A 56,927-nucleotide genomic window follows, 5' to 3' on the forward strand; every position below is an offset into this window, starting at 1 on the left:
TCGAAGTTCTCGGCGGCTCGAATGCCGTCCAGGGCAATGCGTCCGGCGAGCGGGCCGTGGGCGAAGGCGGCGTTCGGGCCCTGATGGTCGGGCACCACCACCGCCCAGCCCTGCTGTAGCGCGACCTGGACTTCGAGGAAGGCGATGGAGGCGACGGCCTGGCCGGTGACGAATCCGGGGACCGCCCACTGCTGGATCGCGTAGGACGAGGCGCAGTACTGGCCCGTCGAGTCCTCGGCCATGTGGTAGGACAACAGGTTTCGCGTTCCGCGCGGTACTTCGCCGCGCGGCTTCAACAGGGTCGCGACCGCGCCGATGGGCTGGTCGCGGCTGTCGTTGGAGCGGTACGAGACCTGCCAGGCGTCGACGTTGAGCGGGAGCACGTTGTAGGTCGCCACGTTGACCTGGCGGGCGGCGATGATCTCACCGGGGGCCTTGGCCGCCACCGCGTCGGCGGGCGGGCGGTAGAAGGTGTCGAACTCCGGGATGACCGGTGAGCTCAGGAACGGCGGGGCGGGTTGCACGGGGCCGTCGTAGGGAGCCGCGACCGCGGCCGGAACCGCCGTCGCCATCGTCGCGGCGATCAGGGCGAGCACGAGTGCGCCGGCCGATCGTCGTGATCGTGTTGCGTTCCCCCGTCGCGGTCGCCAGTTCCATGCGGCCATATCGCGTACACCCCAGCATCATTGTTGGACACGAGCATCTAAGATGTGGTGCACATTACCCAGCCGGGTGGATCGGGCACAAGTCACAGACGGATGCGTCTAAAACATGGTTTCGCGCGCACGAAAAAGGGGCGTCCCGGTGCGGGACGCCCCTTTCGATACTCGGGTGTCGCGGGGTCGCGCTCGGTCAGCCGGCCGGTTGCCGAGCGTTCTCCGTGATCGGCCGAATCAGAACGCCGGCACGTCGCTGGTGCTGGCGTTGCCGCCGACCGAGGGCTTCAGCGTGATCTCCCAGTCGGAGTCGGCGTCGAAGGAGTCGTCGAACTTCTGGAAGTCCTTGTCGCGGGTGAAGCCGAGCGCGGCCTGATCCCAGTCGGTGCCGGTCTTGAGGTACACGTAGTACGTACCGGCGATGCCCTCGAGCGTGGCCTTGGAGTTGCCCTGCACGTAGATCGTGGCCTGCGGCGACGACGGGCTGCCGTTCGTGACGACGATGGCGTAGTCCTTGCTGTTGCCGTTGTCGATCTCCAGCGTGCCGGTGCCGTTCAGCCCGGCCTGCTGCACGATCGCGCCGTTCTCCGCGCGCCGGTTCTGCAGCGGCGCGGCCGGTGCGGTCGACTTCGCGGATGTGGTGGTAGCAGCGGCCTTGGTGGTGGTCGACTTGGCCGTCGTCCCGTCCGACCCGTTGCACCCCGCCACCAGTACCGCGACGACCGCGACGGCACCAACGAGCCAGCTTCTCTTGGACATTGTCTTCCCCACCTTCGAACTCGCAGCGCCGGAACGACGCTCACGCTCACTTCTCACGCGCAAATAGCTACCACAGCTTCCCGACAAGTCCGCCGATCCGCAAGTCCTTTGAAACGGGGTGGTTCGCCGGTTCGCCGCAGGTGAGCGGGCGCGCCGAATCAGTAGGCGAGGCAGGCGGAGCCGAGGTTCACGCCGGTGCCGATGTCGACCGGCTGCCGGATCTGAGCGGTCGCGCCGGGCTGGAAGGCGTAGATGTAGGTGGGCTTCGTGGAGGTGGGGGTCCAGGTCACTTTCGCCTCGCCGCCGACGGGCTGGGCGTCGGCGAAACCGGAGGGGCCCTGGCCTTCTTCGTAGAAGTAGACCCGCTTGCTGTTGTCGTCGACGGTGGCGGTGATCGTGTAGGAGCAGCCTGTGCCCTGGCTGTGGAGGCCGAGTGTGAGGCCGGGGGCGATCGCGATGCCGGTCACCGTGGCCGAGGCGGTGGGGGCGGCAAGAATGCTCGCGCACGCGGCGGCGGTGAGCGCTGCCGCGCCCATTGCAATGCAAATTCCGCTGCTCTGCTTCATATTTCGTGTCATTGCTGGTGACCCTCCTGCGCCCTGCGCCCGAAACGCCATGCCCGGAAACCTGTTCGAATATCGGTCGGTTCCCGAACCTATGCCTCGACATGAGGAGACCACCATCGGACACATGCCCTATTCTCTCCGCGGTTCGCCCGAGGCGGGCGCGGAGCCTCTCGCGCCGATCCACGACCGGCTCCGGTTTCACACCTGGAGAAGATCCCCCACCTACTGCCGGAAGAACGAGCTCGCCACCGGCGCATTCAGGTGATACTCCCATGGTGAGTCATCGAAGCAGGTTGTGTCACTTCGTGATCGATGTCGACGATCTGGAGCACGGGATCGCGTTCTGGGGCGCGGTACTCGGTGCAGCCGAGGAACCGATTGCCCCGCAGAGCCGCCAAATCTACCGCCGCCTACTGCTACCCGATTCCGAGGTTCGAATTCTCCTGCAGGCCACTGCCGACAGGAAGGTCGCGAAAGAGCGTATGCACCTGGATATCGAGACGGACGACGTCGAAGCCGAACTCCAGCGGCTCGTCGCCCTGGGAGCGTCTCCTTGGGATCACCAGCATGAGCGCGGCTACGACTTCTGGGCGCTGCGTGATCCATGGGGCAACGAGTTCTGCATTCTGCAAACAGAATTCCCCCACCTGCTCATCGCTCGACCGCCCTGGGACCAAGGCGCAGCCGCTCTACCGCAGCCGGTCGAGGATTCCCTGACCGATGCGTCCACAGGGGTGGATCAGGAACCACGATCGCTACGCCCGATCACCATGTCGAAGCCGACAGACATGTCCGACAAGAGTCGAGAGCAGCGGGAAAGAGCCGCACGGCGTATGGCGTCGCTGGCTCGAGCCAGGACTCGCATCCACTCGGCGCGTGTGGCGGCCGGTCCCGATATCGCAAGTCCGCCGGAGCCTCCTCGGAAGAGACGACATCTGGCCTACGCGATCCTGTCCGCCGTTCTCGCATTCACGCTCTTGTGCTCGGGGATCCTCTGGCCCGACGAGCTCAGCTCGACCGGCACCCGAATAGCCTCTGCGGTCATCGGTTTCGTCTTTGCGCTGACCCTTGCCGGTTGCGCGAAGTGGCAGTTCCGGAAATACGCGCGGCGCCCACCGGCCGAACAAGAGTGACCGGTGGGCAGGAGCGACGACCGCCATGGGCGGCTTCAGCAGGCGGAGCCGAGGCCTATGCCGGCCGACGGATCAGGGCCGACCGCAGAGCGGTCGGCTATGCTCCGCCGGTGAAAAGCTGTGCCCGGGCGCCGATTCGGTCGTCGGCATCCGGGCACGGGATTCAGGCCGAGCGGAACTAGCGGAACGGGATGATGTCGGCCAGGCGGCCGTCGCGGACCTTGTTGACCCACTCGGGGTCGGCGAGGAGGGCGCGGCCTACCGCCACCAGGTCGAACTCGCCGCGGGCGAACTGGTCGCGCAGGACCGAGAAGCGCTGGGCCTGGGTCTCGTCGATTCCGTCGCCGAGGAAGACCTTGTCCACGCCTACCGAGCCGACGGTGATGACCGGGAGGCCGGTCACCTTCTTGGTCCAGCCCGCGAGGCTGACATCCTCGGCGTGCGTGGTGAATTCGGGGACCCAGTGGCGGCGGACCGAGGCGTGGAAGACGTCAACGCCCGCGTCGACCAGCGGGGTGAGGAGTTCCTCGAGCTCGCCGGGGGTTTCGGCGATGCGGGCGGTGTAGTCGTCGCCCTTCCACTGGGAGAAGCGGTAGATGATGGGGAAGGCGGGGCCGACGGCCTCGCGCACCGCGGCCACGACGCGGGCGGGGAACGCCGCGCGCTGCCGCAGCGGGCCGCCGTACTCGTCCGTGCGGAGATTGGTTGTCCCCCAGAAGAATTGGTCGAGCAGGTAGCCGTGCGCGCCGTGCACCTCGATGCCGTCGAAGCCGAGCTGCTGGGCCAGCAGCGCCGACTCCACGTAGGACTCGATGAGCGTGTCGAGGTCGTCGTTCGTGAGGGCCCGCCCGACCGGCTTGCCGCTGGCCTTCACCCCGGACGGGCTGACCGTCGGAACCTCCGGCTCGAACTTGGGGCTGCCGCCGCGCGAAGCGCCCATATGCCACAGCTGCGGAACGATGGCCGATCCCTGCGCGTGCACCGCGTCCACGACCTCGCGCCATCCTGCGGCGCTCTCCTCGCCGTAGAAATGCGGCACGGCCAGATCGGGCCCGGCGGCCGGCCCCCGGACGTACGTCCCCTCGGTGATGATCAGGCCGACTCCGCCGGCGGCATGGTCGCGGTAGTAGCCGATGTTCTCCGCGTTAGGCACCCCACCCGGCGACTTGCTCCGCGTCATCGGGGCCATCGCGAACCGGTTCCGCAACCGCAACCCACCCACCTGGACCTCTTCGAACAGCTCGTCCAGCGCGAGCGAGGGTCCCCCGGCCGATTCCTGTGACATACGCAAACTTCCTTCCAACTCGCCAACGCGGCTCCCAATTCCCGAACGCCGCCCTCCGCCGGAGCATTCCCCGTTGCCGAACGCCGTGTCACCGGGCCGAGGCGGGGCGACTCGAATTCCAGGGGCTCGCACCGCTTCGAGCACCACCGTTGACATTAATACTCACATGCTTATCATCTACATGTGCGTATGAAATCGAGCGGCGCACCCGATCGGAGCGAAACATGAACCCCGAACAGCACTTTTCCCCCGATACCGTGTTCCTGCCGTGGGTCGACGGCCCGCGCCGAGACCACGCCGGCCCGGTGTTCGTCAGCGTCACCGACTTTCACGCGGATACCGGGGACGATGCCCGTCGCATCTACGAAACCGGCTCGGAGCTGGGCAGGACCTGGCCCGTCATGCAGGGTGCGGTCGGGTTGTGGCTGTGGGGCAGGCCCGGCGAGCGGCGCGGCGGCTCGATTTCGGTGTGGGAGTCCGAGCGCGATATGCGCCGCTTCGTGCGCTGGCCGGTGCACGCGGCGATCGTGGGCGAGTGGCGCGGGCGGATCGGCGTCGAGGTCGACTCCTGGCACGCCGCGCTTTTCGATCCCGCGCCGGTCTTGCTCCGTGCCCGCGACACCATCGATCGCCCCCGGCGCGACGCCGCCTAGTCTGTCCCCATGACCGCACAGCGCCCCGACCTGGCCGCGATGATCGTGCCGCTCGGTCGGGCGCTACTGGCCGCCGAACGCCCGATTCTGGACGACCACGATCTGTCGATGTGGGCCTACATCGTCCTGCAGGCCCTGCACGACCGCCCGGCCCGCGGCCAGGGCGCGCTGGCCCAGGAAATCGGCGCCGACAAGACCCGGATCATCGCGGTGCTGGACGACCTCCAGTCCCGCTCCCTGATAGACCGCTATCCGGACCCCGCCGATCGCCGCGCCCGCCTCCTGTCCCTCACCGCCTCCGGCGAGGCCCTCCGCAAAAAGGTCCGGTCCGCCATCCGAGCCCACGAGGACCGCCTCCTGAACACCCTGTCCCCCACCGACCGCCGCGGCTTCCTCAACGCCCTGACCGCCCTCTCGAGCCGGGCACAGTCCGACTGACCATCTACGCCCCGGGTTCCACTGCGGCACAGCCAATTCCAACCAAGCTAGGATCCCGCGACGTTCTCGCGTAACCCGCTCGCCGGCTCACAGCGGCCCATACCTCGCGGCGAGGGAGACCCGTGGTGGTCGCCCTCACCGCCTGTCACCTACCCGGTCGAACGGTTCATCGGAAAGCCCATCCGGCCGCCAGCAACTCACTGACGCCACTCTCGACGAATCCGTAGCCCGCCCCGTCCGGCATCCAAATATTCCAACAAATGTACACGCCGACGGTGACCCGACCCGGAGTTCTGATCAACTGAATCTCGATCGGCGCATTGAGCGTGTTCGCCATAGGACCTGAAATCCAGACGGATTCGTCCCTGTGAATCACGGGGTGCTCGGCGGTCGAGCTTCGGTAGTGGACAGGTATGGTTCGAATATCCGAAGGGAAATATCCGTCAGGCGTTCTGGCCATCGAATACCTGATCCAGATCTCATCCCATCCCGGACGCAGGAGGGGGTTCTCTGCTCGATCCTCATCCAGTGACCGGACAAACCATTCATAAACCGAGTCATAGCTCAATTCGTCGACTTGTTCGAAAACATTTCCCGCCGAAACGAAATCGGTGAGCATCCCTTCGGGTGGAGACGCCGTACGGATCGTGCGTTGCGACGAAGCCGGGAAAGTCTCGTCGATCGGTATATCGAACTCATTCATCCAGTACAGAGTCGAGAGGTCTACGGAGAGCGGAATGCAGAACCCGGACATGAATCGAAACACGCTCTTCAGCGTCGACCGATCGAAGTCGACGTCGGATTCGAATTCCTGCGCACATCGCTCGAGATGAAAACTGCAACCAGGTGAATCGAAGATCTCTGCGCGCCTAGTTTCCATATTTCGTGACGCTCCATACGTTGTTGATTCGATTTAATTCGGCGATCAGGGCGTGTGTATGCTCATCGATGATCGAGATCCTGTCGAGGTTCTCAATCTTTTTCGGAGCGCCGTCCGCAGCAAGACGATCATAATACCGAACGGAAAGATCACCTTCCCCGATGAATGCGGAAAATCTGATGGCAAGCTCGAGACTTGCGCGCGCGCCGCGGTGGAGCTTCATGTGGACCTGGTGGCTCAATTCGATTGGATCCAGACCTGATCCGCAATTCTTTCTAGCTGCACAGATAGCCGATATCGCCGAGAGTCACCGACTCTCGATTCCGGCTAGCATCCGATGTGGGTGGCGGCGAGATGGTGTCGCCATTCCCGACGCTGAGACAGCAGTATCGGTCTCTGACAATATAGATAACCCCGCAATACCCGGAGCTCTACGGAACGCTCGCCCCTCGCACGTCGAGGCAGATGCGTGCATAGGCGAGCTGACGATCACCGAGCCTGGCGTTTGGTTCAACTCCGAAGGAGTTCCGTGCGCCGGGGAATACCTATCAACTGTGGAGATCGACGTTATCGACGATCGGGCGACCGTAGACTTCGAAGTTTTTCACGATATATGGATGACCCACGACTTCCAGGGCCGCCCACATGCGGGTATCTATGAGCTAAATTCACCGCGCCTGAAAGTCTTTCATCATAGAACTGAACAACCTACTAGGAACGAAAGGCGTGCCCAGCGAGCCGACCGTTTATGGCACCCCCTCGGATTTCGGCATCGAACCCCCGCTCGACGATGACGAAAATCCAATGGATGTCACGGAATGGATCAATAGCTGAGTCCTTCCCGCTATCAGTGTGCTGTGCTTGAAAGGCTCGCGTTTGTTCCGGGGAGCCGATGGGAGCACTGACGCCCACGAAGCACCCATCCAGCCCTCCCTCATCGGATTTCGAACTTGCCGGACGGGCGATTATGACGGTGACTGGCGTTGCAGTCCGTTGGTGTCCCGGCACAGGGGCGAACGCACTCGTCTGCCGCAGGGCGCGCGGTTCGAATCGGCCATGCTGTCCGGCTGAAGGATCGATGCTCCGAGGTCAACTCGGGCGGATGGCGAATGTCGGCCGTTCGCTGCTCCGAACTGACGGGATGGCGCATGCGGGCGAAAGCGCCGTCTGACCTGGTGGTCTTCGGAGCGTGCGCGTGCCCCCGGTCGGGTTCGAACCGACACTTGGTGGATTTTAAGTCCACTGCCTCTGCCAATTGGGCTACGGGGGCGTCTGGGTCAGAGTACCGAGCCGTACGGTCTGGCTGGAAGGAGGCTGACCGCCGATTCTGGGGGGAAAACGGGGGTGGGGAACGGAAGGGGCCGGGCGGGGGTGGCGCGGGAGTCGGGAGTGGGGGCGGGTTTTCGGTGGTGGGAGGGGGTTTTCGGGGGGCGGGGGCGGGTTAGTGGACGCCTTCCATGTGGCTGCTGATTCGGGGGGCTATCAGCCAGACCACGATGCCTACCGCTATCGCCACCAAGCCGGTCAGGCCGAAGTAGGCGAACTCGTGGGACGGATCGTAGAACTTCGACAGGGAGCCGGACATCGACGTCCCGATCCCGACGGAGAAGAAGTAGAGGGCCATCATCTGGGCGCGGAAGGCGTTGGGGGCCAGCTTCGTCGTGACGGCCAGGCCGATCGGGGACAGCAGCAGCTCCGAGACCGCGAAGCCGCCCAGGACCAAGAACACGAACAGGATCGGGACGGTTTTGCCCTCGCTGCCGGAGTAGAGGACGAAGAGCATGAAGGCCACGCCCATCCCGATCACGCCGAGGGCGAACTTGCGCGGGGTGCTGGGGGCGCGATTGCCCAGGCGCGTCCACAGCAGCGCGAACAGCGGGGACAGCGTGATGATCCAGACCGGCTCCATCGAGCTGATCCAGCTCGGCGGGGCGTCCCAGCCGAAGACGTTCCAGTTGATGCGCTCGTCGGAGTACACGGCCAGCACCGTGAAGATCTGCTGGAACAGCGACCAGAACACCGCGTTCGCGATGAACAGCGGAATGAACGCGCGCACGCGGGTGCGCTCGATCGGCTCCACCTTCGGGCTGCGCAGCATGATCACGAAGTAGGTCAGCGCGGCCAGCGCGATCACGCCGGTGGTCACGTCGGGCAGGTTCGACAGCGTCAGCAGACCCGTCAGCGCGGCCACCGCGACCAGCACGCCGAGCACCGCCACGAACCCCAGAACGCGCGGAATCTGCTGGCGCGGCAGCGGATTGGGAACCTCACGCCCGTGCGTTCCGAGGTTGCGGCGGAACACCACGTACTGGGTCAGCCCCAGCGCCATCCCGACCGCGGCCGCGCCGAACCCCCAGTGGAAGCCGATATTGCGCTGCAGCACACCGGTAATCAGCGGCCCGATGAACGCGCCCAGGTTGATCCCGAGGTAGAACAGCGTGAAGCCGCCGTCCACGCGGGCATCGTCCTTGTCGTAGAACGTGCCCAGCAGCGAGGACGCATTGGCCTTGAGCGCACCAGATCCCAGCGCGACCAGCACCAGGCCGACCCCGACGCCGGCGAGCCCGGGCAGCAGCGCCAGGGCGATGTGCCCGGCCATCACGACCACGCCGCCGTAGAAGACCGTGCGCTCCATCCCCAGCACCCGATCGGCGATCCAGCCGCCGAGCACCGTGGAGAGATAGACGAGGCCGCCGTACGCGCCGACGATGCCGGTGGCGGTGGCCTTGGGCAGATCGAGGCCGCCCTCGGAGACGGAGTAGTACAGGTAGTAGCCGAGGATCGCGACCATGCCGTAGAACGAGAACCGTTCCCACAGCTCCACACCGAAGAGATTCGCGAGCCCGATGGGATGCCCGAACAACGTGCGCTGAACCGGCGCGATGTCCTCGCGTGCTACTTCCGACATGATCCAGACCCTCCCATACCGGGCAATCTGACAGCAACCTCAGTTGTTGACGTATGTCTCGAGAATTCCCGCATGTACCCGGGTCGAATCAGACTCGGCAGCGGTCCTCAGTTTGCCAGTCCGGGCAAAAAATAGCTGCCGTTGTCAGATCGCGAGTTGTGGCGCGCTCGCGCCGAGGTCCCGACCACGTGAAACGGGGCCGTGGCTGGTAGCCACGGCCCCGAAGAAATCCGTCACGACATCCGAAAACCCGCCGCGCCCGCGGAACACACCGGAAACAAACCGGCACTCACGCGATGGACAGCGCGATCCCGTCCAGAATGTCGTGTTCGCTGACGATCAACTCGTCGATCCCCGCCCGCCGCGCCAGCTCGTCGGCCAGCACCTCGGCGATCACCGCACCGCCGCCGATCACGTCCACCCGCCCGGGATGCATCGGCCCGAGCGCGGCCCGCTCGTCGTGGTTCATCTTGATCAGCCGATCGCACACCGCCCGCAGATCCGCGCCCGACAGCCGGGTGAGATGCACGCGCTCCGAGTCGTATTCGGGCAGATCCAGCGCGACGGCCGCCAGCGTGGTCATGGTGCCGGCCACCCCGACCCAGGTGTGCGCCCGCTCGACCGGCACGACCCCGAACGCCTGCGCCAGCCGCTCGGAGGCGAAGAACCGCGCCGAGGCCACTTCCTCCGGGGTGGGCGGATTGCCGTGCAGCGCGCGCTCGGTGATGCGCACGCAGCCGATGTCGGCCGAGTACGCCGACTGCACGCCCGAACTGTCCCCGAGTACCACCTCGGTGGAGCCGCCGCCGAGATCGACGACAACGAAAGGTCCCTGCTCGCTGGACAATTCACCGACCGCGCCGGCGAAGGACAGCCGGGCCTCCTCGTCGCCGGTGATGACCTCGGCCTGTGCCCCGGGCACCGCGCGGCCGAGTTCGGCGGCGGTCATGGTGAAGAAGTCCTCGCGATTGCTCGCGTCGCGGGTGGCGGAGGTGGCGGTCATGCGGACCCGCGTCACCTTGTGCTCGATCATGAGGTCGACGTAGTCGGCCAGCGCGACCCGGGTGCGTTCGATGGATTCGGGAGCCAGCGCGCCGGTGGCGTCCACGCCCTGCCCGAGCCGCACGATGCGCATCTCGCGATGCACATCGGTCAGGTGCGGCGGCGTGGCGTCCCCGTCCCGGACCGCGTCGGCGATCAGTAGTCGAATCGAGTTGGTGCCGCAGTCGATCGCGGCGATCCGCTCACCCATGACAACTACTCCTCCGAGATCGAATCTTCCGGCTTGCCCCGATACTGCTCGGCCTGCGGCCAGTCTGCCGGAATCGCGGTGCCGCGCAACCCGTTCTCGGCCGCGAGCGCCACCGCTTCGTCGCCGAGCAGGTTCAGGCCCGGCCCCTTGGCCAGCGAATGCGCGATGAGCACGTGCAGGCATTTGACCCGATCCGGCATGCCGCCGCCGGCGAAATCGGTGCCCAGATCCTCGATGGCGTTGCGCTCGGCCATGAAGCTGTCGTACGCGGCGCGGTAGGAGGCCGCCAATTCCGCGTCGCGGGTGAGCCGTTCGCTCATCTCCTTCATCAGCCCCGTGGTCTCCAGCCGGCTCGCCTCGGCGGTGAGCCGGGGATCGGTCAGGTAGTACAGGGTCGGGAAGGGCGTGCCGTCGGGCAGTTTCGGCTGCGTCTTCACGACGGCGGGCAGACCGTCGGGGGTGTGATAGGCGATGGCGAGCACGCCGCGCGGCTCACGGCCCAGCTGTTTGGCGACGATCTCGAGATCCCGCTCGCTGGGCGCTTCGTCCCCGGGGCGGCTGTTCTCGGATGCGGTCACCTGGGTTGTCCTTCCTCGGCTGAACTTGCGGGCTGCGGCGCGGAGATGCTGCGCCACAGCTCGGTGTACCAGGGATCGGGTTCCCTGGTCTTGGTGGGCTGGATGGGCACGGCCGGTTGTTCCATGCCGGGCACCTGCACGATGTAGGCCGTCTCGCCGGGCATGACCAGCCGCAGCCGGTCCTTCGCCTCGCGCTTGATGTAGGCCGGATCCTGTTGTTCGGCACGACGATCGCGCAGGCGCGCCACGTCGTCGACGAGTTGCTCACGCTGGGCGGCGAGTTCGGCCGCCTCGGTGCGCTGGGTGAAGTAGGTGCGCAGCGGCACGGCCAGGGTGAGCGCGAGACCGCACAGCACGGCGGCCAGCAGCACCGCCCGGCCGGTGGACATGCCGAGGATCTTGCGTTCGGGCCGTTGGTTCTTGGCCCGCGCGGTGCGCCTGCCGACCGCGGCCTTGGCCGCGGTCGTCCTACCGCGCCTGCTCTCCCCCGACCCGCTGCGCGTGGTCTGGGTGCGCTTGGCGCCCGCGCCGCCGGTCCGAGGTTTGGCGGTACGCGACGGGCGGCGGTCACCGCGTCCTGCCGGACTGGTACCCCGCGCCCGTCGCTCCGTCATCTCACCCCTCGAAACTCAGCGGTTGTCGTGGACTTTCAGCCTTCGAACGCGAAACGCGGGAACGCGACATCGCCCGCGTAGCGCGCGGAGTCGCCCAGCGCGTCCTCGATGCGCAGCAGCTGGTTGTACTTGGCCACGCGCTCCGAGCGCGCCGGGGCGCCGGTCTTGATCTGGCCCGAGCCCACGGCGACGGCCAGGTCGGCGATGGTGGTGTCCTCGGTCTCGCCGGACCGGTGGCTCATCATCGTCTTGTAGCCGTTGCGGTGCGCGAGGTCGACCGCGTCCAGGGTCTCGGTCAGGGTGCCGATCTGGTTGACCTTGACCAGCAGCGCGTTGGCCGCGCCCTTGGCGATGCCCTCTTCGAGCCGCTCGGGGTTGGTGACGAACAGGTCGTCGCCGACCAGCTGCACCTTGTCGCCGATGAGGTCGGTGAGCGCGACCCAGCCGTCCCAGTCGTCCTCGTCCAGCGGATCCTCGATGGAGACGATCGGGTACTGGGTGATGAGCTCGCTGTAGAACTCGATCATCTGCGCGGCCGAGCGGACCTCGCCCTCGAACTTGTAACCCGAACCGGCGGTGTAGAACTCGGTGGCGGCGACGTCGAGCGCGAGCGCCACGTCGGTGCCCAGCTTGTAGCCGGCCTTGTCGATGGCGGTGGAGATCAGGTCCAGCGCGGCGCGGGTGCCCGCGACGTCGGGGGCGAAGCCGCCCTCGTCGCCGAGACCGGTGGACAGCCCCTGGGACTTGAGCACCGACTTGAGCGAGTGATAGATCTCGGTGCCCCAGCGCAGCGCTTCCTTGAAGGTCGGCGCGCCGATCGGGGCGATCATGAATTCCTGCACGTCCACGCCGGTGTCGGCGTGCGCGCCACCGTTGAGGATGTTCATCATGGGCACGGGCAGCACGTGCGCGTTCGGGCCGCCGATGTAGCGGAACAGCTCCAGGCCCGAGGATTCGGCCGCGGCGCGGGCCACGGCGAGCGAAACGCCCAGCAGGGCATTGGCGCCCAGACGTGACTTGTCCGGGGTGCCGTCCAGATCCAGCAGGGCCTGGTCGACGGTGCGCTGCTCGACGGCGTCCAGTCCGATGATGGCCGGCGCGATCTCGTCGAGGACGCCCTCGACGGCCTTGCGCACGCCCTTGCCGTTGTAGCGGTCGCCACCGTCACGCAGCTCGACGGCCTCGTGTTCACCGGTGGACGCGCCGGACGGCACGGCCGCGCGGGTGAGGGTGCCGTCGTCGAGAGCGATCTCGACCTCGACGGTGGGGTTACCACGCGAATCCAGGATCTCGCGGGCTCCGACCTGTTCGATGATGGCCACGAAACGACACTCCTTCGGCTACTGACTCGGCAGGTCGCACGGAACAACCCGTGCAGGCCCCGAGCCTAGCAGTGTGTATTTCGCCCTCCGCTTCGCTCCGGGCGGCGGTTCGCGGCCCGGAAGTCTCGTTCTTCCCTCCCTCCGCTCCTCCGCTTCGCTCCCCCGCTCCACTCAGTCCAGAACGAGACGGCCGCGAACCCGGCGCGTCGATCTCGACTCACCGCTGCGCCATTCACAGGGGGCGCGACTCGCCGTTTCGCCTTGCGGTCCGGCGCGACTCGCCGTTACGCCTTGCGTCCCACGCTGTAGGCGGCCGCGCGGTCGCGGACGGTCTTCATATAGACGGCGGACTGGTTGTAGGTCATCAGCGCCTTCTCCCAGCCGGGCGCGCCGGTGAGGTCGCCGCCGCTGACGCAGAGGTAGCGGGCGGCGGTCAGGGCCGCGTCGTCGATGTTGTCCGGATCGGCGACGCCGTCGCCGTTGGCGTCGACGCCGTAACGCTGCCAGGTCTCGGGAATGAACTGCAGCGGGCCCATGGCGCGGTCGTGGACCGTGTCGCCGTCGAGCTTGCCGCCGTCGCTGTCCCTGATGAGCGCCACCCCGGGCGAGCCGTCCAGCGCGATGCCGCGAATCGAGGGCGTGACCTTCCCGTCGTCGGCGACCTTCGCGCCGCGGTGGGTGCCGTGTCTGCTCTCCACGCTCGCGATGCCCGCGATGGTGGTCCAGCCGATCCCGCAGTCGGGCCGTGAGCGCGCCATGACGGCGGCCGCGTAGCCGTACGCCTCCAGCGCGACCGCGGGGATGCCCATGCTGCCGGCTTGGTCATCGGCCCACGCGCGCAACTGAATTGCGCTGCGCCCCGGCGCATCCAGATCGATCACGGGCAGCGGCGCGCCCGCGCCGGGCGGCGTACCATCCGGGATCGGAGTGAGATCGACTGAGCCGCAACCGGTCAGCAGCACCAGAACGGACGCCGTGCCCAACAGGCCGGCGCGGGACATGACAGCGCCGAGACCGGCCTTGGTGAAACGCACCCTGTCCATCATGCATATGGATCGGCGCGCCATCCAGGAACGTCAACATGGGCGCGCAGGTGTCGGCCGGATCGATACGCCCCGGTGACCGGCACGGCTATTCTTTGATACCTCTCAGCTATTTTTGTGACACGCGCTTAGGTAAGCCTTGCCAAATTTACCGGGGCGCACTAGCTTCCCTGCGGGACCCATAAAACCGCACTTCACTCCGAGGCCAGGAAGGCACCCCCTTGGCGAAAAGCGTTCTCTCCGAACGTCAGACGCTTCACCCTTCGGAACTCGAACGACGCGAGCTGCCAGCGGAAGCCGGACAATCGGTACGCGCGCTCGCGCAGGAGATAACCGTCACACTGGGCGCTAGCCCCGCGATAACCACCACGCTGTCGGACGCGACCCTGTTGCGCCACATCGAGGACCGCTACACCGAATTGCCCGAGGTCGTGCACCAGGTCATGCGCGCGCCCGCCACCGCGGCCGGCGTCACGGTCATCGGGCAGCTACCGCTGTGCGACACCGAACTCGGTACGACGCCGGTGGATTGGCGCCAGGCCGCCGAATGGGCGGGCGATCCGGACCGGGCATCGTCCTCGTTCGCCCTCGACGTCACCATGCTGCTGCTCGCGCGTTGCGCGGGCGAGCCTTTCGGCTGGCAGGGTCAGCAGGGCGGACGCCTGGTGAACAACATCGTGCCCACCCCCGGCCACGAACAGGAGCAATCCGGCGCGAGCAGCACCACGCTGCTGAGCCCGCACACCGAGGACGCCTTCCACCCGCAGCGCGCCAATCTGCTCATGCTGGGCTGCCTGCGCAATCCGGACCGGGTCGGCACCACCGTCTCCTCGGTGCGCCGGGTGGAACTCGATGCGGCACAACGGGAACGGCTGCGCCGGCGCGAGCTGCCCATTCTGCCCGATGTCTCCTACGGCGACGATTTCGACACCGAACCCGCGCCCGCGGTCGCCACCCTCGGCGACGACGACGGCGGGCTCACCCTGCGTTTCGACCCGGCCTACACGCCGCTGGACAGCGCGGACGGCGAATTCCTGGCCGCCTATGACCGTTTGGCAACGGAACTCGAAAGGGTCTGCATCACCGCCGCTTTGACCCCGGGGGAACTGTTGCTCGTGGACAATGATGTCGTGGTGCACGGACGGGTGCCGTTCACCCCCCGCTACGACGGCACCGATCGCTGGCTCAAGCGAGTCAACATCCGGCTGCCCCAGCGCCGCCGCGCCGCGGCCGAAGCGACCGAGAACGGATACGGCCAGCGGGTGGTGGCCCCCTTCCGCACTATCCGAGGAAACCGCAGTTGACTACTCGACCCACCCCGCTGCGCGTACTCAGCCGCAGCGACCTCGCAGATGTTCCGATCAGTCCGGCGGAGGTGGTGCGCGCCGTCGAGGACGCGTATCTCGCTCTGGCATCCGGTGATTCGGATAATCCGCGCAAACTCAGCGTCGCCCACCCCGATGGCTGGTCGGTGGCCTACGCGATGCTCGGCCGCGACGGCCGCCGCCGAGTGGTCGCGATGAAGACCTCGTACAAGTTCGATCCGCACCATGATCGCAGCACCAAGCGGTACTACACGACCATCACCCTGTACGACGACGCCACCGGTATCCCCATCGCCATGATGGACTGCGCGCGGGTCGGCGCGCTGCGCACGCCCGCGGTCTCGGCGCTGCTCGCCCGCGAGGCCGCGCGCCCCGGCGCCCGCAGCGTGCTGCTCGTGGGCACCGGCACCCAGGGCCGCAACGCGCTGCCGCATCTGCTGGCCGCCAACCCGCATCTGAACCGGCTCATGCTCTATGGCACCCACCCCGAGGGCATCGAGTCGGTGTACCGGGAACTGGGACAGCACAATCCGCACGCCGAACTGGAACTGGTGACCGACCCCGCCGCTGCCGCGCGCACCGCCGACATCGTGCTGGCCACCGCGGGTCCGGGCACCCGGGTCGCGATCGAGGCCGGGGATCTGGCCCCGGGGTCGACGGTGGTGCTGGTCGGCTACGGCCTGGCGCCCTCCACCCTCAACGAGGCCGATCGCGTGGTCGCCACCAGCGCCGAGCAGATGGCGCTCACCGGCACCGACATGGCCGGTCCCGACGGCCGGCTACGCCGGGTGGACGCCGAGCTACCCCATATTCTCAGCCGCCGCGCCAGCGCCCGGATCGCCGACGACGAACGGGTTTTCGTCTACAACAGCGGCCTGGTGCTGACCGATATCGCGGTCGCGCACGCCCTGGCCACCCGCGCCATCGCCGAGGGCCGCGGCACCGAGGTATCGCTGTGGGACTGACCGGCGCCCGCGCGCCAGAGGAACGGAGACGGCGCTGACCGACACCGTGAAGAGCGAGACCGTGCCCGCCTCGACCGGGCGGAGCGGGTTGTCCGCCATCACCGCGACGCCGATGCCCGCGCACCGCGACGACTGGGAACGGCGGGTGCTCGCCGACCCGAACCTGCTGCGCGACATGGCCGATGCGATCGGCGGTCCGTTCCATCTGCTGTATCCCCAGCGTGTGGTCCGCAATATCCGCGAATTCCAGCGCGTGTTCGCCGGCCAGGGCGTGGTGGGAGCCATCTACTACGGCAAGAAGGCCAACAAGTCCCCGGCGGTGGTCCGCGCGTGCGCGCGTGCCGGTGCGGGCGTGGATGTTTCGAGCGCGCAGGAGTTCACCGCCGCGCTCTCCGGTGGGGTGCGCGGGACCGACCTCATGGTCACCGGACCGTCGAAGTCCACGCGCCTGCTGAGCCTGGCCGTGCGCCATCGCGCCTTGGTCGCGGTCGACGATCCGGACGAATTGACCAGGCTCGGGGCGCTGGCGAACGGCGACGGGCCCGCACGCGTCGTGCTGCGGGTGCTGCCGCCGAACAGCACCAGCCGCTTCGGCCTGACCTGCGACGAACTCGACCTGGCCCTGACCGCCGCGGACGAGGACTCGATTCGCCTGGAGGGCTTCAGTTTTCACCTGACCGGGTACGCCGTGGCCGATCGCGCCGAATTGGCGCTGGCCCTGATCGAACGCTGCCGCGAGGCGCGCGGGCTCGGCCATCCGGTCACCACCATCTCCATCGGCGGCGGCTTCGGCGTGAACTACGTCGCGGCCGACACCTGGCGCACCTTTCTCGACGGGGTGAATCCGCGCTGGTTCCACGGGGATCGAGCGCCCGACAGCTACTACCCCTATCACTGCCCCGTGCCGGGTCCGGCCATGCTCGCGGCCATCCTGGAGCACCGGCGGCTGGCCGATCACCTGCGCGCGGCCGGGATCCGCCTGGCCATCGAGCCCGGGCGCGCCCTGCTGGATCGGGCGGGCAGTTCGGTCTTCCGGGTGCAGGGTGTGAAATCCCGGACCGCGCACGGGCATCGGTACGCCATCCTGACCGTGGACGGCACCAGCCTGAGTCTGTCCGAACAATGGTTCGAGAGCGAATACCTGCCGGATCCGGTGCTGTGGCCGGCGCGCCCGGGTGCGCTCAGCCCCACCTGCGTGGGCGGCGCCTCGTGCCTGGAGGACGACATGCTGAGCCGGCGGCGCATCCCGCTGCCCCGGCCAGCCGAAATCGGCGACCTGCTCGTCTACCCGAATACCGCCGGATACCAGATGGACAGCAATGAGTCGGCCTTTCACGAACTGCCCGTTCCGCCGAAGGTGGTACTGCACACCGCGAACGACGCGGCGAACTCCGCGAACGGCGAATTGCGCTGGCGACTGGACGGTAAATCCGGCGAATGCTGACAATTATCCCCATTCCGGCATCGCCACTCGTACGGAGCACTGGCAGCCGCCCCGCGACTGCACTATCGTTTTGCATGCTCCGCGAATGCACGACATGAACCTCCGCGCTCCACGGGCGTGACGAAAAAATCCGACATCGCCCGTTATTGCCGCCGGACCGGGGCTATCTCCAATGGACCGCCCGCGCGTCGGCTCGCCCACATAACCCACGTTCGATGAACTTTGCCGAGGAGAATCCCTAAATGCCGGTAATCGTCAGGCGCGTGTCCGAGCTGATCGGGCAGACACCCCTGTTCGAGCTCGCCGTCAGCACCGAGACCGGATCCCGGGTCTTTCTCAAGCTGGAGACCATGAACCCGACCGGCGCGGCCAAGATTCGCATGGCCCGCGCCATGATCCTCGAGGCCGAACGCCGCGAACTGCTCCGGCCCGGCGGGCACATCATCGAGTCGACCTCCGGCAATACCGGACTGGGTCTGGCGGTGGTCGCGCGCGAGCGCGGATATCGGTTCACCGCCGTCGTCGATCACCACGCCTGTAAGTCCAAGCTGAACGCAATGCGATCGATGGGCACCGAGCTGGTATTCGTCGGCGATGGCGACGACGAGGGCCTGTCCACCAATGCGCGCGAGGAATTGGCCGAGAAATTGGCGGCAGAGGAAGGACCGACGGCCTACTTCCCCGCGCAGCATCACAACTCGGCGAACGCGATCGGCTATTACGCGCTCGCGGCGGAACTGGCCGCGGATCTCGGCAAAATCGACGTGCTGATCGCGGCCGTCGGCACCGGCGGCGCATTGTTCGGCACCGCGCGCGGCTTGCGCGAACTCGGGCGCTCCCCACGCCTGGTCGGGGTGGAGCCCGAGGGCTCGATCGCCTTCGGCGGTCCCGCGCACGACTACTGGCAGTCCGGGACCGGCACGCCGCTGGGCGCCGATCCGGGCCTGCACGTGGACGAGGATCTGCATCTGATCGACGCGCAGGACCGCGTCAAGGTCTCCGACGCGGACGCCTTCGCCACCACCCGCGTGCTGGCCGCCGAACTCGGGCTGATGATCGGCGGCTCCTCGGGCAGCTCGGTCTACACCGCCCTGACCCGGCTGAACACCTACCCGGACCATTCGGTCGTGGTCGTGGTCATCAACGACGACGGCGAGAAGTACCTCGACACCGTGTTCGACGACGAGTGGATGAGCGACCGCGATCTGCTGGACCGCGAACGCGAGGCCGCCGTCCTGGCCGTGCTGCGCGCCTGCACGCCGCCCGGCCGCCCCGATCCCCGCGAGATCGAGGTGCTGCGCGATCTGCACTACGCCCTGCCGGACACCTTCGCGCTCAAGAACGGCCTCAGCGGGTCCGAGCTGCGCGACTACGTGGACGAGCAACTGCCGCAGGCGAAATTGATCCGGCTGCTCGAACTGGCCGACATGCCCGCCCACCGCATCGGCGAGATCCTGGCCCAGGGCGACGACGACGCGGTGCTGCGCGCGCTGGACAAGCATCGCAAGCAGCTGGCCGACCGGGCCGCCGTGCTCGCGGATCTGCTGGCGGACCTGCGCGGCACGCGCGATCCGCACGACACCCACACCATCCTGGTGCCCCCGGCCGGCCCGGAGTCCGCCGCCGCACCGCGACCGGACCGGGCGTTCGCCGAATGACGTACGTCGCCAGGCAATCCGACGGGCGGCAGCTGACCGCGCTGGCGATGCCCATCGCGCTCACCCAGCTCGCCCAGGTCGCGGTCTCGACCACGAACATCGCCCTGATGGGCTCGCTCGGGGTACGGGAGGTGGCCGCGGGCGGGCTCGCGCTGGTGCTGTTCAACCAGATCCGCACCATGTGCGTCGGGCTGATCACCGGCACCGGCAATCAGGTGGCGACCGTGGTCAGCCGGGCCGAGAAGCGCGGCCGCAAGCCCGATGTCGAAGTGCGCGAGGTGGTTCGCTCGAGCTTCTTCATCGCCACGCTCGCGGGTTTGCTGGGCGGCGCGCTGCTGATCGGCCTCGGCTGGTCCCTGCGCTGGCTGGGCCAGGACGCCGCGGTGCTGGCCGAGGCACGGCCCATGATGGTCGCGCTGGCCCCCGGGTTGCTGCCCTGCCTGTGGTTCCAGGTGCTGCGGCAGTACACCGTCGGCATGCAGCGCCCGCAGGCACTGCTGCTGGTCACGCTCGGCTCGGTGGCGCTCAATGTCGTACTGGCCCTTGCCTTCATGCACGGCTGGTATCTGCTGCCCGAACTCGGGCTCACCGGCATCGGCGTGGCCACCTCGCTGGTCTTCCTGATCACCTTCGGTGTCTTCTGGGCCATGGTGCGCCGGGACGCCGCGCTCGGGGCGACACTGCCGCTGCGCATGTGGCCGGTGCACTGGGCCACGGTGCGCGCCGAACTGCGCCTGGGCACGCCCATCGCGCTGACCTACGGTTCCGAGGCCGGGATGTTCTCGGTGCTCGCGCTGGTCATGGGCAGTCTCGGCGCGGCGGCGCTGGCCGCGCACAACGTGGTCTACCAGGTCGTCTACATCGTGTTCCAGGTCGCGATCGGACTCTCGCACGGCGCGTCCATCCTGGTCAGCAAGGCCGTTGCGCGCGAGGAGTATCCGCACGCGCGCGCGGTGGCCTGGCTGGCGCTGCGCTACGTCGCGGTGGTCGCCGCCGTCACCGGCGTGGCCTATGTCGCCGCGCCGAATCTGGTGCTGCTGCCCTTCCTGGACGACACCGACGCGACCACGGTCGCCGTGGCGCACGGGCTGTTGCTCATCGCCATCGTGCTGCAGCTGTTCGACGCGGCACAGAACGTGGCGGTCGGACTGCTGCGCGGGCTGAAGGACACCACGGCGGGGTTCCGGCTCTCGCTCGTCGGCTACTGGGGTGTGGGATTGCCCACGGCGCTGCTGCTCGCCTTCCCGGCGGGTCTGGGCGCGGCGGGGGTCTGGTGGGGGCTGACCGCGGGGCTCGCCACCACCGCTGTGCTGATGCTGCGCCGCTACTTCGCTCTGCTGCACGCACGTGAGCAGCAGACTCCGCGGGTGCTGGCGGGTAGCCTCGGGCTTTGAGCCGACATCCAAATCTCACCTTCTCGCAAGCGTGCCGTCACTGGACGCAGGCACGCTGAAAGAAAAGGCTTCGCTATTCTGACGGACGGAAACGGCAAGCCGAGGCACCCACACTGCCGGGGAGGATGTCCGTGTACATCTCGAGAGTCGCCGAATACCCGAGGGCAGACCATGTTCTGTTCCACATCAGCGACACCCATCTGATCGCCGACGGTGACCTGTACGGCGCCGTCGACGCCGAAGCCCGGCTCCGCGCGCTCCTGGCCCAGGCCGAGGCGAGTCGCATCACGCCCACCGCCATCGTCTTCACCGGCGACCTCACCGATCGCGGCGAGCCCGGGGCCTACCTGCGCCTGCGCGAGGCGGTCGAGCCGGTCGCCCGGCGCATCGGGGCCCCGATCGTCTGGGTGGCGGGCAACCACGATCACCGCGCGACACTGCGTGAGCAGCTGCTCGGCGAAAAGGCCTCGGACGCACCGCTGGACAGCGTGCACATGTTCGACGGGCTGCGCGTCATCGCCCTGGACACCTCGGTGCCCGGGCACCACTACGGCGAAATCACCATCGCCCAATTGGATTGGCTGCGCGAGGTATTGGCCGAACCGGCCCCGTTCGGCACCATCCTGGCCATGCATCACCCGCCCATCCCGTGCGTGATCGATCTGGCGGTCACGGTGGAGCTGCGCGACCAGCGCCGACTCGCCGACGTCCTGGACGGCACCGACGTGCGCGCGATTCTGGCCGGGCACCTGCACTTCTCGACCAGCGCCTCGTTCGCCGGGATTCCGGTCTCGGTGGCGTCGGCGACCTGCTACAGCCAGGATCTGTCGGTGCAAACCGGCGGTCTGCGCGGGCGAGACGGGGCGCAGGCGTTCAACTACGTGCACGTGTACCCGGACACCGTGGTGCATTCGGTGGTGCCGATCGGGGCCGGAGCCACGGTCGGCGAGCCCGCGACACCCGAGCAGGCCGCCGACCGACTGGCCGAGGCGGGCATCGTGATTCCGCCGGCGGCGCGCATTCCGCACGTCATGCGGCGGCGGGACAGTGCCACCGAATCCGACGGGGAATCGGTGCTCTGACCGCGGCGCGGCCGAATCCATCGTGCGACGGCTGGATTCGGCCCACCGGCGGGACGCATACGGCCCGATCCGCCGGACCCTGCTTCCCGATCGACCGGATGCGTTCGGCCCCACCAATTTCGGGCGGGGCCGCCGCGAATGTCTTTCAGGCTGCCCCGGATTCGAAGGCGATCACGCTCGTGGTGTCGGGCTTCTCCCAGGGCGCGGGCTCGGGGAAGTACGTCTCCAGGAACTGCGAGACCGCGCGCACCCGCTCGGCCTCGGGCACCTCGGGGAAGCTGCCGTCGTTGAGGCAGAAGAAGTCCACGTTGCGCCGGCGCTCCAGCCCCTCGAGCAGGGCCAGGCCGGTGTACGACGTGGTGTCCACGTAGCGCATCTTGCCCGACTCCTGCGGCACCGCGCGCCCGGTGAGCAGCGCGTAGTAGTGGTAGAGCGAGTTGGTCACCGAGATGTCGGTGGCCGCGCGGAAGCGGCTGGCCCGGGTGCGCGCGAAGTCCTCCGGGAACACCCGCTCCATCTCGTGCAACACGCTGCGCCGCAACGGGACCGGGGTGTGCTCCAGGTGCCGGGTGATGACGTTGCCGAAGTGCCGGGTCAGCAGTTGCCGGTTCATCCGGGCCGCGTTCTCGAAACCGCTGCGGCGCTCGTTGTTCGCACCGGGGCCGATGCGGGTGCCCGCCTCGATGTAGCGGCTGATGCCGGCCGGGGTGAAGAACATGGACGGTCGCACCGGCCGGGCGAAGAACATGTCGTCGTTGGAGTACAGGAAGTGCTCGGACAGCCCGTCGATGTGCTGCAACTGCGATTCCACCGCATGGGAATTGAAGATCGGCAGACCGCTCACGTCGGGGAAGTGGTCGATGGCGCGCACAATGGTGACCTGCGGATCGTCCGCGAGCCAGTCCGGCACCCGGGAATCGGTGGCGATGAAGATGCGCCGGATCCAGGGCGCGTTCTTGTGCACCGAGCGCAGCGCGTAGCGCAGTTCGTCGATCTGGCGGATGCGGGCGTCGGTCTCGTCGCCCTCGCCCACGACCACCTGCGCCATCATTCCCGCACGGCGAGCACGGAATTCGGGGTCGGAGCCGTCGACCCAGGAGTACACGATGTCGATGTCGAAGCCCACGTCCGTGGGATGCGGGGTGAACATGCCGGTCAGCGTGGGCCAGCTCGCGTCGTACAGCAGGACGGTGGACACCTCGACGTCCGCGAGGTCGAACACCGCGCGGGTCAGCGCGTTCGGGCGCGGGCACTCCACGGTGTCGCCGTGGTACTCCCACACCTCGATCTCGACGTGATGGGCGGGGTCCAGATCGCGCCCGAGTTTGAACACGTTGTGCTGCTTCTCGTTACAGGTGAATCCGGCCACCATGGCCGCCCCGAGCACCCGCCGCAACGCCGCGCGATGCGCGCTGTCGACGGCGAGCACCAGCCGGTGCGCGGCGTCGCGCACCAGCAGGTACGGCATTTCCGCCAGCGCCATCTCCCCGCGCAGGTAGCGCAGGTCGTCGATCACCGCCGCCGAGACCGCCGCGTTCGCGGCGCTCGCACGCCCCACCATGTCCGGCTGACCCGAACCCATATCCACCATCACCATCTCCGCTCTCTCGCGCTTGCACCTCACGTCGTGGACACCACACCCCGCGCGACCCGGCGCCGACCCGGCGCAATGCGGTGTCGGCGCGAGCCACGAAACCCCCGGCGGAGTCAGAAGAACGGAGCGGGCAGAGCGGTGCGCGGTGATATCCACGGTCGTCGCAGGTACGGCCGGAAGATCATTCGCAGTCACCTCACTCTGGGTCGGACGCCTGGGGCGTCACGGGGTGGAAAACAGGGTGCGTTCGTCGACGCCGGACAGGGGCGGACGGGCTTCACCGGGCGGTCATCGGCCGGTTACTCGCGGGACCTCGAACGGACGAGGAACTGTAACGAATGATGCAACCGATCGGGGTCCCGCGTCAATCCATTACCGCGCAGGTCCGAAGGTGTTTTCACAGCTGTAACCGACATTTGGGATAACGGCCCGGGGCCGGGCACGCTACTCGGACCCCAGCGCGCCACTGCGGCAACGGCATACACTTCATGGCAACACAGTCCAGCCCGCTGTGTTGGTACCCGATCGTGAGGTGACGCTATGGTAGCCGAAGCGCGGGAGCGTCAGGAGCCCTCTACAGTAGAGGTTCCTGCGGAACATCCCCAACTCGACACCCTTCCCGACTGGCCACTCGACACCATTGCGGTTCTGGTCACAACGGATCCCGCCCCGCACGCTATTCCGGTCTCCTGGCCGGTGCGCGCGGGGGACAGACGAATCCTGCTCAGTCTCAAGTCCGATCGCGGGTCACTGGCCCGCCTGCGCGCGCGGCCGGCGGTGGCGCTGCTGATCCTCGGCGGCGGCAACGTGGCGCTGTGCGCGAGCGGACGAGCGAGCGTGGTCGCCGATCCGCTGCCCGGAGCCGAGGACTACGTGGCGATCGCCATCGACGTGGACACCATCGATGATCATCGCCAGTCCGCCTTCACGGTGGCCTCCGGCATCCAGCGCACGGTGCTCGATCCCACCGAGTTGCGCTATCTGGAGCGCCGCGTCGCGACGCTGAAAGCGATGGCGACAGAGCGTAACTGAGGTCGCGAGACGGGCCCATTGTGTGCCTAAATTCGGACATTTCCGGCGCTGAACTCCCGGCCGGGGTGCGCTGCCGAATTGAACGCGCACAATGGGTCTTTCTTTCGACCATAATCAGGAGGGATGCGGTGTGAAGGCACCGCGGGGAAGGATAGATGTGAGCGTCAGTTTGGCCAAGGGCGGAAATGTTTCGCTGTCCAAGCAGGCCCCGAACTTGACCAAGGTCTCGGTTTGCCTCGGCTGGGATGTGCGCACCACCACGGGTGCGGACTACGACCTGGATGCGAGCGCGCTGATCTGTGGCTCGAATATGCGCGTGCTCTCGGATGCGCATTTCGTGTTCTACAACAACCTGCGTTCGCCCGAGGGCAGTGTCGAGCACACCGGTGACAACCTCACCGGCGCCGGCGACGGGGACGACGAGGTGATCAATGTCGATCTGGCCGGTACGCCGCCGACGATCACCAATATCTTTTTCCCGGTATCGATTCACGACGCCGACAATCGGCGGCAGTCGTTCGGCCAGGTGCGCAACGCCTACATTCGCGTCGTCGACGCGGCGAACGGCGCCGAGCTGGCCCGCTTCGATCTGACCGAGGACGCGTCCACCGAGACCGCCATGGTCTTCGGTGAGCTCTACCGGCACGGACCCGAGTGGAAGTTCCGGGCCATCGGCCAGGGCTACGCGTCGGGGCTCGGGGGCATCGCCCGCGACTACGGGGTCAACGTCTGATCATCGCCGCGCGATGACGAGCGCTGCTCGGCCGGACGTCATCCGGCCGGGCAGCGCTTTCGTTTGTGCCGCAGGTGGTTTCATTCGCGCCGCGGGCGAACCCGTTCGCAGCGCGGGCGATTCGGCCGTCAGTTCAGCTGGCGAATCTTGGTGGCGATGCGGTCGGCGATGACGGCCGAGGTGCGGGCGTCGGCGTAGGAGCAGCTCGACACCTCGATCAGGGCGTTGCCCTGGGTGCGCATGGTGTCCGAGCAGACCCAGTCGCTGCCGCTCGAGGACAGCGTCCAGTCCACCGAGAACGCCGACGGATCGCTGCTGTGCTCGACCTCGGTGACCTTCAGGGTGCTCGGCTTGTCCTTGCCGTCCTTGGGCGTGCTGGTGACCTGCCGGCCCTTGCACTCGGCCAGCACATCCCGGTACTGGGTGACCATCTGCTCGGCGACCATGAAGTTCTTGAAGGTGGTCACGGTTTCGTAGATGGCGTGCTGGTAGCTGTCGCCGGGCTCCTGCAGCGACCGCAGCCGGAACCCGGTCCACTTGTCGCCGTAGGTATCGGAGTTGGCCGTGTAGAGCATCGAGGCGCACTCGGACGGCTGGTACGTGAAGTTCGGGACCGTCGGCACGGTGTTCTCGAACTTCTGCGTCAGATTGGTGGCCGCGACGATCTTGCCCACCTCGTCGGTCGAGAGCATCACGTCCGGAATCTTGTCCGGCGTCAGCTTCGGCATCTTCACCACCACCGGATCCGGTGCGGGTGTCCCGCTCACGACATTGCTGCACCCGGTGACCGCGAACAACACCGTCAGGCCTATGGCGACACTACGCCCCCGCATTGGTCCTCCTCTGAACCCTGATCAGCGCAAGCATAGCGGTCGGAGTGGACGAATCGCCCGGCGTCACGGCGGCCCCGCGCATCGACACAACCGGACAAGCGCCCATTTCAGACCGCGGGCCAGTAGCGCAGCCACGCCTCGGCATCGAGTGGGAGACGTTGGCCGCGGGCCGATTCGGCGGCGTCCTCGGCGGCGCGGATGCGGGCGGCGAAGGCGCGGGTGGATTTGCGCAGGCGCTCCTCGGCGCTGTCGGGGCCGCCCAGCTCGATGCTGCGCAGGTCCGGCGGGACCAGGGCGTCGGGCAGGCCGGCCCGGGCGCTGCGGGAGCGCACCTTCTCGGCCAGGGCCAGGGCGGGCTGGGCCATGGCGATGCCGTCGAGGCAGGAGCGCCGGGACTTCTCGGCGGTCTTGCGCTCCTCCCAGGCCGATTCCTGGGCGGCGATCTTCTCGGCCCTGCTCGCGCCGGGATCGATGTCGCCGGCGGCCAGGTGGGGGCTGCGGTTCGTCAGTTTCGCGACCAGGGCCGCCGCCACCTCGGCGACGGTGAATTCGCCCGCGGCTTCGGCTATCCGGGAGTGGAACAGGACCTGCAGCAGCAGGTCGCCGAGTTCCTCGCGAATCGTCGCGGCGTCGGCGTCCTGGATCGCGTCCAGCAGTTCGTAGGTCTCCTCGAGCAGATAGGGACGCAGCGAATCGTGGGTCTGGGTCACCTCCCAGCCGCCGAAGTTCCACAGCCGATCCATCACCTCGACGGCCTCGGCCAGCGCGTGCGTCATGCGGGCCGCATCGGTTTCGGGTGCGTTCATCGCGTGGCGGCCGCCGCGGGCGTGCTGCGCACGTCGACCGCGCCCGGGGCCTTACCGTCCAGTGCCAGCAGCAGATCCGCGACGAACTGCAGCACCTGCACGTCACGGACCCGGGACGCGCCGACGCTGTCCTCGACCCGGGGCAGCGGCAACTGCACGATGCCGGTGGTGGGGCGGTAGGTCGCGTTCGGGTACAGCCGCTTGAGCCGCAACTGCTTGGAATCGGGCAGGTGCAGCGGCGAGACCTTGAGAGTCGTTCCGGTGACGCCGATCTCGGCGATGTTGTACTCACGCGCCAGCAGCCGCAGTTTGGCGACCGAGACCAGGCGCCCGACCTCCACCGGCAGCGGGCCGTAGCGATCGACGAGTTCCTCGACCACCGCGTCCAGGGCCGAATCATCCTGCGCGGCCGCGAGTTTGCGGTAGCCCTCCAGGCGCAGGCGATCCGAGGCGATGTAGTCCGGCGGGATGTGCGCGTCCACCGGCAGATCGATGCGCACCTCCTTGGCTTCCTCGTCCACGGTGATGGGCCTGCCGTCGGCGGCGGCGCGGTACGCCTCCACCGCCTCGCCCACCAGGCGCACGTAGAGGTCGAAGCCGACCCCGGCGACGTGCCCGGACTGCTCCGCGCCGAGCACGTTGCCCGCGCCGCGAATCTCGAGGTCCTTCATGGCGACCGCCATGCCCGCGCCCAGATCCGAGTTCTGCGAAATGGTGGCGAGGCGGTCGTAGGCGGTCTCGGTGAGCGGCTTCTCCGGCGGGTACAGGAAGTAGGCGTAGCCGCGCTCGCGACTGCGGCCGACACGGCCTCGCAGCTGGTGCAGCTGCGAAAGACCCAGGGCGTCGGCGCGTTCCACGATCAGGGTGTTGGCGTTGGAGATGTCCAGGCCGGTCTCGATGATCGTGGTGGAGACCAGGACGTCGTACTCGCGCTCCCAGAAGCCCTGCACGGTCTTCTCCAGCATGTCCTCGTTCATCTGGCCGTGCGCGACCACCACCCGCGCCTCGGGCACCAGATCCCGAATCCGCTTGGCGGCCTTGTCGATCGAGGACACCCGATTGTGCACGTAGAAGACCTGGCCGTCGCGCAGCAGCTCGCGCCGGATGGCGGCGGCGACCTGCTTGTCGTTGTACGCGCCGACATAGGTGAGCACCGGGTGCCGCTCCTCCGGCGGGGTGAGGATGGTGGACATCTCGCGGATGCCCGCCAGGCTCATCTCCAGGGTGCGCGGGATCGGAGTCGCGGACATGGTGAGCATGTCCACGTGCGTGCGCAGCGCCTTGATGTGCTCCTTGTGCTCGACGCCGAAGCGCTGTTCCTCGTCGATGATGGTCAGGCCCAGGTCTTTCCAGCGCACACCGGTCTGCAGCAGCCGGTGCGTGCCGATGACGATGTCGACCTCGCCGGTGGTCATGCCCTCCATGATCGCCCGGGATTCGGCCGGGTCGGTGAAGCGCGACAGGCCCTTCACGGTGACCGGGAAGCCGGTGAGGCGCTCGGTGAAGGTCTGCAGATGCTGTTGCGCCAGCAGCGTCGTCGGCACCAGCACCGCGACCTGCTTGCCGTCCTGCACCGCCTTGAACGCCGCGCGCACCGCGATCTCGGTCTTGCCGTATCCGACGTCGCCGCAGATGACGCGGTCCATCGGGACCGCCTTCTCCATATCGGATTTCACCTCGGCGATGGCGGTGAGCTGGTCGATGGTCTCGGTGAAGGCGAAGGCGTCCTCCATCTCGACCTGCCACGGGGTGTCCGGTCCGAAGGCATGACCCGGCGCGGCCTGGCGGGCGGCGTAGAGCTGCACCAGCTCGGTCGCGATCTCGCGAACGGCCTTGCGCGCCTTGCGTTTGGTGTTCTGCCAGTCCGAACCACCCAGCTTGGACAGGCTCGGCAGCTCGCCGCCGACGTAGCGGGAGAGCTGATCGAGGGAGTCCATGGGCACGAACAGGCGGTCGCCCGGCTGGCCGCGCTTGCCGGGCGCGTACTCGATGACCAGGTATTCCCGGCGCGCGCCGCCGATGGTGCGCTCGATCATCTCCACGAAGCGGCCGATGCCGTGCTGATCGTGGACCACCATGTCGCCGGCGCTCAGCGCCAGCGGATCGACCTGGTTGCGGCGGCGGGCGGGCAGCTTCTTGCCGTCGCCCGCGGCGGTGACGCGATTGCCGCTCAGATCCGATTCGGCGATGACCACCAGACCGGCATCGTCGAAAACGATGCCGTCGTGCAGCGAGCCGCACAGCACCCCGACCAGCCCGCGCACCGGTTCCGCGCCCGCCTCCAGGGCGGCGGCGGGTACCTCGGCGTCGGCCAGTCGTTCCAGAATGCGTTGCGCCGTACCGTGTCCCGCGACCACGATGACCGCGCGGCCGCCGGTCAGCACGTGCGCGCGCAGCGAGGCGAAGACGGTGGCGATCAGTTCCTCGGAGCCGCGCGCCGCCGGCGCGGGCTGCACCGGCAGCACGATCTCCCGCGGATCGTCGGCGATCAGCGGGCTCAGCGTCCACCAGGGCAGTTGCCGCCGTTCGGCATTGGCGTGCACCTCGTCCAGATCCCGGTAGCCCGAAGCGGCCAGGTCCAGTCCGTGCGCGCCCAGCGGGGCGGCGCCACCGAAGGAGGCCGCGGTCCAGGACGCCTCCAGGAACTCCTGGCCGGTGCGCACCAGATCGGCGGCGCGGGTGCGCACCTTCTCCGGATCACACAGCAGCACATGGGTATCGGCGGGCAGGGCGTCGGTGAGCAACTCCAGGTCGCCCGGCTGCAGCACCGGCAACAGCGCTTCCATGCCGTCCACGGCGATGCCCTGGGCGAGCTTCTCGAGCATCTCCAGCAGGGCGGCGTCCGCCGGGTTCTCGGCGGCCACCTCCGCCGCGCGCAGCCGCAGTTCCTCGGTGAGCAGCAGTTCGCGGCACGGCTGGGCGACCACGAGTTCGATCGGAACCTCGTGCAGCGAGCGCTGATCCGAGACCGAGAAGGCGCGCAGCTCGCTGACCTCGTCGCCCCAGAACTCCACGCGCACCGGATGATCCGCGGTGGGCGGGAAGAGATCGAGAATGCCGCCGCGCACCGCGAACTCACCGCGCTTGCCGACCATGTCGACGCGTTCGTAGGCGAATTCCACCAGCCGCGTGAGCAATTGATCGAAGTCCGCTTCCGCACCGACGCGCAGGGTGATGGGGTCGATCTGCCCGAGCCCGCGCGCCATGGGCTGCATGAGCGAGCGCACGGTGGTCACCACCACGCGCAGCGGCTCGTCGTGCCCGGGATCCTCGGGGTGGGCGAGCCGGCGCAGCACCTGCAGGCGGCGGCCCACGGTGTCGGCGCCCGGGGACAGCCGCTCGTGCGGCAGGGTCTCCCAGGAGGGGAACAGCGCGACGCTGTCGCCGAGCATCTCGGTGAGCTCGCCGGTCAGGTCGTCGGCCTCGCGCCCGGTGGCGGTCACCACCACCAGCGGGCGCTCCCCCGCGATGGTGGCCGCGACGAACGGCCGCACCGCCGAGGGCGCGACCAGCATCGCCGAATCCCGCCCGATCAGCTTCTTGACCTGCTGCAACGCGGTGTCGCCACCGGCCACCGCGGCCAGTCCCGCCAGTGGTGGACGATGGGTCGACATGAGGCAGACTCCTGACGCGGATCAGCGGGTAAGGGGAAGGCCAGACGAGTCTATAAGCCCCACCCCAAGCCCCATCCACCCGCCGATCCTCGCCACCGGACGTGCCCCGGGCAAACCCCTCAGACGACGTAGCGGCGCAGGCGCCGGGCCGCGAACTCGCGGAAGTAGGCGACCTTCTCGTCCGGGACGATCGAGGGCAGCAGGAAGTACCAGGCGCGTTCCATCCGCGTGGCCATCTGGTCGATGGACTCGGTGCTGACCGCGACGATGTGCACGCCGGTGGTCATCTCCTGCAGCAGCAGGCCGATGGTCTCCGGGTCGAGCTCGGGTTCGAGATCCCCCTGGGCGATGGCGCGCTCGGCGAGCAGGCGATGGGTCTCGCCCCACGTCTTGGCGATGTTGTCGCCCGTCGCGCCGCGGTAGTCGCCGATCTGGTGCGTCAGCTTGAGCATGGCGCCGACCATCGGATCGTTCATGGTCAGATCCGCGACCACGTAGGTGATTCCGATGCACGCCTCGAGTGCGGGCACTCTGGGATCGAAGAATCCCTGGCACGCGCTGACGAGGCGCTCGTTGCCCTGATCGACAACCGCGCGAGCTAGCTCTTCCTTCGAGCCGAAGTGAAAGTACAAGGCGCCCTTGGTCACATTGGACTGGGCGATGATCTCCGACAGACTCGCGTTCGCATAGCCCAGCCGCAAAAAGACATCGGCAGCGCCAGCGAGCACGGAATCGCGAGTGATCTCCGCACGCGCTTGCCTAGCCATCAGATCCGCCTGTCATCAAACCAGCCATCCTGAAGTAGACCGACATCCCGAAGTTGACCGACATCACAGTTCGAACAGCACTCGAAGGATGGGTGAACCGTACCACCCGGCTGCCGTATGCCAGTCGATTCGAGCATTCGACCCGTCCTCCTTCGCAATTCACTGGTTAACTGTCCAGTTCCGCCCCTATTCGGCGGACCTTCTCAGACCGATAGGTCTCATATACCGGTGCCGCTGGGCCATTCCGATGCCAGCTCAGGATTCGCTTCCAGATGCGTGAGACCGTTCCAGCACAGATTCACCAGGTGCGCGGCGACCACTTCCTTGGACGGTTGCCGCTCGTCCAGCCACCAGGTCGCAGCGGTCGCGACCATGCCCACCAGCGCTTGCGCGTAGAGCACCGCCAAACTGGTATCGAATCCCCGGCGCTCGAAATCCCCGGCGAGTATGTGCGCCACCTGATTAACTGCCTCGTTCAGCAGCGAGGAGTACGTACCCTCCGCCGCCGACGCGGGCTGATCACGCATCAGGATACGGAAGCCGTCGGTGCGCTCCTCCATATAGGTGAGCAACGCCAGCGCCACCTGTTCCAGACGCACCCGCGAACGGTTCTGGGTGAGCGACGCCGTCAACATATCGAGCAGCGTGGACATCTCGCGATCCACGACGACCGCGTACAACCCTTCCTTGCCCCCGAAGTGTTCGTACACCACGGGTTTGGAGACCTGCGCCCGCTGCGCGATCTCCTCGATCGAGGCCGCGTCGTACCCCCGCTCGGCGAACAGCGCCCGCCCGATCTCGATCAGCTGCTGCCGTCGCTGTGTCCCGGTCATGCGTGGACGCGACACCCGGCTCGCCTCACCCGAAGCCATCGTCTCCGCCTCCCTGTATGCCGTACGAACCTCGGACAACTCTTTCAGATGAACCCGGCACTGTCCCAGACCGCCCTCATCGAGCCTGCTCGCAAGGCCGCCGAACCCACCCCGTCGCCCCGCATCCCGTGCCGGGGCAACCGATCTCACGCACCCGGGGCAGCTCGACGGCGACTCGCGACGCCGAGCCCCCGGAACAGCGGTGCACCACTCGGCGCGCCACCCGCACCGACCGCCGGAACCGCCGTCGGAGCGGGTCCGCCCGAGTTTCGGACAGGCGGAGCCGGGAAAAGTTTCGACTAGGCGGTCCCATGTGCGAGTATCTACACGCGCATGCCACTAACAAACGCAGAGCGGCGTACCGTACGGTCCGCCGGTGTGCAATCCGCCGTAGTGTAATGGCAGCACCACTGATTTTGGTTCAGTTAGTTCAGGTTCGAGTCCTGGCGGCGGAGCTCGCGAACGGGGTCATTATGGTTGGCCCCGCACATCGCTGACGCAGCACAACTGTGGCCCAGCGCAAAACAAGCACTCAGCACGATGACGCGCAGCCGAGGGAGATCCATGCCACAGCAGACCGCCGTCGTCGTTCTCGCCGCCGGAGCCGGAACCCGAATGCGGTCCAAGACCCCCAAGGTGTTGCACCCGATGGCCGGCCGCAGCATGCTCGCGCACGCGCTGCATGCGGCGAACGAGATCGACCCGACGTACCTCATCACCGTGATCGGCCACGACCGCGAACAGGTCGGCGACGCGGTGGGCAAGGTGGGAGCGGAGCTCGGCCGCCAGATCGTTCTGGCGGTACAGGAAGAACAGCGCGGCACCGGGCACGCGGTGCAGTGCGCACTGACGGCCCTGCCCGACGACTTCACCGGCGACGTGCTGGTCACCTACGCCGACGTGCCGCTGCTCGACGGGCACACCCTGCACGCGCTGCTCGACGAGCACCGCAGCTACTCCGAGGGTTCGGCGGTCACGGTGCTGACCTTCGCGCCCGAGGACCCGAACGGCTACGGCCGCATCGTGCGCAACGCCGACGGCCAGCTGCTGGAAATCGTCGAGCACGCCGACGCCACCCCGGAACAGGCCGCCATCACCGAGGTCAATTCCGGCGTCTACGTCTTCGACGCGGCGGTGCTGCGGGTGATGATCACCCGCATCGACACCGCCAACGCGCGCTACGAGCTGTACCTGACCGACGTGCTCAAGCTCGCGCGCGAGGCGGGCCATCCGGTGCACGGCGCCCGACTTCTGGACTCCGCCAAGGTAACCGGCGTCAACGACCGGGTGCAGCTGGCCGGCGCGGCCGCCACGCTCAACCGCTACATCGTGGAACGGCACATGCGCGCCGGGGTCACCATCATCGATCCGGCGACGACCTGGATCGACGGCAGCGTGACCATCGGGCGCGACGCCGTCATCCGCCCGGGCGTACAGCTGTTGGGCGACACCAGCATCGGCGAGGACGCCGAGATCGGACCGGACTCCACGCTCACCGACGTGGTGGTCGGCGCGGGCGCGAAGGTCGTGCGCACGCACGGCGAGAAGTCGAGCATCGGACCGGGCGCCACGGTCGGGCCGTTCACCTACCTGCGCCCGGGCACCTCGGTCGGCGACGCGGGCAAACTCGGCGCTTTCGTCGAGACCAAGAACGCCACGATCGGCGCGCACTCCAAGGTCCCGCACCTGACCTACGTCGGCGACGCGACCATCGGCGAGCACAGCAATATTGGCGCGTCGAGCGTTTTCGTCAACTACGACGGGGTCAACAAACACCACACCGTGGTCGGCTCCCATGTGCGCACGGGCAGCGACACCATGTTCGTCGCCCCGCTCACCGTGGGTGACGGGGCATATTCCGCAGCGGGTACTGTGCTGCGTAGAAATGTTCCACCGGGGGCTCTCGCGGTGTCCGGCGGAGCGCAGCGCAATATCGAGGGCTGGGTGCAGCGCAACCGGCCCGGCACCGCTGCCGCCGATGCGGCCGCAAAGGCCATCGCGGCCGATGAGGATCCCGACGAGCAAAAGGATGGCGAACGTCCGTGACCGCGTTCTCTACCGATAACCACAAGAATCTGATGCTGTTCTCGGGACGCGCTCATCCCGAGCTCGCCGAGGCGGTGGCCAAGGAACTCAACGTCCACGTCACCCCGCAGACCGCCCGCGACTTCGCGAACGGCGAGACCTTCGTCCGGTTCGAGGAATCGGTTCGCGGCTCCGACGCCTTCGTGCTGCAGAGCTTCCCGGCCCCGCTGAACCAGTGGGTCATGGAACACCTGATCATGATCGACGCCCTCAAGCGCGGTTCGGCCAAGCGCATCACCTCGGTGCTGCCGTTCTACCCCTACGCCCGCCAGGACAAGAAGCACCGCGGTCGCGAGCCCATCTCGGCCCGCCTGATCGCCGACCTGCTCAAGACCGCCGGCGTGGATCGCATCATCACCATCGATCTGCACACCGATCAGATCCAGGGCTTCTTCGACGGCCCGGTCGATCACATGCACGCGCAGGTCCAGCTGGCCGAGCACGTGCGCAACAACTACGACCTGTCCAACATCACCGTCGTCTCCCCCGACGCCGGCCGGGTGAAGGTCGCCGAGAAGTGGGCGAACTCGCTCGCGGACGCGCCCATGGCGTTCATCCACAAGACCCGCGACCCGCTGGTGCCCAACCAGACCGTCTCCAACCGCGTGGTCGGTGAGGTCGAGGGCCGCACCTGCATCCTGATCGACGACATGATCGACACCGGCGGCACCATCGCCGGCGCGGTCAAGGTGCTCAAGGCCGCAGGCGCGGGCGACGTGGTCATCGCCGCCACCCACGGCATCCTGTCGCACCCGGCCGCCGAGCGTCTGGCCAACTGCGGGGCCAAGGAGGTCGTGGTCACCAACACGCTGCCCATCGACGAGGACAAGAAGTTCCCGACCCTGACCGTGCTCTCGATCGCGCCGCTGCTGGCGCAGACCATTCGCGAGGTCTTCGAGAACGGTTCGGTCACCGGACTTTTCAACGGTTCGGCGTAGTACCGCAACGCATCCTCACCAGCGCGCCCCCGCCGATTCCGGCGGGGGCGCGCTGCTGTGAAAGGACGGCAATGGGTGAAGCCACCCGGCGGCGGCGGTAGCGTGAACGGAGTCAGCGGTTTGGTACGGGAGCGCGGAGGAGAGGCGGTGCCGGATGGACGAGCGGCGCAACGATGACGACGACCAGCTCATGGACGAGGTACTCGACACCGACGATGTCGAAAACCTCGACTACGACCTGGGCGACGACGACCAGGCCGACGAAGTCCGCGAGTACGAGCGCTATATCGCCGACCCGCCCGAGGATCTGATCATCCGCAATCGCGAGAACGACGACACCGGCCGCCTCGGGATCGAGGCCGAGCTCGACCAGGAATGGACCCGCCGCCGCCGGCGCGAGGAGACCCGTTCCGAGGACGACCGGCCCGCGGAGGTCGCGGCCATGGAGATCGTCGACGAGCCCGACGACTGAGCCGATCATCCGGGGGCGGCGAGCAGAGCGGGATGTTGCGCGCCGGGACCCGCCGGGTGATACCCATGAAGAGCGTTCACACCACTACATAGGAGGGCGCTGCATGAGTACACCGCCGAACGAACCGCAGTCCGGATCCGGAGACTTCTTGAAGAAGGAGAAGGCCGAGACGCCGGAGCAGGCCGCGACCCCGCCGCCCGCGGGGCAGGAACCGGCCGCCACGCCGTACCCGCAGGGTGCGCCGGAGCCGTATCCGACAGGTGCGCCGGGACAGTATCCGCCGCCGGGATATCCGGATCCGCAGGGCGGGCAGTACCCGCAGGGTGCGCCCGAGCCCTATCCGCAGGGCGGGCAGTACCCTCCGCAAGGTGCGCCGTATCCGCAGGGTGCGCCGTATCCGCAGGGCGATCAGTATCCGTCGGGCGGGGTGTACAACTATCCGCCGATGGGCGGGCAGGCGCAGGGCGGGCAGCCCGGATATCCGGGGTATCCGCAGCAGCCGGGCCAGCCGTACGCGCCGCAGGGCGGGTACCCCGGGTACCCGCAACAGCCCGGCCAGCCCTATCAGCCGTTCGGCGCACCGCCGCCGCACACCGGGACCCAGGTCTTCTCGATCATCGGGTTCGTCTGCGCCGCGATCGCACTGTTGTTCTGCCCGTTCGGATTCGGCATCGCGGCCATCGTGCTGGGCCTGGTCGGCAACAGCAAGGGCGAGAAGCTCGGCAGGTGGGCGGCCATCGCCGGCGGTGTCTGCATGGTGCTCGGCCTGATCTTCGCCTTCATCGTGCTGGGCAGCGACGGGCTGGTACCGACGGACAATTAACCTGGTCCGGTGCCCTTCACCGGATTCCCGCTCACCGGCCTGGACTTCTACGAAGACCTAGAGGCCGACAACTCCAAAGCCTTCTGGACCGCGAACAAGCCGGTCTGGGAGGCCTCGGTGCGCGCGCCCATGCAGGCGCTGATCGCCGAACTGGAACCCGGCTTCGGGACGGGCAAGATCTTCCGGCCGTACCGGGACGTGCGGTTCGCGCGGGACAAGACGCCGTACAAGACCAGTCAGGGCGCGGTCGTGCACGCGGCTCCGTCCAACGGCTGGTACGTGCAGATCGACGCCTCCGGACTGTTCGTGGCGGGCGGGCAGTACGCGACCGAGCCCGCGCAGCTCGCCGCGCTGCGCGCCGCCGTCGACGACGAGGTGCGCGGGACCGAGCTGGAAAAGCTGCTCGCGCAACTGGTCTCGGCGGGATACACGGTCGGCGGGGATCGGCTCAAGACCAAGCCCAAGGGTTTCGCCATCGATCACCCGCGAATCGAGCTGCTGCGGCACAAGACGCTGGTGGTGAGCCGCTCGTACGGGGCGCCGGAGTGGCTCACCGGGCCCGAGGCGGCGACCCGGGTGCGATCGGCATGGGAAGAGCTGCGGCCCGTGGTCGAGTGGCTGGCAGCGGTCACCGCGCAGAAGTAGTTCACACCGGGGTCAGTCAGCCGGACCGACCGATCGGTGCCATTCGCGCAGCACCCGGCGGCCGCAGAGCACCGTCACCCCCAGTGCGCTCACGGCGATGAGGGTGGTGGCCTGAATCCGTTCGGTGCGGTTCCGGGCGCACTGGGGGCCGAAATCCGGTGCGGTGCAGTCCGAACCGTCGGAACAGATCGCCGGGCCCGTCCACGCGTTGCGGGGATGCACGAGCGAACCGCAGTCCACGTATCCGGCCGGGTGCGGGAGCGGCAGCACCAGCAGTGCGAGCGCGCCTGTGAGCAGGAGCAGACCGCCCGCCAGCCACAGGCGATCCCGGCTCCAGCCGAGCAACAGCGGCAGGGCGATGCAGAACGCGGCCACTCCGAGACAGAGGCCGAAAATCTCCCACGGCTTCACTGCCTTCGATCCTAGGGCGCGCGCCGCACCGCCACTGCCGGATTTGCCGGTTTGCTAGCGACGTTCGGCGAGGACCAGGGCGAAGCGGTCCCGCGGATCCGTCCACACCCGCTCGGTGCCGAAACCCGCTGCGGCCAGCTCCTTCTCGAGCCCGGCGGGCCGGAACTTGGCGGAGATCTCGGTGCGCAGGCGCTCACCTTCGGCGAAGTCGACCGTCAGGTCCAGATCGGCGATGGTGACCGACATGGCCTCGGTGGCCTCCAAGCGCATCTCGATCCACTCGTTCTCCTCGTCCCACAGGGCGACGTGCGCGAACTTCTCGGGCGCGAAATTCGCGGCCAGGCGGGAGTTGAGCACGTGCAGCACATTGCGATTGAACTCGGCGGTGACGCCCGCGGCGTCGTCGTAGGCGGGCACCAGGATCGCGGGATCGATGACCAGCCCCGCGCCGAGCAGCAGGCGCTCGCCCGGTTCGAGCACATCGTGCACGCCGGACAGGAACTGCGCGCGCTCGGCGGGCACCAGGTTGCCGATCGTGCCGCCCAGGAAGGCGATCATGCGCCGGCCGCCGCGCGGGAGATTGTCCAGGGTGGCGGTGAAATCGCTGACCACGCCGTGCACGGCCAGACCCGGGAACTCGGCGGCGACCTCGTCGGCGGAGGCGCGCAGGGCCGACACCGAGACATCCTGGGGCACATAGGTCTTGAGCGGGCCGCCGGTGGTGAGCGCGTCCAGCAGCAGGCGCGTCTTGGCCGCCGAACCCGCGCCCAGCTCGACCAGAACCTCGGCCTGGGCGACGGCGGCGATCTCGCCGACGACGCTTTCCAACAGGGCGCGTTCGGTGCGCGTGGGGTAGTACTCCGGCAGCTCGGTGATCCGCTCGAACAGCTCGCTGCCGCGTGCGTCGTAGAACCATTTGGGCGGCAGCCATTTCGGGCTCGCGGTCAGCCCCTGGCGGACATCGGACCGCAGTGCCGCGGTCAGGTCGTCGTCGGTTAGATGGATCTCCAGCGTCGCAGCAGTCATGAAGGTGCCCTTTCGATCTCGATATCCAGCGCCGCCGAGGTGCTTCGCCCCGCGCGCGCCACCACCAATTGCCCATCCGCGATCGGCTGCCAGCGCGGATCGTCGTCGTAGGGCTCGGAGGCCACCACCACCGAATCCCCGTCCGCCAGCACGGCCAGCGAGTGATACCGCGTGGTCGCCCACACCGTCTCCCCGTCGCAGAGCAGCAGATTCAACCGCGCGCCCGGCGCTTCCCGCAGCACGGCCCGAACCACCTGCCGCAGCGCGGTTTCCGGGTCCGCACGTTCCAGCAGCGCGTGCAGGATCACCCACAGCACCGCCGAGTCGGTCAGCGCTTCGGCTTCCAGCAGTCCGGATACGCCGAACTCCGTCGCCACCGCGGTCAGCGCCCGGCGCCAGTCCGGAATCGCGCCGTTGTGGCTGAATGCCCACCGCCCCCGCGTGAACGGCGCACAGGCGGCCCGCTCGACCGGAAGTCCCGCCGTAGCCGACCGCACCGCCGCCACCACCGCACCCGAAAACAGCTGCGGCAGCACCTCGTCCACCGCCGGATCGCTCCAGATGGGGGCGGCGTTCCGGTAGCGCGTGACCCCGAGCGAACCCGCTCCCCGGGGGGCGGAGGGCGGCTCCCCAGTGCGCACGGTCGCCGCGGAGCCCGAACTTCGGCCCCGTACTTCGGATTCCGATTCGCTGACGACGATCCCCGTCGACTCGGACCCGATCGCGCTCCCGCCGTGCCATGCGACACCGGGTCCCCGGTTCGGCGGAGTCCGCAGGACCGGCGTCCACCACGCCACCCCGAATCCGTCCGCGTTGATGGTGCCCCCGCCCCGCATCTCCCGCGGCGCCCACGACTGCGTGCGCAGCGAGTGCGGACCCCGGATGATCGGGTCGGCCACCGGAACCGGCGGGCCGAGGTAGGCGAGGTGACGGCACATCAGCGCACCTCGCGAACGATCTCGCGACCCTCGAGTGCACCGGTGCGCGCGGTGCCTCGCTCGCACGGCGGTGAGCCGCCGGCGCCCGGCCGCAAGCCCGGGCGCGGGCGCAGCGCGTCATTGCCGGCGCGCCGGGACCATCGAGTCCGAGACGATGTGCCACGCAACGGAATCGACAGGTCGGGGTGAGCCGGGCGGGGCATCAGTTTTCCCCGGGGGTGAGGTCGCGGGCCAGGCGGAAGCCGGAGAAGATCTGGCGGCGGATGGGGTGGTCCCAGTTGCGGAAGGTGCCGCGGGCGGCGACCTGGTCGGCGCCGAAGGAGCCGCCGCGCAGGATGCGGTAGTCGCCGCCGAAGAAGACCTCGGAGTACTCGCGGTAGGGGAAGGCGCGGAAGCCGGGGTAGGGGGTGAAGCCGGAGGAGGTCCATTCCCAGACGTCGCCGACCAGCTGGTGCACGCCCAGGGCCGAGGCGCCGGCGGGGTACGCGCCCGCGTCGGCCGGTTCCAGGTGGCGCTGGCCCAGATTCGCGGTGTGCTCGGTGGGATCGGTGTCACCCCAGGGGTATCGGCGCGAGCGGCCGGTTGCCGGGTCGAAGCGCGCGGCCTTCTCCCATTCGGCCTCGGTGGGCAGGCGCTTGCCCGCCCAGGTCGCGAATGCCTCGGCCTCGAAATAGCAGACGTGCAGCACCGGCTGGTGCGGGCGCAGCGGGCGCATCTCCCCGAAAACCCTTCGCCACCACTGCCCGCCGCCGTCGCGCTGCCAGAACTGCGGGGACGCCAGCCCGGCCTCGACGCGATGCGCCCAGCCCGCCTCGGACCAGAGTTCGTGGCGGTCGTAGCCGCCGTCCGCCATGAACTCGAGATACCGCGCGTTGGTGACCGGTGCGATGTCGATGGCGTAGCCGGGCACGTGCACCGGGTGGGCGGGGCGCTCGTTGTCCAGCGCCCAGGGGTCGTCATCGGTGCCCATGGTGAATTCCCCGGCCGGGACCACGATCTCACCGTGCAGCGGCGCGCTCACCGCCGGCGGCGCGGGCGCGGTCAGCACCGCCTCCCCCGCCCGCAGCTGATGGGTGGCCAGCATGGTCTCGTCGTGCTGCTGCTCGTGCTGGGCGATCATCCCGAAGGCGAAGCCGCCCGAGACGAGGGCGTCACCGCGTAACGGACTGCGCTCGAGCACATCCCACACCTTGTCCCGCACGGTGCCCACGTAGTCCCTGGCCTCGCGCGGGTTCAGCAGCGGCAGCGCTGGCCGGTTGGCGCGGGCGTGCTTGAACGCGTCGTACAGCTCGTCGATGTCGGCCCGAACCGGTTCGCGCCCACCGACATCACGCACCAGCCACAGCTCTTCCTGGTTCCCGATATGCGCCAGATCCCACACCAGCGGGCTCATGATCCGCGAGTGCTGCGCCACCAGCTCCGCCTCGTCCACGCACTCGACCAGCCCCACCGTCCGGGCTCGCGCCCGCTCGAGGGTCTCGGCGATCCGCCCCCGCAGCCGCTCGGTCTCCGACCGATCCGTGCCGGGCAAGTGAATACTCATGAGAGAACTCCGAATTCGACGACTGTGCGCGGCGGCCGGTGCGCCGCCGCGGGATTCCGGGGGCGCGACGTCACCGCCGGCGCATCGCATCGCGCGGCGGCGACGGGTTCGGTCCCGCCCGAACGAACGCCGTGGTCCGCGCACGAACCGAGCTCGGGCCGATGCGGCCCACCGGCGGGCTGCGCTGCTCGAATAGCAGTGCGTCCCTGGCGAACTCCGGCGGCGCATCGTGCCCGTCGCACCACCTTCCGCGGCTGCGGACGGTGGATCGGAAGCCGGTCCGGCACCGCGGCGGGACCGGTCGCCGGCGCATGACGCCGCTCGACGGCACGGGCGTCGGGCCGGGGCCGGCTCATCGTCCGGCCTCGGGTCCGTGCCCTTCCGTGGGGCCGATACCTCGGGCGCAGCGGGCGGCCGCCGCGGCCAATTCCGTTGCGGCCGTGGGGGTGGGGGCGTGCGCGGCGGCCAGTTCCAGCAGGGCCGTTGCGGTGGTGCGGATTTCGGGGTCGGCGAGGCCGTGGCGGGCGGCCTCGGACCACAGGTCGGCGGTGGGGGCGACGAGGGTGGTGGCTTCCCGGACGACCTCTGGGGTGGAGAGCAGCGCGTCGAAGACGTGGACCGGGGTGGTCCAGGTGTCGCCGGGCTGGGCGTCGAGATAGCGGACCTCCAGGTGGCCCGAGGCCCGGACCAGGGGGAACAGGGTGGTCAGGTGGTAGTCGAGGTCGGAGCGGTCGGGACGGCGGCCGATCTCCTCGTCGAGAGCGCCGCACAGCCAGTCGGCGAAGGTCGCGCCGGGCGGGGCCGACCAGTCCGCCACGGCGGGGCCGGTCGAGGGGACGACGGCGCCGCGTCCGGCGGAATCCGGCCCGTTCACACCGTTCGTGCCGTTCGAAGCTCCCCTGCCACCCGGATGCGAGCCGTTCGACGCCGACGCGGCGCCCGGGCGCGAGCCGTTCGAGCGCGACGCGTTCCGGGCGGCCGAATCCGCGTGTCCGTTCCCCACGGCGGCGGCCGGGTGGTTCGAGGCGGGGGCCGGGCGTACGCACAGCAGCGGTACGTCCAGGGCCCAGCGGGCGTAGCCGGTGATGGGGTCCGGCCAGTGGTGGACGGGCGGGCGCGTGCGCTGATTGTCCAGGCGGAGCCAGGCGCGCATGCGCTGGGAGGCCCACTCCCCCGGTGGCGCACCGTGCAGGGCCGGGGAGCAGGCGAAGGCCGCGAGCAGGGCGGGGCCCATGGCGTACAGGGCGGTCCAGCGGGCGGAGATGTCGGCCGGATCGGTACCGGCGTCCACACTGACCTGGGCGGCGGCGGTGTTGCACATCATCAGCGCGCCGAACGGGCCGATGCCCGCGAAACTCTTCTCCATGGCGCAGTAGCGGGGCAGCTGGAGCAGCCGCTCGGGCGGGCGATGGGCGTCGGCCGAGAGGGCGAAGGGGTGGATGTCCCGGGTCGACAGCAGGTCCCGGAGGTGGGCCGCATCGGCCCGCAAGCGCTCACACAGTTCGGCCGCGGCGCCGAACGGGGCACTGGAGAGTTCTATCTGACCGCCGGGTTCGATGGTGACCCGGCTCCCGCCCGGCAGCGGAAGGGCCGGTGACGCGGGGGAAATCGACTGTGGCGCATAGGGCCCGAGTGCGTCGGCGAGCACGGTCAACTCCGGACGCGGGGCGGACGGCGAACGCTCCCCGATCGCGGTGAGCCACTCGAGTTCGGCGCCGATCAGCGCGGGTGGGCCCTGCTTGAAACAGACCTTGCCGACGTAAGCCTCGGCCGCGGCTCTGGAGGAGAACTCGCTCCCGGGGGCCCGCGCCACCCGGCCGGTGTGCTCGGCGCCCGCCGGGGCCGGTGGCCCGGCAACTCGTGGCAAACCGGCAGGAGACGTCGTGATCGCCATACCAACCTCCACTCACCCGAACCGCCGCCGACCGGACGCACGGCGACCCCAACCAGAATAGCGACCCATTCCGACAAGAAATCTGACGAAATGGAGAACACACCAACCGATATGGTCGATTACATGGTGAACATCTCCCGCTTGCGGGCCGATACCCCGGGTTGCGAAGGCCAGGTTTTCCTCGACAGCGCCGGCTCCTCGCTGCCGCCGCGGATCGTGGTGGACACCGCGATCGACCATCTGCGGCGCGAGGCCGAGATCGGCGGCTACCGCGCGGCCAACGAGCGGCTCGACGATCTGGCGGCGGTCAAGACGGCCATCGGGACCCTGATCAACGCCGATCCCGGCAGCATCGCGCTCAGCGACAGCGCCAGCCGATCCTGGACCGACTTCTTCTACTCGGTACCGCTGCGGGCGGGCGACCGCATTCTCATCTCGGGCGCGGACTACGCCAGCAACGCCATCGCGGCCCTGCAGCGCGCCCGGCGCAGCGGAGCGGTCGTGGAGGCCGTGCCCAGCGACAGCAGCGGGCAGCTCGATCTCGACGCCCTGACGGCGATGATCGACGAGCGCGTGAAACTGGTGTCCCTGGTTCATGTTCCGACCAACGGCGGACTGGTAAACCCGGTCGCCGAAGCCGCCCGCATCGCCCGCCGGGCCGGTGCGCTGGTTCTGCTCGACGCCTGCCAATCCGCCGGACAGCTCCCCCTGGACGTCGCCGAACTCGGCGTCGACGCCCTCTCTGCCACCGGCCGCAAATGGCTACGCGGCCCGCGCGGCACCGGCTTCCTCTACGTGCGCCCCGGCCTGGCCGCGACCATGGAACCCGAGCGCCTGGATCTGCACAGCGCCGCCTGGACCGCACCGGGCGACTACACCCTCGCCGCCGGCGCCGCCCGCTTCGAGTTCTGGGAATGCGATGTCGCGGCCCGCCTCGGCCTGGGCGCGGCGGTGCGCTATCTGCTCGAGAACGGCCCCGCCGAGGTGTACGCGGCCATCGCCGAACGCGCCGCCTACCTGCGCAAAACCCTGGCCGAAATCCCCCGGGTCACCGTCCGCGATCGCGGCACCCAGCACGCGGGCATCGTCTCGTTCACCGTCGACGGCCTCGATCCGGTGGCCATCCGCGACCGCCTCGCCACCGAATCCATCACGGTGACCGTCAGCCACCGCTCCTCGACCCTGCTCGACATGACCGACCGCGCGCTACCCGCCGTGGTCCGAGCTTCTCCGCACGCTTTCGTCAGCTTCGAGGATCTCGACCGCTTCCGCCACGCGGTGGCCGCCCTGCCCTGACGCACCGCACGGGGCCGGCGGCGCACGGTGCGGCGGAAAACTTCAAACGGTCGACAGGGCGGTGCGGGGGCCGGGATAGTTGACATGTTGGCCAGCGTTTGAGGAGTCGATCGTGAGCCGCTTCACCGACGAAATGTATGCAACCGCTCGCACATCCGGGCACGGGTTGGTGACCGGGGAGCCGGACGCGCCGCTGCGGCAGAGCTGGGGAGAAATACACCGGATCGCCAGAGTTATGGCGGGTGGGCTCGCCGACGCGGGGATCGGGCACGGGGACGCGGTGGGGGTGCTGGCCGGGATGCCGGTGGACATCGCGCCGGCCTGTCAGGCCGTGTGGATGCGGGGCGCGTCGATCACCATGCTGCATCAGCCGACCCCGCGCACGGACCTGCAGGTCTGGGCCCGGGACACCGAAACCGTGCTGCGCATGATCGAGGCGCGGGCGGTCATCCTGGGCGCGCCCTTCGAGGCCGCCGCGCCCCTGCTCGCCGAGCGGGGCATCGCCGTCGTCACCATCGACACCCTGCGCGGCGGCCGGGATATCGACCCGCTGCCGACCGGCGAGGCCGATATCGCGCTGCAGCAGTTGACCTCCGGCTCCACCGGCTCGCCCAAGGCGGTGCGGATCACGCACGGCAACTTCTTCGTCAACGCCTACGCGATGTTCGATCGCGTGAAGTTCCAGCTCGACGACGACGTCATGATCAGCTGGCTGCCGCTGTTCCATGACATGGGCATGGTCGGATTCCTCAGCGTGCCGATGCAATTCGGCGCCGAAGTGGTGTGCGTGACCCCGATGGACTTCCTGCTGCGGCCCATTCTCTGGGCCGAGCTCATCTCGAAATACCGCGGCACCGTCACCGCCGCACCGAATTTCGCGTACTCCCTGCTCGCGCGCAGATTACGCAACGCCGAGGACAACGCCTTCGACCTGAGCAGCGTGCGCTACATGTGGAACGGCGCGGAGCCGGTGGACGCCGACACCATGGTCGCCCTGGCCACCGCCGGACAACGCTTCGGGCTCAACCCCATGGCGCTCACCCCGGTCTACGGCATGGCCGAAACCACGCTCGCGGTGTCGATTCCGGATCCGGGCCTGGGCCAGGTGCTCGACATCGTCGACGCCGACCTGCTCGAGGCCATAGGCAAGGCGGTGCCGGTCCGCCATCCCGAACACCACTACGGCAATCTGCGCCGCCTGCCCACCCTGGGCTACCTGGTCGACAATCTCGAGGGCCGGGTGGTCGACGCCGACCGGCAGCCGCTCCCGGTGCGCAGCGTCGGCGTCATCGAATTGCGCGGCCCCGCCGTGACTTCCGGCTACGTCACCGTCGACGGCTTCACCCCGGCGCTCGACGCGCAGGGCTGGCTCGACACCGGGGACATCGGGTATTTCACCGACGACGGCCTGGTCGTGGTGTGCGGGCGCATCAAGGACGTCATCATCATGGGCGGGCGCAACATCTTCCCGACCGATATCGAACGGGCGGCCTTGCGCGTCAAGGGCGTTCGCCCCGGCAACGCGGTCGCGGTGCGCCTGGACGCGGGCCAGAAACGCGAGAGTTTCGCGGTCGTCGCCGAGAGCAACGACCATCAGAATCCGGACGAGGTCAAGCGCATCGAACACGACATCGTGCACGCGGTGTTCTCCGAGGTGGGCGTGCGCCCGCGCAGCGTCACCATTCTCGGGCCCGGCGCGCTGCCCAAGACCTCCTCGGGCAAGCTGCGCCGCTCGGCCACCATCCAGCAGCTGGGCTGAACGGGCCCCGGACGCGAACGTGCCCCCGTCCGAAAATCGAACGGGGGCACGCTGTCTCGTCTGCCGTTGCGGCTCAGTGCAGCCGATTCTGGGCGTCGACCAGACCGACCCGCAGCAGTGTCTCCACGGCGTCCGCGGCCTGTTCCACGATCACCGGAACCTCCTTGCGCTCCGCGGCGGAAAAGGGTTTCAGCACGAAGTCCGCCGGATCCTGGCGGCCCGGGGGCCGTCCGATTCCGAAACGAACCCGCAGATAGTCCTTGGTGGTCAGAGCCTGCGACATCGAGCGCAGTCCGTTGTGACCACCTTCGCCGCCACCCTGCTTGAGCCGGATCACGCCGAACGGCAGATCCAGTTCGTCATGGACGGCGATGACCTCGGTGGCGGGCACCGAGAAGAATTTGGCCAGCGCGGCCACGGGCCGCCCGGACAGATTCATATAGCTGCGCGGTTTGGCGATCAATACCTTGCGCCCGTCGAGACGAGCTTCCAGTAGATCCGCACCGGACTTCTTGTGCACGGTGAAACGGCCGCCCACGCGCTCCGCGAGCACATCGGCGACCAGGAAACCGACATTGTGCCGGGTGCGCTCGTATTCGGTTCCGGGATTACCCAGTCCGACCACGAGCGCGGGCCCGGCGTGTGCCTCGGTCATCGAAAACCGTTGCGAGGGGCCGAATTACTCGGCGGCTTCCTCGGCGGCGGCGGCTTCCTCGGCGGCAGCGGCGGCCTCTTCGGTCTCCTGCGCGGAGGCCGGGGCGGCGATGACGTTGACGATCAGGGCCTCCGGGTCACCGGCGAGGGTGACGCCCTCGGGCAGCTCGATGGCGCCGGCCAGGATCTGGGTGCCGGGCTCGGCGCCCTCGATCGAGACCTCGATGGACTCGGGCAGCTTCAGGGCGTCGGCCTCGATGGACAGCACGGTGGCGTCCTGGGTGACCAGGGTGCCGGAGGCGGCCTCGCCGACGACGGCGACGTGCACATCGGCGGTGACGCGCTCGCCACGACGGATGATCAGCAGGTCGGCGTGCTCGATGTACCGACGGATCGGGTGCACGACAACGGACTTGGTCATCGCCAGCTGCTTCTTGCCGCCGATGTTCAGGTTCAGGATCGCGTTGGTGCCGTGCTCACGCAGGATGGCGGAGAACTCACGGGCGTTGATCGAGAGGTGCTGCGGCTCCTCGTTGTGGCCGTACAGCACGGCGGGAACGTTGCCGTCGCGGCGGGTACGACGCGCGGCACCCTTACCGAACTCGGTGCGTACGGTGGTTTCGAGAAGGTTGGCGTCGGACATGACTGTCTACTCCTACGGGCTCGTCCGGGCTGATGTCAGCGTGCTGGCCAGGGGATCTTGCCGCCCTGGCGCGAATTTTGGTCTGCTCGTCGGGCGAAGACCAACATGGACGGCCGAATAAGCCGAGCCGCGTCGATCACGGTGGACATTTGGGGGTGTCGCACCCTCGCCGAGACAACCCGAAGACTCTAACACGCGCTCGGAACCGCTTTACACCGCCCCTACCTCGAGCTATGCCGCCGCGGCGCGTTCGGCGAAGGTCGCCGCGTAGCAGTCCACATAGGGCCGGCCCGAGCGGCGCACCAGATCCGCCATGAGCTCGTCGGTCGCGCGGCGCACCCCGTGCCGATCGGCCGGAACGAAGTAGCGGGGACGCCCGATGGCGATCCGCACCTTCGCCGGCCGCAGGAACCGCCGGTTGCGCGGATTCACCCTATCGGTGCCCGAGAGCACGACCGGAACGACCGGCGCTCCGGTCCGCATGGCCACGCGGATCACGCCGGTGCGGCCGCGGTAGATGCGGCCGTCCGGGGAGCGGGTGCCCTCGGGGTGGATGCCCCAGATGCCGCCGGATTCCAGAATCCCGACCGCGGCGGCCAGCGAATCCCCGCCCGCCGCGCCGCCGGAGCGGTCGACCGGCACCTGCCCGGTGGCGTTCATGACCCACCTGTTCACCCGGCCGCGCCAGCCGCCGGTGGTGAAGTACTCCTGTTTGGCGATGAAGGTGATGCGCCGGGGCAGGATCAGCGCCAGGTACAGCGAATCGACCACGGCCAGGTGATTGGCCGCGATGATCACCGGACCCTCGGCCGGAATATTGTGCAGCCCTTCGACTTTCGGCCGGCCCATGATCCGGAGCACCGGACCCACCAGCACGTTTTTCAACAACCAGTACCACATATATACGCCTCCCCGAAATCGTTCGTAGACACTGTCTACACTGTCTACACGAGGGTGTAGACAGTGTCTACCGCGAAACGCGCCGGGTGGCCGACAGCGGCGAAACACCCGTATAGGCCCCTGCGCGAACGTGTTCGGCGACACGGGAGGATGAGGGCATGACTGTGGTCGAGCCGCTGCGGGAACGACTCGTGACAGCCGGGGTCGCGATGCTGGAGGAAACCGGCGCCGCGCAACTGGGATTGCGCGCGATCGCCCGCGAAGCCGGGGTGTCCCATGGCGCGCCCCGGCGCTACTTCCCGACCCACAACGCGCTGCTGGCGGCTATCGCGTCGCGCGGATACATCGAACTGGGCACGAGACTCGCTGCGGTACAGGGCGAATCGGCCCGGGCGCGCGTCGCCGACTCCGGCCTGGAATATGTGGGTTTCGCCGCGCGGCGTCCGGAGATGTTCGCGCTCATGTTCCGGCACGACCTCCTCGAGGGCGCGGGCGGCAACCTCCGGGCCACCGTGACCCTCCCGATGTTCCACCGCTGGCGCGACCTGGTCGGCGAATCCGCGCCCGGCCGCTCCCGGGCGCAGGTCAACGAACTCGCGCTGAGCCTGTGGACCCACTTCCACGGCATCGCCACCGTCGTCGCCACCCGCAGCCTCGAGGCGGTGGCGCCCGGCGCCGACCCGTCCGCGCTGGTCACGCAGGCCGTGACCAGGCATCTCGGCACCCCCTGAGCGCCGCTCACGAACCACTGCCCGCCACCGCGAATCGAGATGCCGGTCGCGCGACCGGTCGATATCGTGCGGGGTCGGGTGCGGCGGCCACGCGACCCCGTCCATCGACCGCGTGCGACCGGGGAACCGGCTGGTGGGGGTGGGGAGCGTGTCGCGTACCCTGGTTCGGTTGCCGTCTGCGAAGGAGTTTCCCGTGAGTTCCCCGACTGCCAGCGCGACCACCCCCAATTCGGGGCGAGTGGCCGACGAGGTGGCCCGGCGGCGCACCTTCGCGGTGATCTCCCATCCGGACGCGGGTAAGTCCACGCTGACCGAGGCGCTGGCGCTGCACGCGAAGGTCATCTCCGAGGCGGGCGCCATCCACGGCAAGGCGGGGCGCAAGTCCACCGTGTCGGACTGGATGGAAATGGAGAAGGCGCGCGGCATCTCCGTCAGCTCCACCGCGCTGCAGTTCGAATACGGCGACTGCGTCATCAACCTGGTCGACACCCCCGGTCACTCCGACTTCTCCGAGGACACCTACCGGGTGCTCACCGCGGTCGACGCCGCGGTCATGCTCATCGACGCCGCCAAGGGCCTGGAACCGCAGACGCTCAAGCTCTTTCAGGTCGCCCGCGACCGCGGAATCCCGGTCATCACCGTCATCAACAAGTGGGACCGGCCGGGCCAGGCGCCCCTGGAACTGCTCGACGAGATCACCGATCGCATCGGCCTGACCCCCACCCCGCTGTTCCTGCCGGTCGGCATCGCCGGCGATTTCCGCGGGCTGCTGCGGCGCGGGGCCGAGGGCGCGCCGACCGAATACATCCACTTCACCCGCACCGCGGGCGGCGCGACCATCGCGCCCGAGGAGCGCTACACCCCCGAGCAGGCCGCCGAACGCGAGGGCGACGTGTGGGAGACCGCGGTCGAGGAGAGCGAACTGCTCTCGGCCGCCGGGCAGGACCACGATCAGGAACTGTTCCTGGCCGGGCACACCTCACCGGTCATCTACGGCTCGGCCATGCTGAATTTCGGTGTGCGCCAGATCCTCGAGACGCTCATCGAGCTCGCTCCCGCGCCCGCCGCGCGCGTCGACGTCAAGGGCGAACCGCGCAACATCACCGACCCGTTCAGCGCCGTCATCTTCAAGGTGCAGGCCGGCATGGACACCGCGCACCGCGACCGGCTCGCGTTCATGCGCATCGTGTCCGGCGAGTTCGAGCGCGGCATGGTCGTGACGCACGCGCAGACCGGGCGGCCCTTCGCCACCAAGTACGCGCTCACCGTCTTCGGCCGCGAGCGCACGACCGTCGACACCGCGTACCCGGGCGACGTGGTCGGCCTGGTCAACGCCACCGCCCTGGCGCCCGGGCACACGCTGTTCGTGGACAAGAAGGTGGAGTTCCCGCCGATCCCGTCCTTCGCGCCCGAGCATTTCGCGACCCTGCGCGCCCAGAGCGCGGGCAAGTACAAGCAGTTCCGCAAGGCCATCGACCAGCTCGACTCCGAGGGCGTGGTGCAGGTGCTGCGCAACGACATGCGCGGCGACGCCTCGCCCGTGCTCGCGGCGGTCGGACCCATGCAGTTCGAGGTCGTGACGGCCCGCATGAAGAGCGAGTTCAACGTCGAGACCCAGCTCGACGGCCTCCCCTACGGCCTGGCGCGGCGCACCGACGCCGAGTCGGCCGCCGAGCTCGATCGCCAGCGCGGGGTCGAGGTCTTCACCCGCACCGACGGTGCGATCCTGGCGCTGTTCAGCGACAAGTGGCGGTTGCAGTACATCCTCAAGGAGTTCCCGAAGCTCACCCTCGAGCACCTGGTCGCCGGCACCGACTGAGCCGGGGCGCACACCCCGCGAATCAGCCCATCGTGCCGGTGGATTCGGGGTCGGTGCGGGGCGCGTCGGCGGGGTCGCGGGCGATCAGGCCCCAGCGGCTCGAGGTCAGGCGCAGGCTCGGGAGGTCCGAGAGGGACAGGACCACCTCGTAGGTGCGCTCGTAGCCGGTGTGGGCGATCCGCCATTTGCCGTCATCGCACTTGACGTACTGGTCGGTGTAGAAGGCCGCCCCGCGCAGCAGCATGTTGTGGCCGGGGATCAGGACCGTGTCGGCGAGGTACCAGGTGCCCGTGGCCTTGTCGCCGGCGATATCGATTTCCGGGTGGTCGCAGCGGTGTTCGGTGATCACGTGCGGGCCCAGGGTGTTGCGCATGAAAGCCAGGAACGCGTCGCGCGATTCGAATTGGAGGTACTCGCTGTAGGTCGCGGTCGCCTCCGGAATCATGGTGTCGGCGAACTCCTCCCACGATTTCGTGTCCAGGGCACGCAGATACCGGAACTTCAGCCGGCTGATCGCGGCAACCGCATCGGAATCCATGCCTCCCACAATCCCATCAGGGATGTGCGATACCGCCCCATTTAGCGCAGATTTGTACCGTATTGCTATAAGCCGCGCACGCTCGCGCCCCGGATCGCGCCGGGGCGCGAGCGCCCTCAGCTGTTGATGGTGAAGCAGGTGGTGCAGAAATCCTCGCCGAACTCGGTGAGGCGCAAGCTCTTTCGCACGATCTTGGGAACTCGGCCGGCCTTCTTGAGCGCGGACTCCACCACCGGCTGCACCTCGAGCACCATGTAGCGCGAGAGCAACACCGGATCGTCGGAGGTCGCGGTGAGCCCGAGCCGGCTGAGGTTGATCAAATAGTGCCGGGCGCGATCGGGGTAACGCACGCCCGCCTGCTCCGGCACCGAGGTCAGATCGCCCTGCACCAGCTCCGAGCCGATGCCCAGCGGCCGGTTGGTGCGGACGTCCACCGAGGGCTGCGGGCCGTTCAGGGCCATGAAACGCAGGATGCGCGCTTCGTCCGGGGCGAGCTGATCCAGGATCCGGTCGTAGGCCGGGTGCACGTCCTCGGTGAAGTACACGTCGGCCGAGCGCGCGAGCAGCGCGTCGCCGCGCCGGCGCAGGTCCGCGCCCGATGCCGAGCGGACCAGGCCGTTGCTCCCGTTCAGGGTGGGCTGAGGATGGCTCGGCCCGCCGACCGGGGTCGGCACGTAGCTGACGATCTCGCGGACCGAACCCTCGGTGACCCCGAGCGCGCTTCTGGCGATCGAACGCAGCGCCGCCCCCGTGCGCTCGGCGATATCGGCCGACGAATCGCCGTCCAGCGCCGCCTGAGTCAATTGCTTGGTGATCTCGACACTGGTGCCGACCGCCCACTCGGTCCCGCGCACGGCGGTGCCGACCGCGAGCCCGGCGGCCCGGAAGGCCCCTCGGATGAGGCGCGCCTCATTGCTGATCTGCCGCTGCTCCACATCCGAGCTGCGTTCCACGGCGCGCGAACCCGGGCGGACCACGTCCTGGCCGGTCCTATCGTCTGCCACGTCCATCTCCGAATATCGCCAGGTGAACTAACCGTCCACAGATTATTGCCGCCGCCCGACCCCCGAGCACCTCGAACCGGACAATCTTGACCCGGACAAGCCACCCGAAGGCTACCCGGTGCGAGGACGGCTACACGCGCTGAGCATGACCCCTGACACCCCCGTACCGCAGAGGATATGGATGTGGCTCCCGCCATTGTTGTGCCCACGCCGAAGTACAGGGACATCGGGACAGCCCAGTGTGACCGAGATCTCCGACTCAGACAGCGCCACGCTGGACTCGCTTCCTGAATTCACAGTAAGGTCCGAGGCGCCGAGGGGTGCGTACGCCGGCGGCGGTTCCGGGTGCGGGTCGGCAGGAGGGTGAACTTGTTAGAGAGTGTCTTCGGAGTGCACCCGACAATATTGTTGGAACTGCTCACGATTCCGTTGTTCACAGGGGTCATCGGGTACATCACCAACTGGACCGGCGTGCTCATGCTGTTCAAGCCGATCCGGTTTCACGGGTTCCGGCTGCCGGGGTTGGCGGCGCTGTTTCCCTACCTGCCCAAGCGGATTCAGGTGCTGCCGTTGCTGCAGTACGACGGGCGGATGGGTTGGCAGGGGATCGTCCCGTCCCGCGCGGACAAGATGGCGAGCATTGCCGTTGATAAAGGTTTGGCGAAACTCGGGAGTGTCGCGGATTTCTATCGCGAACTCGAACCCGACAAGCTTGCTGAACACTTGACTGAAATAGCGGAAACTCAGATTCGCGACATCGTAGAGGACATCCTGCGGCGCGAACATCCGCAACTCTGGTACAACCTCCCGAGCGGTATTCGGGACATGGTCCACAACCGAGTTCGCGAACAGTTGCCCGATATTCTGCGCGAACTCACCGACGAACTCGGCAACAACATCGATCAACTGCTGGACGTCAAGCAGATGGTCATTCGCTACTTCCAAGCGCGGCCGCAACTCCTCAACAGCCTTTTCCAGGTGCTGGGGGCCAAGGAACTGCGCTTCATGCAGAACTTCGGCTTCTACTTCGGCGCGCCCATGGGCCTGCTGCTGGTCGGCGTCCTGCACTGGACCGGCTGGTCGGCCCTGGTGGTGCTGCCGGTCGGCGGCATCGTCATCGGCTGGGTGGTCAACTGGGTCGGCATCAACATGATCTTCGCTCCCGCGTATCCGAAGTGGTGGTGCCCGTGGCGGCAGGGCCTGCTCATCAAGCGGCAGCCCGAGATCACCGAGGGCTACGCGGAGATGGTCGCCAGCCAGGTCATGACCGTCGCGAACATCGGCGACGAACTGCTCAACGGCCCGCGCTCGGACCGCACGATGCAGATGCTGCAGGACACCCTCAAACCGGCCGCGGACCGGGCGCTCGGCCCCGCGCGCGGTGCGGTCAAGTTCATGCTGGGCAGTCGCGAATACGACTCGCTGCAGGACAGCTTCACCTCCGAGGCGATGAACATCGCGCCCATCGCCTTCGCGGACCCGGCGTTCAATGTGCAGCAGGGCAAACAGGTCCAGGACTACATCGCCAAACAAATGTCGGCGCTGGCCCCGCCGGAGTTCGTCGACATGCTGCGATCGGCCATCAAACAAGATGAATGGCTCTTGTTTGTCCATGGCGGCGCGCTGGGGCTGCTCGCCGGTTACGCTCACCTCCTGATCTTCGGAACAGGAGTGGCTACCACATGGATATGACCGAATCCGACTCGGGCGACGCGGAACCCGCGGATACCTCCACCGAGCTGCTGGTGCGCCGGAACGCGCCGCTGCCGGTACCGGTGCCGGCGCGCGAGCCCGCTGCCGGACCGGTGCGCACCGCGACGGGCGTGGTGCGCGTGGCGGTTACCGCCGCGGTGGAGGCCGGTGCGTGGGGCCTGAGCACCGCGCTCGGGGTCACCTCGGTCGTGCTGCGCGGCAGCATCGCCGGTCAGCCGCCGCGCGACATCCTCTCCGAAGCCCATGCGCAGGTGAGACATTCGGTCAGACAGGCGCTCGGGGTGCCCGTGCCTCGAGCCGCCGAGATCACTCCCGAGATCGCCCCCGCCACCGTCCTGCGCGCCCGCGGCGCCGAATTGCTCAGACGCTCGGCCGATTTCCACGCCGAGGACGAGTCCCGCCACCACCCCGCCTACGCCCGGATCCTGGGCGAGCTGGCCCCCGACGAGGCCCGCATCATTCGATTCCTCTATCTCGACGGCCCGCAGCCGATCCTGGTGGTCCGCACCGGCCGCACCGGATCCGGCGGCGAATTCAATCTCCTGGGCGACGACGCCGCGCTGCGCTACCCCAACCGGGTGCAGGAGTACCTGACCAATCTCGACCGGCTCGGGCTGATCGACATCGCGCGCGAACCGCTCGGCAATCCCAATCGGTATCAGCTGCTCGAAGCGCTGCCCGAGGTCCGGAAAATGCTCAAGCGCGCCGGATTCGGCACCAAGGTGCTGTACCGGACGATCGAACTGACCTCGTTCGGCGCGGGCTTCGTGCGCACCTGCCTGCCGGTTCCGGCCCTGGATCGGACCGCGCTGGAACAGCACGGCTGACCAGCCTTCTCGAACGCAGCGAACGCCGCCCCCGGCAGGGCGGCGTTCGGCGTTGCGGGGTACCGACCGCGGCCGGGTGTCGGCCCCGGCCCGCCTCAGCTCTCGGCCAGTTCGGCCAATTCCATCCAGCGCTCTTCGGCCGCTTCCTTCTCGGCCTGCACCTGCTTCAGCTCGGTGCCGAGGCTGATCAGCTTGTCCGGGTCGGTGGCGGCGTCGGCGAGCGCGGTGTGCAGCTTGCCCTCGCGTTCGTCGAGCTTGGCGATGGACCGCTCCAGCTTGGAGAGCTCCTTGCGGGCGGCGCGGTAGGTCGCCGAATCCGTGCCGGACGCACCGGAACTCGCGGCGGCCGTGCCGGCGGAGACGCCCGACTTGGCGGCGGCCATCGCGGCGCGCTTCGTCAGATACTCGGTGATGCCGCCCGGCAGATTGGTGAGCTTGCCGTCGCCGAACAGCGCCCAGGTGGTGTCGCAGACGCGCTCGACCAGGTAGCGGTCGTGCGAGATGACGACCATGGTGCCGGGCCAGCCGTCGAGCAGATCCTCGAGCTGCTGCAGGGTGTCGATGTCCAGATCGTTGGTCGGCTCGTCCAGCAGCAGCACGTTGGGCTCGGCCATCAGGATGCGCGTCAGTTGCAGGCGGCGGCGTTCGCCACCGGACAGGTCACCGACCGGCGTGCGCTGCTTGGCGGGACTGAAGCCGAGCCGCTCGGCGAGCTGGCTGGCGGTGATCTCCTTGTCGCCGAGCATGGTTCGCATGGCGACGTCCTGAACCGCTTCCAGCGCGCGCATATCCAGCGGCAGGTCGTCGAGTTCCTGGCGCAGCCAGCCGATCTTGACCGTCTGGCCCTGAATGCGCTTGCCGTTCTTCAGCGGCTGCTCCCCCGCCAGCGCGCGCAGCAGCGTCGTCTTGCCGGAGCCGTTGACCCCGACCAGACCCACGCGCTCGCCCGGGGCGAGCCGCCAGGTCAAGTCCTGCACCAGTTCCCGGCCGTCGGGCGTGGCCAGGGTGGCGTCCTCGAGTTCGATCACCACGCGGCCCAGGCGCTTCCGCGCGAACGAGGCCAGCTCGACCTTGTCGCGCGGCGCGGGCACATTGGCGATCAGCGCCTCGGCGGCCTCGATGCGGTAGCGCGGCTTGGAGGTCCGGGCCGGGGCGCCGCGGCGCAGCCAGGCCAGTTCCTTGCGCGCCAGGTTCTGGCGGCGGGCCTCGCTGGCGTCGGCCTGGCGGGTGCGCTCGGCGCGGGCGAAGATCCAGTCGTTGTAGCCGCCCTCGTAGGTCTCGACCCTGCCGCCCTGCACCTCCCAGGTGCGGGTGGCCACGGTGTCCAGGAACCAGCGATCGTGGGTCACGACCACCAGCGCGCTGCGGCGGGCCACCAGGTGCTCGGCCAGCCACTGCACGCCCTCGACGTCGAGGTGGTTGGTGGGCTCGTCCAGCACCAGCAGATCCAGGTCGCGAACCAGTGCCGCGGCCAGGGCGGTGCGGCGTCGCTCGCCGCCGGAGAGGTTCGAGACCAGCGTGTCCATGCCCAGATCCGCGATGCCGATGCCTTCGACCACGGACCGGATGCGGGTGTTCGAGGCCCACTCGTGCTCGGCGACGCCGTCGGTCATCTGATCCTGGGCCAGACCCGCCAGCACCACCTCGCCGACGGTCGCGCCCTCGGGCAGCACCCCGCGCTGGGTGACCACGGCGATGCGGAGGCCGCCGACCCGGCTGACTCGTCCGCTGTCCGGCTCCTCGAGCCCGGTCAGCACCTCCAGCAGCGTCGTCTTGCCGCCGCCGTTGAGGCCCACCACCCCGATCCGTTCCCCGGCGTGCACCCCGAGCGAGACGTTGTCCAGCAGCGGGGTGATCCCGAAGCTCTTCGAGACCTGTTCCAGGTTGATGAGGTTGGACATGACACTCCTCCGCCTCCCCGCCACTTCTGCGCACGGGTGAGAGCCGTCGATTTTCCTGCATGCGTGCCGGCGGTCAAGCGCGTTGACCATTCTGGGGCGTACCCGGCGAGTTACCCCGACCTCACGAGATCGGTTGTCGCCGGATCACGGGGCCGCTTGCC

Annotated in this window: 51 protein-coding genes and 2 tRNA genes (1 of these 53 running past the window's edge); 24 read left to right on the forward strand and 29 right to left on the reverse strand. The window is 68.4% G+C overall.

All coding sequences use genetic code 11. The features are described from left to right. The 3 genes from ACFVBH_RS16205 to ACFVBH_RS16215 form a co-directional block, all read right to left on the reverse strand. A protein-coding gene (locus ACFVBH_RS16205) for a lipase family protein (RefSeq protein ID WP_379002272.1) crosses the window boundary here: on the reverse strand, positions 1-665 show its 5' portion. The gene continues 775 nt to the left of window position 1, outside the view; only the first 665 of its 1,440 coding nucleotides appear in the window; it begins with the start codon at positions 663-665; its stop codon lies beyond the left edge, outside the window. Between the two features lie 228 nt (positions 666-893). After that, positions 894-1,415: a hypothetical protein gene (locus ACFVBH_RS16210; protein WP_354989582.1), complete on the reverse strand. Its 522-nt coding sequence runs from the start codon at positions 1,413-1,415 to the stop codon at positions 894-896. A 158-nt stretch (positions 1,416-1,573) separates the two neighbouring features. Next, positions 1,574-1,951, reverse strand: coding sequence for a hypothetical protein (locus ACFVBH_RS16215; protein ID WP_379002273.1), 378 nt, complete (start codon positions 1,949-1,951; stop codon positions 1,574-1,576). A gap of 335 nt (positions 1,952-2,286) precedes the next feature. On the opposite strand from ACFVBH_RS16215, the gene ACFVBH_RS16220 reads away from it, so the two are divergent. Continuing rightward, positions 2,287-3,114 (forward strand): VOC family protein, encoded by an 828-nt coding sequence (locus tag ACFVBH_RS16220; RefSeq protein WP_379002274.1) that lies wholly within the window; start codon positions 2,287-2,289, stop codon positions 3,112-3,114. 178 nt (positions 3,115-3,292) lie between these two features. Here the strand turns inward: ACFVBH_RS16220 and ACFVBH_RS16225 are convergent, their stop codons facing one another. Beyond that, entirely contained in the window at positions 3,293-4,399 is a 1,107-nt protein-coding gene (locus ACFVBH_RS16225) for an NADH:flavin oxidoreductase (RefSeq protein WP_379002275.1), read from the reverse strand. Between the two features lie 224 nt (positions 4,400-4,623). On the opposite strand from ACFVBH_RS16225, the gene ACFVBH_RS16230 reads away from it, so the two are divergent. Together ACFVBH_RS16230 and ACFVBH_RS16235 are read left to right on the forward strand one after the other, a co-directional pair. Continuing rightward, positions 4,624-5,052, forward strand: coding sequence for a hypothetical protein (locus ACFVBH_RS16230; RefSeq protein ID WP_379002276.1), 429 nt, complete (start codon positions 4,624-4,626; stop codon positions 5,050-5,052). A 9-nt stretch (positions 5,053-5,061) separates the two neighbouring features. Further along, positions 5,062-5,490, forward strand: coding sequence for a MarR family winged helix-turn-helix transcriptional regulator (locus ACFVBH_RS16235; protein ID WP_379002277.1), 429 nt, complete (start codon positions 5,062-5,064; stop codon positions 5,488-5,490). A gap of 166 nt (positions 5,491-5,656) precedes the next feature. Here the strand turns inward: ACFVBH_RS16235 and ACFVBH_RS16240 are convergent, their stop codons facing one another. Continuing rightward, the gene (locus ACFVBH_RS16240; protein ID WP_379002279.1) at positions 5,657-6,193 is read right to left on the reverse strand and encodes a hypothetical protein; all 537 of its coding nucleotides are present in this window, start codon (positions 6,191-6,193) and stop codon (positions 5,657-5,659) included. 235 nt (positions 6,194-6,428) lie between these two features. On the opposite strand from ACFVBH_RS16240, the gene ACFVBH_RS16245 reads away from it, so the two are divergent. Then, the gene (locus ACFVBH_RS16245; protein ID WP_379002280.1) at positions 6,429-6,632 is read left to right on the forward strand and encodes a hypothetical protein; all 204 of its coding nucleotides are present in this window, start codon (positions 6,429-6,431) and stop codon (positions 6,630-6,632) included. Positions 6,633-7,566: 934 nt separating this feature from the next. Here the strand turns inward: ACFVBH_RS16245 and ACFVBH_RS16250 are convergent. From ACFVBH_RS16250 to ACFVBH_RS16280, 7 genes are all read right to left on the reverse strand, one after another. Further along, positions 7,567-7,640 (reverse strand) — tRNA-Leu (locus tag ACFVBH_RS16250). 171 nt (positions 7,641-7,811) lie between these two features. Beyond that, entirely contained in the window at positions 7,812-9,278 is a 1,467-nt protein-coding gene (locus ACFVBH_RS16255) for a peptide MFS transporter (RefSeq protein WP_354989588.1), read from the reverse strand. A 289-nt stretch (positions 9,279-9,567) separates the two neighbouring features. Beyond that, a complete protein-coding gene (locus ACFVBH_RS16260) occupies positions 9,568-10,530 on the reverse strand; it encodes a Ppx/GppA phosphatase family protein (protein WP_354989589.1) in 963 nt (320 codons plus the stop codon). Positions 10,531-10,535: 5 nt separating this feature from the next. Continuing rightward, positions 10,536-11,108 (reverse strand): DUF501 domain-containing protein, encoded by a 573-nt coding sequence (locus ACFVBH_RS16265; RefSeq protein ID WP_354989590.1) that lies wholly within the window; start codon positions 11,106-11,108, stop codon positions 10,536-10,538. Then, a complete protein-coding gene (locus ACFVBH_RS16270) occupies positions 11,105-11,722 on the reverse strand; it encodes a septum formation initiator family protein (protein ID WP_354989591.1) in 618 nt (205 codons plus the stop codon). The genes ACFVBH_RS16265 and ACFVBH_RS16270 overlap by 4 nt, the downstream gene beginning before the upstream one ends. Before the next feature lie 35 nt (positions 11,723-11,757). Then, positions 11,758-13,044, reverse strand: coding sequence for a phosphopyruvate hydratase (gene eno / locus ACFVBH_RS16275; RefSeq protein ID WP_354989592.1), 1,287 nt, complete (start codon positions 13,042-13,044; stop codon positions 11,758-11,760). Between the two features lie 284 nt (positions 13,045-13,328). Further along, positions 13,329-14,087 (reverse strand): lytic murein transglycosylase, encoded by a 759-nt coding sequence (locus ACFVBH_RS16280; protein ID WP_354989593.1) that lies wholly within the window; start codon positions 14,085-14,087, stop codon positions 13,329-13,331. Positions 14,088-14,308: 221 nt separating this feature from the next. Between ACFVBH_RS16280 and ACFVBH_RS16285 the strand changes: the two genes are divergently transcribed. The 6 genes from ACFVBH_RS16285 (at position 14,309) to ACFVBH_RS16310 (ending at position 21,955) form a co-directional block, all read left to right on the forward strand. Further along, the gene (locus ACFVBH_RS16285; RefSeq protein WP_379002282.1) at positions 14,309-15,391 is read left to right on the forward strand and encodes a TauD/TfdA family dioxygenase; all 1,083 of its coding nucleotides are present in this window, start codon (positions 14,309-14,311) and stop codon (positions 15,389-15,391) included. Further along, positions 15,388-16,377 (forward strand): ornithine cyclodeaminase family protein, encoded by a 990-nt coding sequence (locus ACFVBH_RS16290; RefSeq protein WP_354989595.1) that lies wholly within the window; start codon positions 15,388-15,390, stop codon positions 16,375-16,377. The genes ACFVBH_RS16285 and ACFVBH_RS16290 overlap by 4 nt, the downstream gene beginning before the upstream one ends. A gap of 46 nt (positions 16,378-16,423) precedes the next feature. Beyond that, a complete protein-coding gene (locus ACFVBH_RS16295; RefSeq protein ID WP_379002283.1) occupies positions 16,424-17,821 on the forward strand; it encodes a Y4yA family PLP-dependent enzyme in 1,398 nt (465 codons plus the stop codon). Between the two features lie 263 nt (positions 17,822-18,084). After that, positions 18,085-19,479, forward strand: a complete 1,395-nt coding sequence (locus ACFVBH_RS16300; RefSeq protein ID WP_379002284.1) for a pyridoxal-phosphate dependent enzyme — start codon at positions 18,085-18,087, stop codon at positions 19,477-19,479. After that, the gene (locus ACFVBH_RS16305; protein ID WP_379002285.1) at positions 19,476-20,873 is read left to right on the forward strand and encodes an MATE family efflux transporter; all 1,398 of its coding nucleotides are present in this window, start codon (positions 19,476-19,478) and stop codon (positions 20,871-20,873) included. The genes ACFVBH_RS16300 and ACFVBH_RS16305 overlap by 4 nt, the downstream gene beginning before the upstream one ends. Before the next feature lie 131 nt (positions 20,874-21,004). Continuing rightward, entirely contained in the window at positions 21,005-21,955 is a 951-nt protein-coding gene (locus ACFVBH_RS16310; protein ID WP_379002287.1) for a phosphodiesterase, read from the forward strand. 145 nt (positions 21,956-22,100) lie between these two features. Here the strand turns inward: ACFVBH_RS16310 and ACFVBH_RS16315 are convergent, their stop codons facing one another. Further along, positions 22,101-23,516, reverse strand: coding sequence for a stealth family protein (locus ACFVBH_RS16315; protein WP_354989609.1), 1,416 nt, complete (start codon positions 23,514-23,516; stop codon positions 22,101-22,103). Positions 23,517-24,089: 573 nt separating this feature from the next. Here ACFVBH_RS16315 and ACFVBH_RS16320 point away from each other — a divergent pair. Further along, on the forward strand, positions 24,090-24,581 hold the full coding sequence (locus ACFVBH_RS16320) for a hypothetical protein (RefSeq protein WP_354989600.1): 492 nt from the start codon (positions 24,090-24,092) through the stop codon (positions 24,579-24,581). Between the two features lie 157 nt (positions 24,582-24,738). Continuing rightward, complete coding sequence (locus tag ACFVBH_RS16325; RefSeq protein WP_354989601.1) at positions 24,739-25,314, forward strand: TerD family protein; 576 nt, start codon at positions 24,739-24,741, stop codon at positions 25,312-25,314. Between the two features lie 128 nt (positions 25,315-25,442). Here ACFVBH_RS16325 and ACFVBH_RS16330 read toward each other — a convergent pair whose 3' ends face one another. From ACFVBH_RS16330 to ACFVBH_RS16350, 5 genes are all read right to left on the reverse strand, one after another. Continuing rightward, entirely contained in the window at positions 25,443-26,147 is a 705-nt protein-coding gene (locus ACFVBH_RS16330) for a sensor domain-containing protein (RefSeq protein ID WP_354989602.1), read from the reverse strand. Between the two features lie 107 nt (positions 26,148-26,254). Then, on the reverse strand, positions 26,255-26,953 hold the full coding sequence (locus tag ACFVBH_RS16335) for a MazG family protein (protein ID WP_354989603.1): 699 nt from the start codon (positions 26,951-26,953) through the stop codon (positions 26,255-26,257). Further along, the gene (gene mfd, locus ACFVBH_RS16340) at positions 26,950-30,567 is read right to left on the reverse strand and encodes a transcription-repair coupling factor (RefSeq protein WP_379002288.1); all 3,618 of its coding nucleotides are present in this window, start codon (positions 30,565-30,567) and stop codon (positions 26,950-26,952) included. Before mfd ends, ACFVBH_RS16335 begins: the two co-directional genes overlap by 4 nt. A gap of 119 nt (positions 30,568-30,686) precedes the next feature. Beyond that, positions 30,687-31,334, reverse strand: a complete 648-nt coding sequence (locus ACFVBH_RS16345) for a TetR/AcrR family transcriptional regulator (protein WP_354989605.1) — start codon at positions 31,332-31,334, stop codon at positions 30,687-30,689. A 218-nt stretch (positions 31,335-31,552) separates the two neighbouring features. Then, positions 31,553-32,167: a TetR/AcrR family transcriptional regulator gene (locus ACFVBH_RS16350; RefSeq protein WP_354989606.1), complete on the reverse strand. Its 615-nt coding sequence runs from the start codon at positions 32,165-32,167 to the stop codon at positions 31,553-31,555. Between the two features lie 423 nt (positions 32,168-32,590). Here ACFVBH_RS16350 and ACFVBH_RS16355 point away from each other — a divergent pair. The 6 genes from ACFVBH_RS16355 (at position 32,591) to ACFVBH_RS16380 (ending at position 37,169) form a co-directional block, all read left to right on the forward strand. Beyond that, a tRNA-Gln gene (locus tag ACFVBH_RS16355) sits at positions 32,591-32,661 on the forward strand. 109 nt (positions 32,662-32,770) lie between these two features. Beyond that, entirely contained in the window at positions 32,771-34,252 is a 1,482-nt protein-coding gene (gene glmU / locus ACFVBH_RS16360; RefSeq protein ID WP_354989607.1) for a bifunctional UDP-N-acetylglucosamine diphosphorylase/glucosamine-1-phosphate N-acetyltransferase GlmU, read from the forward strand. After that, entirely contained in the window at positions 34,249-35,229 is a 981-nt protein-coding gene (locus tag ACFVBH_RS16365) for a ribose-phosphate diphosphokinase (protein ID WP_354989608.1), read from the forward strand. The genes glmU and ACFVBH_RS16365 overlap by 4 nt, the downstream gene beginning before the upstream one ends. A gap of 154 nt (positions 35,230-35,383) precedes the next feature. Then, on the forward strand, positions 35,384-35,701 hold the full coding sequence (locus ACFVBH_RS16370; RefSeq protein WP_354985175.1) for a hypothetical protein: 318 nt from the start codon (positions 35,384-35,386) through the stop codon (positions 35,699-35,701). Between the two features lie 103 nt (positions 35,702-35,804). Further along, complete coding sequence (locus ACFVBH_RS16375; protein WP_379002289.1) at positions 35,805-36,524, forward strand: hypothetical protein; 720 nt, start codon at positions 35,805-35,807, stop codon at positions 36,522-36,524. Between the two features lie 9 nt (positions 36,525-36,533). Next, the gene (locus tag ACFVBH_RS16380) at positions 36,534-37,169 is read left to right on the forward strand and encodes a DUF2461 domain-containing protein (protein WP_379002291.1); all 636 of its coding nucleotides are present in this window, start codon (positions 36,534-36,536) and stop codon (positions 37,167-37,169) included. 12 nt (positions 37,170-37,181) lie between these two features. Here ACFVBH_RS16380 and ACFVBH_RS16385 read toward each other — a convergent pair whose 3' ends face one another. From ACFVBH_RS16385 to ACFVBH_RS16405, 5 genes are all read right to left on the reverse strand, one after another. After that, on the reverse strand, positions 37,182-37,580 hold the full coding sequence (locus ACFVBH_RS16385) for a hypothetical protein (RefSeq protein ID WP_379002292.1): 399 nt from the start codon (positions 37,578-37,580) through the stop codon (positions 37,182-37,184). Positions 37,581-37,634: 54 nt separating this feature from the next. Continuing rightward, positions 37,635-38,606, reverse strand: coding sequence for an L-histidine N(alpha)-methyltransferase (gene egtD / locus ACFVBH_RS16390; protein ID WP_379002293.1), 972 nt, complete (start codon positions 38,604-38,606; stop codon positions 37,635-37,637). After that, positions 38,603-39,544, reverse strand: a complete 942-nt coding sequence (locus tag ACFVBH_RS16395; protein WP_379002295.1) for a class II glutamine amidotransferase — start codon at positions 39,542-39,544, stop codon at positions 38,603-38,605. Before ACFVBH_RS16395 ends, egtD begins: the two co-directional genes overlap by 4 nt. A gap of 202 nt (positions 39,545-39,746) precedes the next feature. After that, the gene (gene egtB / locus ACFVBH_RS16400; RefSeq protein WP_379002297.1) at positions 39,747-41,087 is read right to left on the reverse strand and encodes an ergothioneine biosynthesis protein EgtB; all 1,341 of its coding nucleotides are present in this window, start codon (positions 41,085-41,087) and stop codon (positions 39,747-39,749) included. A 352-nt stretch (positions 41,088-41,439) separates the two neighbouring features. Then, on the reverse strand, positions 41,440-42,981 hold the full coding sequence (locus ACFVBH_RS16405; protein ID WP_379002298.1) for a glutamate-cysteine ligase family protein: 1,542 nt from the start codon (positions 42,979-42,981) through the stop codon (positions 41,440-41,442). Between the two features lie 123 nt (positions 42,982-43,104). On the opposite strand from ACFVBH_RS16405, the gene ACFVBH_RS16410 reads away from it, so the two are divergent. Together ACFVBH_RS16410 and ACFVBH_RS16415 are read left to right on the forward strand one after the other, a co-directional pair. Continuing rightward, complete coding sequence (locus ACFVBH_RS16410) at positions 43,105-44,277, forward strand: aminotransferase class V-fold PLP-dependent enzyme (RefSeq protein ID WP_379002810.1); 1,173 nt, start codon at positions 43,105-43,107, stop codon at positions 44,275-44,277. A 112-nt stretch (positions 44,278-44,389) separates the two neighbouring features. Next, positions 44,390-46,036, forward strand: a complete 1,647-nt coding sequence (locus ACFVBH_RS16415) for a fatty acyl-AMP ligase (protein ID WP_379002300.1) — start codon at positions 44,390-44,392, stop codon at positions 46,034-46,036. A 73-nt stretch (positions 46,037-46,109) separates the two neighbouring features. On the opposite strand, the gene pth is transcribed toward ACFVBH_RS16415, so the two are convergent. From pth to ACFVBH_RS16430, 3 genes are all read right to left on the reverse strand, one after another. Then, a complete protein-coding gene (gene pth, locus ACFVBH_RS16420) occupies positions 46,110-46,691 on the reverse strand; it encodes an aminoacyl-tRNA hydrolase (protein WP_354985184.1) in 582 nt (193 codons plus the stop codon). Between the two features lie 24 nt (positions 46,692-46,715). After that, positions 46,716-47,333, reverse strand: a complete 618-nt coding sequence (locus ACFVBH_RS16425) for a 50S ribosomal protein L25/general stress protein Ctc (protein WP_379002302.1) — start codon at positions 47,331-47,333, stop codon at positions 46,716-46,718. Between the two features lie 231 nt (positions 47,334-47,564). Beyond that, the gene (locus ACFVBH_RS16430) at positions 47,565-48,233 is read right to left on the reverse strand and encodes a lysophospholipid acyltransferase family protein (protein ID WP_379002303.1); all 669 of its coding nucleotides are present in this window, start codon (positions 48,231-48,233) and stop codon (positions 47,565-47,567) included. Between the two features lie 158 nt (positions 48,234-48,391). Between ACFVBH_RS16430 and ACFVBH_RS16435 the strand changes: the two genes are divergently transcribed. Beyond that, positions 48,392-48,964 (forward strand): TetR/AcrR family transcriptional regulator, encoded by a 573-nt coding sequence (locus ACFVBH_RS16435; RefSeq protein ID WP_379002304.1) that lies wholly within the window; start codon positions 48,392-48,394, stop codon positions 48,962-48,964. Positions 48,965-49,157: 193 nt separating this feature from the next. Next, positions 49,158-50,783 carry a peptide chain release factor 3 gene (locus ACFVBH_RS16440; protein WP_379002305.1) on the forward strand — a complete coding sequence of 542 codons (1,626 nt, stop codon included), beginning with the start codon at positions 49,158-49,160 and terminating at the stop codon, positions 50,781-50,783. A 22-nt stretch (positions 50,784-50,805) separates the two neighbouring features. Here ACFVBH_RS16440 and ACFVBH_RS16445 read toward each other — a convergent pair whose 3' ends face one another. Together ACFVBH_RS16445 and ACFVBH_RS16450 are read right to left on the reverse strand one after the other, a co-directional pair. After that, a complete protein-coding gene (locus ACFVBH_RS16445) occupies positions 50,806-51,321 on the reverse strand; it encodes a nuclear transport factor 2 family protein (protein ID WP_354985188.1) in 516 nt (171 codons plus the stop codon). Positions 51,322-51,437: 116 nt separating this feature from the next. Further along, the gene (locus ACFVBH_RS16450) at positions 51,438-52,331 is read right to left on the reverse strand and encodes an Abi-alpha family protein (protein ID WP_354985189.1); all 894 of its coding nucleotides are present in this window, start codon (positions 52,329-52,331) and stop codon (positions 51,438-51,440) included. Between the two features lie 384 nt (positions 52,332-52,715). Here ACFVBH_RS16450 and ACFVBH_RS16455 point away from each other — a divergent pair, with 384 nt between their 5' ends. After that, entirely contained in the window at positions 52,716-54,017 is a 1,302-nt protein-coding gene (locus ACFVBH_RS16455) for a hypothetical protein (protein ID WP_354985190.1), read from the forward strand. Beyond that, on the forward strand, positions 54,014-54,865 hold the full coding sequence (locus tag ACFVBH_RS16460; protein ID WP_354985191.1) for an Abi-alpha family protein: 852 nt from the start codon (positions 54,014-54,016) through the stop codon (positions 54,863-54,865). Before ACFVBH_RS16455 ends, ACFVBH_RS16460 begins: the two co-directional genes overlap by 4 nt. A 95-nt stretch (positions 54,866-54,960) precedes the next feature. On the opposite strand, the gene ACFVBH_RS16465 is transcribed toward ACFVBH_RS16460, so the two are convergent. Then, positions 54,961-56,766, reverse strand: a complete 1,806-nt coding sequence (locus tag ACFVBH_RS16465) for an ABC-F family ATP-binding cassette domain-containing protein (RefSeq protein WP_354985192.1) — start codon at positions 56,764-56,766, stop codon at positions 54,961-54,963. Positions 56,767-56,927: the final 161 nt, after the last annotated feature.

Source organism: Nocardia sp. NPDC057668 (genome assembly GCF_042799795.1).
GTDB lineage: Bacteria > Actinomycetota > Actinomycetes > Mycobacteriales > Mycobacteriaceae > Nocardia.

Excerpts from the sequence above, each read along its gene's own strand:
- ACFVBH_RS16210 (WP_354989582.1), bottom strand. The coding sequence starts at position 1,415 with ATGTCCAAGAGAAGCTGGCTCGTTGGTGCCGTCGCGGTCGTCGCGGTA.
- ACFVBH_RS16215 (WP_379002273.1), bottom strand. The coding sequence starts at position 1,951 with ATGGGCGCGGCAGCGCTCACCGCCGCCGCGTGCGCGAGCATTCTTGCC.
- ACFVBH_RS16225 (WP_379002275.1), bottom strand. The coding sequence starts at position 4,399 with ATGTCACAGGAATCGGCCGGGGGACCCTCGCTCGCGCTGGACGAGCTG.
- ACFVBH_RS16230 (WP_379002276.1), top strand. The coding sequence starts at position 4,624 with ATGAACCCCGAACAGCACTTTTCCCCCGATACCGTGTTCCTGCCGTGG.
- ACFVBH_RS16235 (WP_379002277.1), top strand. The coding sequence starts at position 5,062 with ATGACCGCACAGCGCCCCGACCTGGCCGCGATGATCGTGCCGCTCGGT.
- ACFVBH_RS16240 (WP_379002279.1), bottom strand. The coding sequence starts at position 6,193 with ATGAATGAGTTCGATATACCGATCGACGAGACTTTCCCGGCTTCGTCG.
- ACFVBH_RS16245 (WP_379002280.1), top strand. The coding sequence starts at position 6,429 with ATGCTCATCGATGATCGAGATCCTGTCGAGGTTCTCAATCTTTTTCGG.
- ACFVBH_RS16255 (WP_354989588.1), bottom strand. The coding sequence starts at position 9,278 with ATGTCGGAAGTAGCACGCGAGGACATCGCGCCGGTTCAGCGCACGTTG.
- ACFVBH_RS16260 (WP_354989589.1), bottom strand. The coding sequence starts at position 10,530 with ATGGGTGAGCGGATCGCCGCGATCGACTGCGGCACCAACTCGATTCGA.
- ACFVBH_RS16270 (WP_354989591.1), bottom strand. The coding sequence starts at position 11,722 with ATGACGGAGCGACGGGCGCGGGGTACCAGTCCGGCAGGACGCGGTGAC.
- ACFVBH_RS16280 (WP_354989593.1), bottom strand. The coding sequence starts at position 14,087 with ATGGACAGGGTGCGTTTCACCAAGGCCGGTCTCGGCGCTGTCATGTCC.
- ACFVBH_RS16305 (WP_379002285.1), top strand. The coding sequence starts at position 19,476 with ATGACGTACGTCGCCAGGCAATCCGACGGGCGGCAGCTGACCGCGCTG.
- ACFVBH_RS16315 (WP_354989609.1), bottom strand. The coding sequence starts at position 23,516 with ATGGTGGGGCGTGCGAGCGCCGCGAACGCGGCGGTCTCGGCGGCGGTG.
- ACFVBH_RS16320 (WP_354989600.1), top strand. The coding sequence starts at position 24,090 with ATGGTAGCCGAAGCGCGGGAGCGTCAGGAGCCCTCTACAGTAGAGGTT.
- ACFVBH_RS16330 (WP_354989602.1), bottom strand. The coding sequence starts at position 26,147 with ATGCGGGGGCGTAGTGTCGCCATAGGCCTGACGGTGTTGTTCGCGGTC.
- ACFVBH_RS16335 (WP_354989603.1), bottom strand. The coding sequence starts at position 26,953 with ATGAACGCACCCGAAACCGATGCGGCCCGCATGACGCACGCGCTGGCC.
- mfd (WP_379002288.1), bottom strand. The coding sequence starts at position 30,567 with ATGTCGACCCATCGTCCACCACTGGCGGGACTGGCCGCGGTGGCCGGT.
- ACFVBH_RS16345 (WP_354989605.1), bottom strand. The coding sequence starts at position 31,334 with ATGGCTAGGCAAGCGCGTGCGGAGATCACTCGCGATTCCGTGCTCGCT.
- ACFVBH_RS16350 (WP_354989606.1), bottom strand. The coding sequence starts at position 32,167 with ATGACCGGGACACAGCGACGGCAGCAGCTGATCGAGATCGGGCGGGCG.
- glmU (WP_354989607.1), top strand. The coding sequence starts at position 32,771 with ATGCCACAGCAGACCGCCGTCGTCGTTCTCGCCGCCGGAGCCGGAACC.
- ACFVBH_RS16370 (WP_354985175.1), top strand. The coding sequence starts at position 35,384 with ATGGACGAGCGGCGCAACGATGACGACGACCAGCTCATGGACGAGGTA.
- ACFVBH_RS16375 (WP_379002289.1), top strand. The coding sequence starts at position 35,805 with ATGAGTACACCGCCGAACGAACCGCAGTCCGGATCCGGAGACTTCTTG.
- egtD (WP_379002293.1), bottom strand. The coding sequence starts at position 38,606 with ATGACTGCTGCGACGCTGGAGATCCATCTAACCGACGACGACCTGACC.
- ACFVBH_RS16395 (WP_379002295.1), bottom strand. The coding sequence starts at position 39,544 with ATGTGCCGTCACCTCGCCTACCTCGGCCCGCCGGTTCCGGTGGCCGAC.
- egtB (WP_379002297.1), bottom strand. The coding sequence starts at position 41,087 with ATGAGTATTCACTTGCCCGGCACGGATCGGTCGGAGACCGAGCGGCTG.
- ACFVBH_RS16405 (WP_379002298.1), bottom strand. The coding sequence starts at position 42,981 with ATGGCGATCACGACGTCTCCTGCCGGTTTGCCACGAGTTGCCGGGCCA.
- ACFVBH_RS16410 (WP_379002810.1), top strand. The coding sequence starts at position 43,105 with ATGGTGAACATCTCCCGCTTGCGGGCCGATACCCCGGGTTGCGAAGGC.
- pth (WP_354985184.1), bottom strand. The coding sequence starts at position 46,691 with ATGACCGAGGCACACGCCGGGCCCGCGCTCGTGGTCGGACTGGGTAAT.
- ACFVBH_RS16425 (WP_379002302.1), bottom strand. The coding sequence starts at position 47,333 with ATGTCCGACGCCAACCTTCTCGAAACCACCGTACGCACCGAGTTCGGT.
- ACFVBH_RS16430 (WP_379002303.1), bottom strand. The coding sequence starts at position 48,233 with ATGTGGTACTGGTTGTTGAAAAACGTGCTGGTGGGTCCGGTGCTCCGG.
- ACFVBH_RS16435 (WP_379002304.1), top strand. The coding sequence starts at position 48,392 with ATGACTGTGGTCGAGCCGCTGCGGGAACGACTCGTGACAGCCGGGGTC.
- ACFVBH_RS16445 (WP_354985188.1), bottom strand. The coding sequence starts at position 51,321 with ATGGATTCCGATGCGGTTGCCGCGATCAGCCGGCTGAAGTTCCGGTAT.
- ACFVBH_RS16450 (WP_354985189.1), bottom strand. The coding sequence starts at position 52,331 with ATGGACGTGGCAGACGATAGGACCGGCCAGGACGTGGTCCGCCCGGGT.
- ACFVBH_RS16460 (WP_354985191.1), top strand. The coding sequence starts at position 54,014 with ATGACCGAATCCGACTCGGGCGACGCGGAACCCGCGGATACCTCCACC.
- ACFVBH_RS16465 (WP_354985192.1), bottom strand. The coding sequence starts at position 56,766 with ATGTCCAACCTCATCAACCTGGAACAGGTCTCGAAGAGCTTCGGGATC.